Below are 57,671 nucleotides of genomic sequence, written 5' to 3' on the forward strand. Positions count from 1 at the left end.
CCAAGCTGAGCAAAAAACGTTAAGCAATGCTGCCTAAGGTCTTCGAACGTCGGCATAAAATCTGTGCTAGCATTTTCGAAGACCATCTTAGTCTTTTTCGAGAGCAGCTGATCAATGGCGAGCAATCACATGCACGCAAGTCCTTTATGAAATCGCCGTTCTAGCGTTTGAGAGATCGGAAGCCCTCAAACGACGCTCGGAAGATCGCGTTCACTGCCCCCTTCGGTATCGCATGGGCCGAGCAATATCAGAATCTGTGTGAACAAGCCGAAGCGTCGTCCTTCCCCAAGCAACTCGGCAGTCACGTCTATGGAGACGCGAGGCGATTGATACTGAACTCGAAAACGGGAGTCGATTGGAGCGAATGAGTAGAACACCTTCGGGTGCAAGAAACGCCCTAGACGGTCTCGTTGCTCGACATGTGAACCGCGAGGGGGCCAGTAAAGTCGTAGGCTTCGGTAAGAAAACACGCCTTGAAGCCCGGGACTCGGACAATCATTCTTCCACCAGGATTTCCTCGACCGCTTGGCAACCGGCTTTGAACCGTTCCGTCCAGGAGCCTCTCAAAACGACATAACGTCGGTTTCGTGATTTGAGCTCTCGTTCGCAACGATCAAAGAACGCTCGCCGTTCTTCAGGAGCGTCGAAGAATCGTTGTGCATCGTCGATCCAGGGAACATCGACATCCAGCAGTAAATACAGGTCGTAGTCCCGTTCGTCGGCCAACTCCTGAATCCAAGGTGGAACCGATCCGAACAGCACGTCGCTCCAGATCGTTGTTGTCAGCACGTCGGTATCGCAAAACAGCACGCGGTTCGCTTGCCTTGCGAGTGCCTCCTCGGCGGCGATCTGGCCACGGACGATTCGTGGGATGTCATCTACGTGACATTGACCACCTTGCACATCAAGCAAAGGCCGTGCGTATTCCCAGACGTACTGCGTTTCAAAGTGCTTCGCCAAATCACGCGCTAATGTGCTCTTACCCGTCGATTCCGGTCCGAAGATGCAGACGCGTTTGAGAAAGTGGGGCCGCACGCACTCCGGTAACATCTCCCAATGTTTTTGCGGTGCGGCTCGGATTGCCGTACCCGAAACCGGTACCAGTTCCCGCGCCAAGTCCACCGGCACAAACTTCGCCCCCAACACTTCGGCGAGTTTTTCCCCGTAGGTTTCGGAAGCGAAAACGAAGTCGATCGGCTCGCCAACAGCGCGTTCGACCGTCTCCCGCCAGATGTTCCAAAAGTCGGGGTGTTCGTGTGGCTCCTGCGGGTTCTCATCGGTGACATGAACCACCCGCACGTCGGTAGCAGGAAACATCTCTTGCACCCAACGGTGTCGTAGATTGCCCGGAATTGGTTCCTGCTCGATCGAGCAGACCAACACATACAGCCGTTCGGTGTATTGTCGGGCGAACTCGATGAGGAATTGATGTCCGCGGTGCGGCGGCATGAACTTACCAAGTGTCATCCCGGTACCGTGGCGGGCGCCTGATTTTGGTCTCGAAGGCTTTTCGTCCATGCGATCCATCCCCAACTCGCCAACCCCAAGAACACCACGTAAAGTCCCGCGGTGATATACAACTCCTTAACGGTATAAATGCCGATCGCCAAGACATCCACCGTGATCCAAAACGGCCAATTTTCCAGCACCTTGCGGGCCAACAGGTATTGAGCCACAAGACTAAGAACTGTGGTCGCAGCATCCCAATACGGCACGGAGGCATCGGTCCAACGAGCCATACCGCTGCCCAACAGAGCCGTGCCAATACCAGCAACGACAATCCATAAAACAACACGGCCCCTGTCGAGCCGCGTGATCGGAAGAGTCGAATCACGCGGACCACCACGAAGCCAGTGCATCCAACCATAGATTTGAAGCGCGACATAAACGACTTGCAGCCCCATGTCCGAATAGAGCTTCGCTTGATAGAAAATCCAAATGTAAAGACTGACCATCACCAGCCCGACCGGCCAGCACCAAATGTTCTGCCGCACCGTCAGCCAGACGCAGAGCAGTCCAAACAGGCTAGCAATAGCCTCAATTGTGGTCACGAATAACTACCTCCTAGGGCATTAGATTAAGGGCAACAAGGGTTTGTGACATCACTCCGAGTCATCAGCATGGCAGTCATCGGCTAACAATGTCATTCCATCTGGTCCCTCACAGTTCCGGTGATCGGCGGAGTGAACTCGGTGGACGTCGCTTCCATGCTGCTGCTGATTCCACGTAACCGTAAAGTCGATCCAAAATTATGTATCACTGTGATACGGAGTGAAGAAAGCGGAATCAACCATCACTTATTTCTCGCCGAGGAACTGAAAGAAGTACAAGTCCGCATCATTGATGCATAAACCGCAATCGCATAGTGTCCAGCATCGAGTCTGCCCTGGTTGGACTCTTGGCAAAGTCGAAGGCAGCCTTGCTCATACAATTTGAATCTTAGTCTGGAAGGCGATTTGTCCATTTTAACTCGTCGAGCAAAAACTGGAGTGTGACAGGAGTAACTGCGAATGGAACAAAGTCATTGACCGTAATGGCATCAAGGAATCTCGTGGGGTCGACCTGTGCCTGATCGGCTGCGCTAGCTACATCACTCCGTCTTAGTGGGACAAGTTGAACAACTTTGACTTGATCGTCTGGCCAGACTGACCTCAGCACTTTCTCAAGACTTGCTGGCCAATCGATGGTTCGGCAAGCAATTTGTAGCCGAAGACGCTCAAAATACTTGGTGCTCACAGCCGGCGGTGGCTGTGACGTTCAGCAAGATTTCGTGGCTATCTACCAGGCAGTTGTGATTGAAAAGAATCTTACCTCTTTGACGGTTCTTCGACGGTTTGAGAGCTTCTGCGGTAAGCTCGGATCGTTGTGACGGCCAGTGTGATGACCGTCAATGGAACTACAAACCACAACATAACTACCGTCAATGTGCGATTCAGGGCGGGGTTGGTTTCGGCAAGGACGAGATACGAGATGTAAGCGATGCAATAGCCTAAGAACAGACCGCCTTCCCAACGTGCGATTAGGTGACCAGTGAAAAATATCGGCAGACATGCAAAGGCCACGACGATCATAATAGGAATGTCGAACTCGAGCGCGGTCGGCGAGACCGCCAAACCTTCGGGGGCTAAAACAGCAGAAATCCCGAGGACGCCGGTGATGTTAAAGATGTTGCTGCCGACAATGTTTCCGACGGCAATGTCGCGTTCGCCTCGAACGGCCGCGACAATGGACGTGGCAATTTCGGGCAAAGACGTTCCCGCGGCTACGATTGTCAGACCGATGATCAAATCCGAAATACCTAACTGACGGGCAATGGCTGTCGCTCCATCTGTGAACCAGCGAGAGCCAACTACCAAGAGCGCAAGGCCTATTACGAAGAAGACGATATTGCCGACAAGTCGGGGCGGTGATTGCGAGACCTCTGTGCTGCCGTACTCTCGGGCGAATTCCTGTTGAACTTCCTGATTTTCCCGTCGACTTTGCCAGATCCCCCAGGTCGTATAGGCCAGCAAACCCGTTGCTAGGAGCAATCCCTCCCAACGTCCGATATTTAGGTCCCACCCGAGTACCGCTACCAAGACAGACAGAAAAATCATTAGGGGAACATCGAAGCGAACCAATTGCTGAGCCACTCGCAATGGAATGATCAGTGCCGAGATTCCCAAGATGAACAGCACATTGAAGATGTTGCTACCGACCACGTTGCCCAGAGCGATATCTGACTGCCCGCGTAGTGCCGATTGAACACTGACAACAAGTTCGGGGGTGCTAGTCCCAAAGGCGACGACGGTCAGCCCGATGACGAGCGGGGAGATACGGGCTATTCTTGCCAGAGCCGACGCACTGCGCACAAGCACTTCCGCACCAGCGGTGAGCACGAGCAATCCTCCGAGAAGTGTCAAAAGCGTACTCACTGATTGAACCTCAATCGGGTTTGTGATCACACAAGAAAAGACAGTCAAGAACTGGTGTCTCTCATTCGGATGATCCAATGGCGGTCGGGAAATGAATGGCTTGGGAAATTTATCCGGTCAGCATCTTGCAGTCCATGACGGCGATGATAAAATTCTCGTCAGTAGCGTTCCTTGCTTCTTTACGGCGGCGGCCAATGAGCCACTGGGTGGCTGCTCTTGTTCTCCTAATGACTGCTCTTGCAGTCACATCGCCGGATTCCCTCGCGGCTGCGAAGTCGGACGCCATCGGGAGGACCCTGCCTCCTGGTGATTCCGGGGCCTCAGTGTTCGGGGTCGAATACGAACATTCGTTTGCTTTTAGCCCTTCGCGTTCTTTGCAACTTCCCGTCTGTCAAGACGGCAACGCCACCCCGGCCGTGACGACCTTCGAATGGGTCTGTCCGTCTGTGAGATTTGTGGCGCAATGGTTTTGGGTCCAGCTCGATCCGGAATCCCCTTTCTTGCAGTGTCGACGGCTGCCGCTCCTCCGATAGGACACTTGCGCAACGCGTTTGATCTGCTGGCTCGTTCATCGGGCTTCGCAGACCCGATCGACTCATTGCTGACACGCTTGTGCTGCGCGGACCGTGGTCACGTATCGGTCAATCCCGCTGCGCAGTCTGCCGCAATTCTCCCCCCACAAATTGATTTCTATAGGGTTACCTTCCATGATTTCGAAGACTGTTATGAACGAGGCCGGATCGAATCTGCAGGTCGCTTCCGAAGCCGAAACGTTCACGCATACTCATTTGGTGTCTCGTCAATTTTCTCCACCGCCGGCGTCCCCGGCCGATCCGATCGATGCCAAACTCCGTCGGTTGCTCGACGAAGGTCGGCTTGACGAGGCCATTGTCTTGGTTCGTTCACGGGGTTCCAGCGCTCCGGCGATGCAAAATGCTTATGGCGTCTGCTTGATGCGGCTGGGTCAAGTCGAATCCGCCGTGCGAGTCTATCGAAGTTTGGTCCTCAACGGTGGCGGGCTGCTCATGCGGCAGAATGTTCCGACGAAGTGGAAGACGAACTTCGCGACGGCTCTGCTCCTGTCCGGCCGAGGCTCCGGATGTTGGAGCGTTCTCGACGAAATTGCCGACGAGACCGATCCGGGCGTGCAACGACTCCGCGAAGCCATACAAAAATCACGCTCCGGGCAATCGAGCTGGCAGAAGTTCGTGGATTGGCTACGCGGATATGAGCGTCCGGTGTCGCTCGATTTCCTGCCTGGTGATATTTGATCTCCTTCGACCGAGTTGCGAGGCCTACTCCGGCGGTGCGGGGATACTTCGCCAAGCCGCTAGGGCCTCGACTCCGCGACCGTTTGAATTGTTCGTTCCCTGTGTTTGGGCGTTTCTGTTTTCCATACCGCGGAGTTGAGGATGCACATTTCGGAGCCTGCTCGTATCTCTATCCCGTTGTCCGAGTCACGAACGCCCTGGTATCAAGAGTTGAATCGATACCACTGGTTTGTGTTGATAGTGGCAGCCTTGGGATGGCTGTTCGACACCATGGACCAGCAACTGTTTAACTTGGCTCGTGTGCCGGCGATCCGCGAACTGTTGACGACCTCCGCCGGCGTCGTGCCCAGCGACCGGATCGTCGCGGAGTACGCCGGGTATGCGACCGCTATCTTTTTGATCGGGTGGGCCACCGGTGGATTGTTCTTTGGCGTTCTCGGCGATCGCATCGGTCGGGCCAAAACAATGCTGTGGACGATTTTGATTTACTCCCTGTGTACCGGCTTGAGCGCCTTCGCGGTGGGGTTTTGGGATTTTGCCTTCTACCGCTTCCTCACGGGTCTGGGCGTCGGCGGCGAATTTGCAGTCGGCGTAGCCCTAGTCGCGGAGGTCATGCCAGAGCGGGCCAGACCGTTCGCCTTGGGGCTGCTTCAAGCGCTCTCAGCGGTTGGCAATATCGCCGCAGCGGGGATCAGTCTCGGACTTGGACGATTAGAAGAAACGGGCGCGGTGGGAAGTGCTTGGCGATGGATGTTCGTCGTAGGCATGTTTCCCGCCCTGCTCGCTATTTTGATTCGTCGTCGGCTCAAAGAGCCTGAGCGTTGGCAGAATGTCACCGGCAGTGACCTCCCAAGCCGCCAACTCGGTTCCTATCGCGAACTGTTCGCGGACCGGCGTTGGCGGAAACGGGCATTGGCCGGCATGGTGCTGGCGTTTGCTGGGGTCGTCGGTGTGTGGGGCATTGGCTTTTTCAGCATCGATCTAATCCGGCTCGTGCTGCGCGGACACTTAGAAAGTCAGGGTTTGACAGAAGCAGCGGTCTCCGGCCGATTGACGTTCTGGGCCGGCATTACGTCAATCACTCTTAACGTTGGTGCATTCTTCGGCATCTACGCGTTTAGCCATTTGACTCACCGCCTCGGTCGCCGAACGGCATTCGCCGGTACGCTGATATTAGCCATGCTGACAACCGCGCTCGTCTTCTGGACACTCAACGACTTCTCGGACATTTTCTGGATGATTCCGCTGATGGGTTTCTGCCAACTGGCGTTATTTGGTGGATATGCAATTTATTTTCCTGAGTTGTTCCCGACACATCTTCGCAGCACCGGAACGTCGTTCTGTTACAACGTCGGTCGATTTGCGGCGGCGTTGGGACCGTTGACGTTGGGACTGCTGACCAGTCGCGTCTTTGCAGACTATCCTGAACCGATGCGGTACGCCGGCGTGACAATGTGCAGCGTATTTTTGCTGGGTTTGCTGGCCCTCCCGTTCTTGCCCGAGACCCGTAATCAACCGCTGCCAGACTGATGTCGACTTCCTGCCGACGCCTCAATTCTTCGTTGGTTCTTCGCCCTTGCCTCCTGGATTGACGTTGATGACCTCCTCAGACGTGACACCCGGTTCACCTCTCCAACCGCCACGAAAATTCACCGGCGTGACCTGGCTGATTTGTGGCATCGCCGCCATCGGTTTTGCCTTTGACATCTATGAACTCTTGATGCTTCCTCTAATCGTTGGACCGGCACTTGCCGAACTGACGGGCGCGACGCCAGGCACCCCAGAATTCCAGATGTGGGTCGGACGCTTATTCTATGTGCCCGCATTGGTGGGAGGATTGTTCGGTCTTTTGGGCGGCTACCTGACAGACCGGCTTGGCCGGCGGCGTGTACTCACCTGGAGCATCCTGCTATACGCGTTCTCGGCGTTCGCCGCGAGTTTCTCGACATCCGTGGAAATGCTGCTCATCCTACGGTGCACGACGTTTATCGGCGTTTGCGTGGAATTCGTCGCCGCAATTGCTTGGCTCGCGGAACTGTTCCCTGAGCCAAAGCAGCGAGAGCGGGTCCTGGGGTACACGCAAGCATTTTCTTCGATTGGTGGCTTGTTAGTGGCCGTGGCAAACGGACTAGCCGTCGCTTACGCCCCCGATTTGCCCGCGATCGCTCTGCCCGACTGGCTCCCGAATTCGAGCGGTTCTGTTGGTGATCCTCACGCGGCTTGGCGGTACACGCTTATGTCCGGGTTGATTCCGGCGGTTCCACTGATTGTTATTCGCCCGTTCCTACCCGAATCGCCCGTTTGGCGAGAGAAGAAGTCGGCGGGTACGCTGCGTCGACCAAGCCTGGCGCAACTGTTCTCCCCAGCGTTCTTCCGCACGACGGTCATCACCACAATTCTTTTTGCCTGCAGTTACGGGGCGGCATTCGGTGCGTTGCAACACGTGCAGCGGATCGTTCCGGGTTTGGCGGAGGTCCAACAGGAAGTGCAGCAGCGGACCGAAGCGGCGGACGAAAGCATTCCGCCTGCGCAAATCAGAAAACAAGTCGAGCAGGAAGTGGCCGCCAACGTGACCAAAACACAGGAAGTTGGTGGACTGGTCGGGCGGTTGTTGCTGGCTTTTCTGGCGGTTCGCATTGCAAGCCGAAGACAGTTACTGCGATGGTTCCTGCTCCCTGGCTTGTTCCTCATGCCGCTCGTGTTCGGCTACGCCGCCCTTGTAGATTTGAAGCTCCTTTACGTCGGAGTTTTTCTGGCGGGCGCGGTGATCGTCGCTCAATTCAGTTTCTGGGGCAACTACCTGCCGCTGATGTATCCTGTGCACCTTCGAGCCACCGGTGAGAGCTTCGCGGCGAACATTGGAGGGCGAATGATTGGTACTTTGTTCGCTTGGGTCACAAGTACGCTGGCCGCGCGGGGTTTCATGCCGAATGTAGCTCCGACCGATAAGCTAGCTTACGCGGCTGCAATGATCGGGACATTCGTCTTTGCGTTGGCGATCGTAATCTCGATTTGGTTGCCAGAGCCACCTGGCGAGTCGACATAAGAGTAGGAATCAGACAGTTGTGAAGACCGATTCATTAGCAAACCAGAGAAAACCGTCGGCGGTCGCATCATGAGAATTATAGCATCGACAGTCACTGGCGAGTCGTTCCTGTTCGACTTCCTTGTCCAATTGATCATCATACTATCTGCCGCACGGGCTGGGGGGTGGTTCTTCTCTCGCTTTGGACAGCCGCAAGTGGTCGGAGAGATAGCCGCCGGTCTGCTGCTTGGGCCGTCTTTGTTAGGTCAGATTAGCCCGACAGGGTTCTCATTGCTGTTCACCACGGAGACAGAATCTGTGTTCTATGTGCTCGGTCAGCTGGGGCTCATTCTGCTTATGTTCTTAGTCGGACTCGACTTTGAATTTGATCACCTCAAGTCAATCGGTGGAACCGCGGCTAGCGTAGCAGCCACCGGCATATTTCTACCCTTTGTACTAGGTTTCGGACTGGCTTGGGCCATGCATCCCTATGTCGGTGGCGAGACAAACCGCTTAGGCTTTATGCTTTTTATCGCCACGGCATTGTCGATTACAGCCATTCCCATCTTAGGACGGATCATTTCAGACTTTGGACTGAACCATAGTCGTCTGGGAACCCTAGTTCTGTCCGCCGCCGCGATCGATGATGTCGTCGGTTGGATGTTGCTCGCGACCATTAGCGGAATCGTAGCTGGTGAATTCCGGTTTGTTCCTGTAGCCGGGATGCTATTGTCTACGGTCGTCTTCGCTGCTTTCGTCTGGTACCTCGCCCGACCGTTTTTCATTCGATGGAGTCGTGCCATTCTCGACAATAATGGCGGAGGACTAACATTCACGTCGTTGAGTTTCATACTGTTGTCGGTACTCGCATTGGCAGCAGTCACTAATTCGATGGGTGTTTTTTCGATCTTCGGTCCGTTTATCCTCGGCCTAGTTCTCTCAGATCAGCATGATCTCCGGACCGCAATCAACGTTCGGCTACGGGATCTTGTTACCGCGTTCTTCTTGCCTGTGTTCTTCACCTACGCGGGACTCCGAACCGACATCGGACGACTGACACCAGACCTTTGGATCTGGTGCGGACTTGTCGTCCTAACCTCGATCGTCGGCAAAACAGCGGGCTGCGGCCTTGCGGCCCGATGGGGGGGACTGTCTTGGCGGGAAAGTGGCTGCGTGGCGGTCATGATGAATACTCGCGCGCTCATGGGGCTAATCGTCATTAACCTTGGACGAGAACTAGGCGTCATTCCTGACAGCGTGTTCTCAATGCTGGCCATCATGGCTCTTGTAACAACCTTCATGACAAGTCCGTTGCTTCACTATCTATTATGCAGCCAGCAGCAAAGTCATTTCGTACCGGAATCTGTCAAAGTAAGCCCTGTCAAACTCAATAGTTCTGATGGATAACGGCCAAGAATTACTGCCACTCTGTCTAGGCATGCGGGACACTGAAACCGAAGTATGTAAAGGAGCGGTAAGTTTGCACAGTGTTTTTGCTTGCGGTCAATGCCTGTTGTTTCTAGACCTCTCCGCGAACCATTGTGAATATAGTGACCATTGAAGAAGTTGACTTTTAGCCGTAGCGGGATCAGTCTCGCGGAACTGTGTCGTCTCTCTAGTATGTACATCCATTGCGGACACGGAGGTCAGTGATACGGCCTAGGAAGTCTATAAGTTTCATGAGAATTGTCGATTGTTAGTCAACAACGAGGTGAATTCACCAAGAAAGAATTGACCGATGAGTTCTACAACAGGTCGTGAGCATTGGGCCTCGCGGATCGGTCTTGTGCTGGCTATGGCGGGAAATGCTATCGGACTCGGGAACTTCTTACGATTTCCCCGGATGGCCGCACAGTACGGTGGTGGCGCGTTCCTGATTCCGTATATCGTAGCTCTACTTTTACTAGGAATCCCCCTGATGTGGTTGGAGTGGACGATGGGCCGCTACGGGGGACAATTTGGCCATTCCACGACCTCAGGAATGTTCCAACGGATGTGGCGGAATCCGGCAGCAAAGTATCTCGGTTCGCTGGGTATCGCGCTGCCGTTGCTGTTTGTCGTGTTCTATACCTATATCGAATCCTGGACACTAGCTTATGCCTGTTTCTCTGCAACCGGTTCCCCGCGTGTTCTATTTTCTCATCCGATATGTCGTGCCCTTCTACTTGATGGTCCTGCTCGTCGGTTGGATCTCTCAGGATTTCCACACGGCGGTGTTATTGACAGAAGTCCCGGCGGAACATCGTCCCGTGTTGTGGCTAGCACGTTTTAGCATGTTGTTCGTGGTGTTTGGCATGATGGTTTTGATTTGGCGACGGCAACGAAAGTCTATAGCCCAGGAGGTGCAGGAGAATCGATGACACGATCTGCTCTGTTCTTTATGCTCTGCTCCTGGACTGCTATCAGCGGAGCTGCAACTTGGTGCCTGTGGCGTTTACTACGAAAACCACATTAATTGGATGTGTTTGTCTAGGTCAACTTGTTTTTGAGAATGTCGTCACTCTCTGAAAGCGAATTCGATGTTTGGTATTGGCCTGAGTGAATTGCTAATCGTTACCTTCGTGGCTTGGATGTTGTTTGGCAAGCATCTCCCAAATTTGATTCGGCTAGTGGGCCGGAATGTCGCCCAACTGCCGGCAGAATTGCAGAGAGGCATGCAAACCGCGGAGGCAGGTAAGGATCAAGTTTCCAATTGACTTTGTAATCAGACAACTTACCGATCGAATCTCAAGGTTGTGGGTATGGGAAGCCAGAGCTCTTTCATGTCCTCTAGACCTTATTGGTTGGCGACATTCGAATGCCTATAGGGCCGTGGCCGGCGCCATTGCCTAGCTCACATTATGAGAAACATGAGTTTCGCCGCACTCCACGACGACGGGATTGTTGCTGATATTAGCAGAAAGACGTTCATCGACGACCTGAACGAAATCGGTGCTATTGGCGCACTTGCAACGTTCTTCTGTCGATCCAGAATGGCCCTCCCTTGCACGACCTCGCTGTCGCGTCGAAAAACAACCGGATGCCGGAGTCCAATGTACTTCCAATAGATAATATTCCGCTGCCGGTCAGCATGCAGCAACGCCGAGCCGCGATTCGGGAGAATGCAGTTTCTGTCCATGTCGCGGAGTACATCCGCCAAAAGCAGCAACAGCAGGAAAACAATGAACTGTCCGCCGGGCGAGTTTACGCGATTGGACTGCATTTGAATTATTTCAGTGACTGGTTGGGGAAGGATACAGCCGTTTCGGAAATTGATGGTACTACGCTGCTCAAGTATCAAAGTCGCCTTCTCGACAACTTAAAATCCAAGAATTTGTCGAAAACGACCGCTCAACATTACCTCAAAACCGTCAAGGCGTTCATGCGGTGGTTATGGCAGGTCGAGGCGATCCCATCTCTGCCGCGTGTTCTCGATGGTAAGGCCGGCCCGTTGAAAATCCGGGCGAACACTCCAACCGCCGTGGTGTTCACGCCCGAGGAGGTACGCAAGCTCCTTGGAGCCGCCTCGGATCGAACGAGACTTTACATCCTCTTGATGCTCAACTGCGGTATGACCCAAAAGGACATCTCTGACCTCAAGTGCGAGGAAGTCAATTGGGGTGAAGGGCGCATTGTTCGCAAGCGATCCAAAACCTCAGACCACGAAAATGTACCTGTTGTCAATTATCTGCTGTGGCCGGAAACCTTGCGATTACTAGAACAGGAACGAACTGACGAGAACCAGGGGCGGGTTCTGCATAACGCGAATGGTTCAGCCCTTTGTACTGAGGTGCTCACTGCGGATGGCAAATACAAAAAGACCGACAACGTCAAAAATGCTTTTGATCGCCTGCGGAAAAAGGAGGGCATCGACAAGCCGCTAAAATCCTTCAAAAAGACCTCCGCGACCTTGGTCAAAGGCGACGAGTGATGCAACGGACTGGAAGACCTGTTCCTCGGACATGCTCCCAAGAAAATGTCTGACAAGCACTACACGCAGGTTCCGGGAAAACTTCTGGATCAGGCCATTTCTTGGTTGGAAACCCAGTATGAGATCGGCGAAATTGCCAAAGCAAATTGCGAAGCCATGTGAGCGGCGGGAGAAAAGGTATGAAGCCATTTCTTTGAGTTGGCTTCTGCAATCCTCGGGAATCTGTCTGCTACGCTCCGCTAATCCAAAGTGGTCTGAATCCACTCCCGTACACCAAGTCCTCTCGGTAACATTTCCCAATGAGGCAACACGTCACGTAGGACGTTCCCCTTGAACTAAGGCCCCTTCGCTCGACCGGCATTACCCGGCGTCATCACTACTACGGGCCTCTCCGCCACCCGACACGGCCCGGTCTGTTCCTCGCGGAATCCCGGTTGCCGGTCACGCGCCGGCACCGCTGGGGCTTCCCGTGTTGCGTGTTGTGTCCTCTTTCAGACATGCCGTCGTCATTACCCCGGCGGAACCGGAAAACCTCAATCGCTCAGTCCTTCCTGTCGAAGGCACACAGTTTTCCAGCATCGGCCTTCCCCGTAATTCAGGCGGGCCGGCTTCCGCGTGACCCATTTCGAGGCCTGCTCGACGTTCACTCGCGTTACGGCCTGTCTGCTCGCTGACTCCCAGAAGGAGCCTTTTCTTGAAGTGCTTCAGTCCAAGTCGTTACCTCCTCAAACCGCCCCAAGTGCTTCCGGCTGGAGCGACAAACTTGACGGGTGGGATTCGCACCCACTAGAAACAACACACCTTTTCACGGTGCACTGAAATAATCAGGTTAGCTCGCCACAGCCAGCAGTCGTGACCGATGAAGAGCTACCTCTTCCGGGTGGCAAATCTAGCAAAATCTTCGCCAAGATCACTCAGTACACAACTTAGCCATCCATCCAAATGCTCTGCCTGATAGTCTGCCATGTCGTCAAATGAACCAATACTGTTGATGTCTTCAAAGTTGTATCATTGGCAATGGGCTGTAAAAATTGCCGGGGCGATTTTTTTCACCCGTCCCGGCAATCAACACCTCCTCAATGAAGCCAATAGAAAACTATGCTTGACCCTGGAGGTAACCAATCCGGTTGCGGCCGGTTGTTGGGTTCCAGAAGAACAACTCGTTGGAATCCGGGTCGCTGAAGACTTCCTCTGTGAGTCTGGCCACGATTTCGTATTCCGAGTTAATCGCTCGGAAACCAATCACATCATCGACGGGCACCGGCGGCGTTCCCAAATCGAGGCTGGTCGAGGCGGTGCGGTTGGCTCCGGTGTCGGTATTCCATGCGAATACGTCATCCAATCCATCGCCGTTCAGGTCGACAACTTCAACGCGATCGTAGTCGTTGCCGTTAAAGAGCGTTGTCGGGAAGTAGTTCGTGACGGCACCGTCGAATGCAGTCGTCGTCCCCGCAGCCGGGGTCGACAGCGTGACGATTCGATTTGCACCGCTTGCCAAATTGATAAAGAGCAGTTCATCCAAACCACCGGCTTCGAATTGTCCGACTCCAACGGTGGAATAGTCGCCGTTAATCGCGGCTGTGGAAATCGCGTTTGTTTGCTGATTGTTGAAATCGGTGTTTGAACCGGGAGTTGCGACCTGGAAGTGCACAAACCGATTCCTGCCGGTTGTCGGGTCCCAGAAGAAGAGGTCGTCCACCCCGCCACCGTCAAAGTCTCCACTGACGAGTTGTGCGAAGTCGTTGCCATTGATCGCTGTCGGTGGCACCACGTTCGATTCCACAGTCCCAATCGCACTTCCGGTTCCTCCATTCACATGGATCAGACGATTGCTGCCAGTGGCTAGATTCCAGAAGAACAAATCGGTTCCGCCGCCAGCATCGAAATCGCCCGCGACCACTTGGGTAAAGTCGTTCCCATTGATCGCCAGCGACGAGAACGGATTGGTTTGAACAGTCCCGTCTCCAAAGACGATTCGGTTGTTGCCGGTGGCCGGATCCCAGAAGAATAAGTCGTCCGCCTCGGATGCCGCTCCAGCCGGCGTGCCATCGAAGTTGCCGCTGACGACAATCTGGTAGGGACCATTGATCGTCAGATTGTTAATGCCTTGATCGACGATATTAGCCACCTGGGTCGCCAGATCGTCATTCATGATCTCGCCGGTGCCCTGGCCATCGGCGATTGTCACATTCCGACCGCCGGCTTGCACATTCGAGAGTTGGACGAAGAAGACTTCATCACCTTCCCGGACAATGTCGCCGTTGACTAGAACCGTAATGGTTTGCGTCTCGCCGTCCATCCCGCTGAAGGTCAACGAATTGCCAATGTTCGCGACGTAGTCGCCATCGGTCGCCGTTGCAGTGGCGCCAACGGTGTCGAAGTCAACGGTGAAGCTGGAATCGACTTGGCCGTTGAGCGTGACCGTGAACATAAACTGACGCATGCCGCTGGTCCCTTCGAATCCACTGGCGTCGCCGATTGTCAAAGTCGCGGAGTCGTCATTAAGAATCGTGTAAGTCGTCGTATCTTGGGTTGTCGAATCACCGTTCGCATCATTGATGGACAGATCGCCGGTCGCATTGGCCAACGTTAATTGGATCGTCTCATTGGCTTCGACGATGTTGTCCCCGTTGATTGTCAAATTGATTGGCACCGCCGTCACCATGGTGCCATCGTAGACACCGGCGGGAATTGTTACCGTCTCCTTTAGGATGAAGTCAGTGTCATCCGTCGCGGTTCCACCAGTCAGCGTGACTTGGATGGTCTCGTCCTGCATGAGCGTTCCGCTGACAAGTAACACGGGAATGTTCCCGCCGGAGTTCTCCGCGTCGTTGGCTGTGGCCGTGCTGAATTCGACGACCGCACCCATCCCGCCCGCGACGACAGATGTCGTTTCGACGGCGGTATTGTTGGCAGCGTTGCCGTCGGTCGGGGTGCCACCGGAAACGGTCGCCGTGTTGGTGATCGTGCCAGTCCCGGTGTTGGCAGTGACGTCGAAGATCAACGTGGCGGTTTCGCCATTGGCGAGATTCAATCCGGTGATGTTCGGTCCGTCGGCTTCGATGACCAACGTCCCGCTGCCACCACCGGAAAACGTCAGGCTTTCATTGCTGACGGTGAACGTGCCGGTTGGGAACACGATGGTATCATCGAGCATCGCACCGGTGACCGCGTCTGGACCGTTGTTGGTGATTGTCACCGTGTAGGTCGTGGTGTCGCCGGTAGCGATCGGGTCCGTGTTGTCGGCCTTGATCACCTCAAGATCCACTGCGGGGGCGTTGACGGCGGTGGTTTCGACCGCGGTATCGTTGGCAGCGTTGCCGTCCATCGGAGTACCACCGGAAACAGTGGCGGTGTTGGTGATCGTGCCGGTGCCGGTGTCCGCAGTGACGTCAAACGTCAGCGTGGCAGTTTCGCCACTTGCGAGGTTCAAGCCGGTGATGTCTGGCCCATCGGCTCCGATGACCAACGTCCCGCTGCCGCCGCTGCTGAACGTCAGGCTTTCATTGCTGACGGTAAACGTGCCGGTTGGGAACACAACCGTATCGTCAAGCATCGCTCCGGTGACGGGATCTGGACCGTTGTTGGTGATCGTGACTGTGTAGGTGGTGGTGCCACCAGTGCTGATTGGGTCGTTGTTGTCCGACTTCAGTACCTCCAAGTCCCCAGCTGCTGCGTCGACGGTTGTAGTCTCGATGGCAGTGTCGTTGGCGGCGTTACCGTCGGTCGGGGTACCGGCGGAAACTGTGGCGGTGTTAGTGATCGTACCAGTTCCGGTGTCCGCAGTGACATCGAAGGTCAGTGTCGCCGTTTCACCGTTGGCGAGGTTCAACCCAGTAATGTCCGGTCCGTCGGCTTCGATGACCAACGTCCCGCTGCCGCCACCGGAGAACGTCAGACTTTCATTGCTGACCGTGAACGTGCCGGTTGGGAACACAACCGTGTCATCGAGCATCGCGCCCAGGACCGCATCGGGACCATTGTTGGTAATCCTTATCGAGTAGGTCGTGGTTCCACCGGTGTTGATCGGGTCGGTGTTGTCGGTCTTCACGACTGAAAGGTCTGAGGCCGTGGCGTTGACGGTGGTGGTTTCGACGGCGGTGTCGTTGGCGGCATTGCCGTCAGTGGGCGTACCAGCGGAGACGGTCGCAGTGTTGGTGATCGTGCCGATGCCGGTGTCCGCAGTCACATCGAAGGTGAGCGTCGCCGTTTCGCCGTTGGCGAGGTTCAAGCCGGTGATGTCGGGCCCATCCGCTTCAATAACCAATGTCCCGCTACCACCACCTGAAAACGTGAGACTTTCATTGCTGACGGTAAACGTGCCCGTGGGGAAATCGACTGTATCGTCGATGTTGGCTCCCGTAACCGCGTCCGGTCCGTTGTTGGTGATACTCACCGTGTAGGTTGTGGTCCCACCGGTGCTGATCGGGTCGGCGCTATCTGTCTTCGACACGTCTAGATCTGCCACGAGCATGGCACGATCTTCCAGGACCTCAATGTGTGCCGGGATCGCTGAGAAGAGCTTCCGGCGAATTCCTTTTCAACTGACTTGTGCTTTCGGGGAACTCTTGCGGGCGTTTCGAAGCGAATCGAGCCAGGGGTTAAGGAACATGCGAGGCAATCCTTTTGAAGCACCTGAGGAGAACACGATGACAAACCGGTGCATTTGGGAAAAATGCAATAATTGCGGATTGTCGGTAAACTGACGCGACAATCCTCACCCGTACAACCGATCGCTTCAACTGGGGATACCTCCATGATTCGATTCTGGATCAAATATTTGTTTTTCTTAACAAGTTCCGGTAGACGGGCGATTGCCGTCGGAAAGACCTCACTGACCGGGAATTCCCCATGCAACGAAACATCGATCCCGCTGACCCACCAGCAGCGAGAAAAAATGAAATCGAGGATGCCATCGGCTCCAGTGTTCGCCCCCCGAGACGGTCAGAGTACCGAATTGTCTGATGGCCCGCGGGAGCATGGTGCCCAGCTTCGTGATTTCGTGCGTAATCATGCCGCTTGGCGTTGGGAAGTACGGCGAGCGATAGTTAGACGCGGACATCCTCCACATCTCCGGTGTTTACTGCAGGGGATTAATGTGGCTCAGAAACGGAGTAAGATTGGACAGAGAGGGCTCGTGTGCACATGGGTAAATCTCGTTTATGCTCATCCCTTTCCTGGGTCTACTCTACGCCCATCCGGCTTTTCCTTAAGACACAACTGCAAGGCGATACCAGTGGACGGAATACCGGGCAAGATCCAGTGTGATTGCCGGACCTTTGATGTGGTCAATGATTTGATTTTCCAGAAGATCGAGCATTTGGTGACGAGTGATATCCGGCACCTTCAAAGTGACCTTCTGTGGCTGATCACTCAAGTTATGCCCAGCCAACAACGAGTTCTTGCCAAGTTGGTACCGATGGGCTAGCACCGCGTGTCGATCGCACGAAACAACTGAGTAATCTCCATCGCGGAATTCGTGACAGCCTTTCCGGGTGCGCATGATGCGCTCGATCCAGTTCAAGAACGAATCCTGCTTGCGGCGTTCGTCCTCGACATTGCGGGATTTGGGACCATACGGCTCCCCTTCGACGAGCGGTCACGGAAATTGATCAGCCGGGCCAGTCGAGAAACCGCCGTTTTTCCCAGCCGACCATTGCATGGGTGTGCGAATCGCGTCTCGCTCCTTGAGTGAGAGGTCCTCACCCATACGGATCTCTTCCCCATATCTCAAAACGGGAGTGCCTGGCAAGGAAAACATTAGACCATAGGCCATGCGGAGGCGGGCTTTGTCGTCGTCTAACATGGGTGGTAGTCGGCGGCGGATCCCGCGATTATAGAGTCGCATCGACTCTTCAGGGGCGAACTGCTCGAAGACGAACTGTCGTTGCTCATCCGTGAGCCGACCCAAATCGAGTTCATCATGGTTGCGGAGAAAATTGACCCATTGATTCGCGGCATCCAGCTGGGGGCTTTTCTCGAGGGCTTTGATAATTGGCCGCGCGTCTTTCTTTGCCAAGACGAGGAAAAGTTGTTGATTGAGCAAGAAGTTAAACAACATGTGCAACTTGTTTCCGTGGCCAAAATACTCTTGAACTTTGTCGAGCGCGACGTTCGCCTCGGCAAGCAACACCGCATCGCCAGACCGCCATGAGAGAAACCGTCGAAATTCAGTGAGATACTCGTAGGGTTCCGAAACGTCTGGATGTTCGATGCCTTTAAGTTCAATGAGGAACGGTGCTGCATCCAAGCGAAAACCAGACATGCCGAGTTCCAGCCAGTAGGCCATAATCTGGCAGATTTCCTGCCGAAGCTCTGGATTGGCGATGTTCAAATCCGGTTGATGTTTATAGAAGCGGTGCAGATAGTATTCCTGCACTTTTCGATCGTAGCTCCGTGTGGATTCCTGCACGCCCGGAAAGACCACCCCCTCGTCCGCATCGTCCGGTTTCACTTTGGACCAAACATAATAATCGTAGAATTTTGAGAACGGGTCGTCGCGAGCGGCTTGAAACCATGGGTGTTGGTCGGAGGTGTGGTTCACAACTAAATCGGCGATCACACGGAGGCCCCGCACCTTGGCCCGATACATGAAATCGACAAAGTCTCCCATTGTCCCAAACGCGAGTCGATTCCATAATAGTCGGTGATGTCATAACCATTGTCGCGATTCACCGTTGGATAAAACGGCAAGAGCCACAAGCAGTTCACTCCGAGTCCATCAAGATAATCCAGCCGTTCGCTCAGTCCGCGAAAGTCTCCAATTCTATCTCCATCGGAATCTTGGAATGTCTCTACATCTAGACAGTAGATGATAGCATCCTTGTACCACAGGTCTCGTACTAGATAATTCTCCATTTGGAGTGGTATCCCCTCTCGCTAGAGCAGCTTGCAAGATAAGATAGCGGGTTGAACGGTTAGTCGACTTTGTCTTGCTAGCAGTTTGTCCGCTACACATGTGTGCGATACGCACTAGTTTTCGAAATGCATTGCCTCGTCAGTCAGCAGGTAACACCGGAGAACTTCCGCAATGCTCCATGCCTGGGCAACACAACCACGCGGAGTGTAGGGAGCTTCGGCATCGAAGATTTCGCTGATTTGCCCAATGCAGGCTTCTCCCAGATGATCGTCAAAGCCTCCTAAAAACTGCCTAGCGATGTGTTTCTCCTGCGGATGAACTTTAAGCCACGCGTCGATAAACGGACCGATCAACCAACCCCAAACCGTGCCTTGGTGGTATGCAGCATCACGGGTTCTTAAGTCGCCAAAGTATTGTGACTTATAATTTGGTTCACCGGGAGCCAAAGACCGCAATCCCAATGGCGTCAGAAGTCGCTCTTGAACGGTGTCGACAACAGGCTTCCAGTAGTCACGTTCCAAAACGGGATAATCCAATGCGAGTGCAAAAACTTGATTGGGCCGACATGCCGGATCATCTCCGTCTTCGCCGTCAATCACATCGTAAAGGTGTCCCCCTGACTCATACCAGAATCGTTGATTGAAAGATTCTTGACATTGATTCGCCGCACGGCTCACTGTCTCAGCTTTTTGATTTTCTCCAGCGGATGTCAGCCAATCGGCGAGCAGTCGGCAAGCGTTGTACCACAAGGCGTTGATCTCGACGGCCTTTCCACGACGCGGAGTCACGACCCAGCCATCCACTTTGGCGTCCATCCAAGTGAGTTGATAGCCTTCCTCGCCTTGATGCAACAGCCCGTCTTTGGGATCGACGTGGATGCCGAATCGCGTCCCTTTTTGGTGAGCATCAAAGATACTCGTCAATGTTGGCAGCAAAATCTTGAGCGTTTCTTCATCGCTCGTTGCCTGGATGTAGCGATGCAAAGCGTGAAAAAACCAAAGCGTTGCGTCGGCGGTATGGTACAACCCATCTTGTTCGCCTTCGGGAAACATATTCGGGATCAGTCCGTCGCGGACATAGTGACCGAACGTTCGCAAAATGAAGGCTGCATCACTATACCGTCCGGTGCAGAGAGTGAGTCCTTCCAAACTAATCATCGTGTCGCGGCCCCAATCCGTGAACCAGTGATAACCGGCAATAATGCTCCGCACCTCATCGCCCGCCGCATGAGCCCACGCGGCATCGGCGACCCGACCCACCGGTTCGATCAGGAATTGATCTGCGGCCAACACGAGTTCGGCGGGTACACCAGTTCGGGCGGTGGAGGGAGCAATGGAAATCAGCCGTCGGCGTCGTTCGCATTCCGCATCAAACACTTGCTCAGGCGACATGGCCTCGATGATATCCCAGTCTTCTGTGGACGCGATCAGGGTGACGCTTTCACCGGGCGACAATGTGGCTCGGAAATAACCAGGACTCCAAAGCGTGCCTTCAAAATCATAACCACGATTTTTTTCCACACGATAGATGACTTCCTGAACCTCTCGCCGCTCGAAAGTGAACGCCGTTTCGTTCCCGCAAATGCGGAGTTTCAACGCCGGCAAGTCGTTGTCCGGTTTGAGTTCGTACCGCTCGTTTTGAACCGACAGCCGGATCGGTTCCGGCAGCGGAGCTGTCACGAAATCATCGTGCCCCCGGAACTGGGAAAGCGGCCGGAGTTTCAGTCGAACTGGTTCATTTCCTTCCGTCAGAGTGTAATGGATGTAAACTGTGTTCTGACGATGTGGCATCACGAGGGACTTTTCCAAAATGCAATCACCGACTTGATATCGCCACTTGGGGATGCCCTCGATATTGGAAAAGTCGATTAGATAATCCGCCCCGTAGAGATTGAGTCGGTCGGACGTTCGCTCTTCGCCCCACAGATCGACCGCGTCTCCGTTAGCCAGTTGCAGACGTTCGGTGATGTGTGAAAGATAATTGATCCGCCCCAATGGGGACGGCAAAGCGGCAATTAAGACCCCGTGGTATCGCCGGGTCGCCACCCCGCTAATTGTTCCCGATGCATAACCACCGAGACCGTTTGTGACCAGCCACTCCGATGTCAGTAGTTGTGAGGCGTGTTTGCCGTGATCGCGATGAATCGCGACCTGTCGTTTGACAGTCTTCATACGAATTCCCTCATGGATGGTAATCGTCCAACACGCGTGTGAAATCAACTCGCTTCCGACTCAGACGACTTCTGTTGTGACGGAGGCTCGAAAACTGGATGGACCTCGCGACCCGGAACCGGCACGAGCACCGTGGCAGATTGCCCCTGCACATGCCAGTTGTCAGCGGTCTCGGCCTCGGTGGCTCCGCTGCCTCCATACTCGAAGCTTTCGCTGGACCAATGCGTCATCCACCGATGTCCCGCCGGCGGCGCCAAAAGCGGTTCGGGGGACGGCTCCAACTTGCGGTCGGAACCGAAATTCACGATCAACAACCGGTCCAGACCATCGTCGCAGAAGTATCTGAGGAGGAAGGCATCGTTACTGAGAACGGCTCCGTCCACTTTGCCTTTGCGAGACCGAGAAAAAGCGGGATCCGTCCGCCGCAGCTTCAACAGGTCACGATGAAGTGCGACCGCTTCGGCGTGTTGGCTTCGCTGTGTGTGATCTAGCTTGGAGCGTCGATACGTTTCCGAGTCCGAGGGATCCGGCAGCTTGGCTTGGACGTCGGGACTGGCGATGCTGGCGAATTGCTTCATGAAATCGCGACGACCTTCCTGCACGAGTTTTGCCAATTCCTCGTTGTGATCGGCAAAGTAGAAGAAGGGTGTTGTGGCAGCAAATTCCTGCCCTTGAAACAGCATGGGAGTTTGCGGTCCCAGAAGCAGCAAGGCGGTCATCGCTCGGTAACAACCGGGACTAGCCACCGAATGTGCGCGTAAACCCCGACAGGTGTTGGCCAGTTGATCGTGATTCTGAATAAAGACGACGAACTGCCGCGGTTCGAGATCGAAACACGGCGTTCCCCGGCGTTGCTTCTGCCAGGAATACCATTGCCCCTGATAAAGAAATCCATACTTCGCCGCAGACACAAACTCCTGCGGGGAGCCGGCGTAATCGGAGTAGTAGGCCTCTGGTCGTCCGGTCAGCCGTACCATGGCCGTGTGGTGAAAATCGTCGTTCCAGAGGGCATCGAGACCGCAACCACCCGCTTCCGGAGCGTGGACGAGCTTCGCCATTTGAGGTTCGTTTTCGGCGACCAGGAATGTGTTTCGCTCGCCCGCCGTCGCACGAACGGTCTCCCCGACTTCGGTGATAATGTGCCGATCCGACTCGTCGTGGATGTCCTGCGTGGCGTCGAGCCGCAATCCGTCGAGATGAAATTCTTCGATCCAATATCGAGCATTCGCGAGAAAGAATTCGCGAACCGGACCGGAGTGCATCCCATCGAAATTAATCGCCTGTCCCCAGTCGGTATCGTGTTCTTCACTGAAATAGTACGGGCTGAACTGAGGCAGGTAATTTCCGTCCGGTCCCAAGTGGTTGTAGACCACGTCCAAAATGACTGCCATGCCCAGGCGATGAGCGGCATCGACAAAGCGTCGGAAATCGTCGGGGATGCCGTACTCGTGATACGGAGCGAATAAATTCACTCCATCGTAACCCCATCCAAAACGACCGGGAAATTCCGCGACCGGCATCACTTCCAAGAGGGTGATTCCCAACTCGGCCAAGTCCGGTAGTTTTTCGATGGCAGCTTTCCAAGTTCCTTCCGGCGTAAAGGTGCCGATATGCATTTCATAGATGACCCATCGATCCGCATCAATGCCGGACCATCGGGAATCCGACCAGTCGAACCGTGTTGGATCGATAACCTCGCTCCAATCATGAGGTCCCGAAGGTTGGCTGCGTGAGGCGGGGTCCGGATAAACCTGCTCATCGTCATCCAGCAAAAACCCATAACGGGCACCTGTTTTTAATCCGGGAGCCAAGCCGCCGAAATACCCGTGCTCTTCTTGAGTCAAGGTGACTGTTTGCCGATCATCAGAACGCCCTTCTGAGCGAAAAACAACCACAACCCGGTTTCGCTCCGGCGCCCATACGCGGAAGTGAACGCCGCCGCCGGGTATGACTTCTGCCCCGACGGCCAACCTGCGTAACTGCACCTTTTCTAGCATTTCTTCGCCCCTCGGTTCATGCTACAGATTCGTCGCCCTCAGTGGTTCAACCATATTGCACCATGCAGATAGGCGAATATTCCGTCAATTGGCAATTCCTATGCCACAAGCCCAAATGACCATTGCGGCACCCGCCCGCGAGTTTCCACTCGTTCGGCGCGATTGCTAGAGATAAAATCGAGGACGTCGGGTCATCGAGCGACCGTAGCAGTTTCCCATTGGCGGCGTCCAACATTGCAATTGTCCGCCTCTGGCAGCAGAGATAACTTCGCCCCAAAGGAGATCGGCGACTTCTCGTTGATTCCGGATGTAACTCAACGAGATTCTCCATCGTACAGACGGCAAGCCGCAGCCTGAGAGAGCGTTCTCGCATGCAAGTGGACGTGTTCTCCTTCATTGACTATTTCAAAAAAACTCCATCCCAAGTACGCGAGCAAATCCAACTGGCAACCTCCACGTTGACATCGTTCAAGCTAAAACTTCATTCGGCCTCCGTCGGCAAGCCCTTTTTGCGCCGATTTCATCAATAGTGATACTCCTGGCGAAGTGGTGTCAGCTTGCCATGGCTTGTTTCATTGCCGTGACGAACGCGGGCGTTCGTGTTTGCTCTTGTGGTTTGTTGATCAGCCAAGCGTCAATGCGGATCAGGTTCATCGCCGTGGCGGTGGCAACATCTTGCAAATGAGTTTTTGCTTTACCGGCATAGCGGGATCGTCGCAATCCACAGGCTCGCACACCTTGGGAAATGGTTCCTTCAATCCCGGCTCGTTGGGCATATCGCTGCCGGAATTCTTCCGTTTCCTCGCGTGCCCGAGCAGCATGCAGAGCGCCGAACGCCTCGCGGGAACGGATGGTGACCGTTCGGCGTTTCGTTTTCGTGCACTGCGAGTGGTGGGGACAGGCACCGCAATCCTTGACAGAGAACTTGATCTTGATGACTTCCTGCCGTCTTGAATCCATAGCTGGTGTCCAACTCATACTCGTGCGGCCCGCAGGACAAGTCACTTGTTGATGGTCCCAGTCGATCTGGAAGTCGCGAACGGCGAATTCCGTTTCCGCACGCGATTGCCAGCGGTAGTCAAGGCGGGTCGGTCCGACAAGATCGATGCCATAATCTTGTTGACTTTGAACAAGCAGGCAAGCATCCAGATAACCCGTGTCGACCAGGTGCTGAGCAGGAAGCAAGGCTTTCGCGCGGAGGGCTTGATGAATCATCGGCGTTGTATCGCCATCCGCCACGGGATTGGGAGTTGTTTCGACGTGCAAGATCAAATGCGGCGACGCGGAATCACAACTTTCCGTCAGATGCACTTTGTAGCCGGTCCAACTGGTTGATCGCTTTTTCGCATAGCGGGATTCGATGTCGAAGGGGGAGTTGATCAACAAACTCGAAGGGGGAATCCCTTGCGGTTCGGTACGCCAACGAACAGCTCCGGCTTCGACAAAGAACTGTTGCCTCCAAACTTGGATCAATGTCTGGATGGCGGGGAGCGTTTCCCTCCCTGAGGGAGGTTGGTCAAAAAAGAGTGTCTCCAGCAAAACATTGCCATCGGCCCCTGCTTGTTCGACCAGAGTTTGTCGTGCCTTCTGGCCCGTCGGCAATCGCCCCGCATCAAGACGACTATAGCGGTCGACCCATTCCGGATTCACGTGAGCCCAGAACCACTGGGGATCGAAAGTCGCGATTGCATTCAAAGCCGCCCGGAAAGTTGTGATAACGCACTGGAACCGATTGAGAGCCCGAATTCGTCCTAACACGTGCGTGGAGTCGGTGCGTTGCCGCCCGCGAGACTTGAGCCAACCTAGATCTCGACCGACGCTCACAAACGCCTCCAACAGTCTCCGTTCTGCCGAACCTTCAACCAGTCGGCTGCGAAATTCGCACAGGACCGTGCTGTCGAACCCGGCATCTTCCAGTTCCAGTCCCAAAGCGTACTTCCAATCGATCCGGCTCCGAACGGCATCGGCCGCTTTGCGATCCAAGAGGTTTTACAAGAATTGCCGGATGGTGACCAGAGCCAATCGCCAAGACGCCTCAGCGGGTTGGCCGTTTGTGGGATACAGGTCGGCAAAGTCAGTATCGGTAAACAACGATCCCAACTCATCCCGGAGCCGAAGATAGAGGTTTCCATTGGGGAAGGCCGCTTGTGCCACGCGAACTGTTTGAACCGGAATGGAAGCGATCGGTTGAGAATGAAGCGACATGGTTGACTCATCAGGAAAGGAAGGGAGCCAACCCTGGAACAATAGGCTTATTCCTCCACTGCGTCTACGACTTCGCCAGCAGTATCAAGTTTGCCGAAGAGCCACTATCGGGCCGTTGTTCACAGACGATGCTCGACGAGTTGATTCGTTGGTTGTCCGTTGGAATCAAGTTCCCAATGCCGATTTGGGTATTCGTACGGAGAATTGAGAATCGGCTGCTCAAAAAACGCATCACCCATCGCAGATCGGCCCTACCACCTAAGCCCATTAGAAACATATGTGAAGGCCCGTTGTGGCCGCTTTGCAACCTGAAAACAAACCGGATGGAGCGAATGTTCGTAGTCTAGTCTGCCGCCAGTGGCTGTTTATCGTACTGCCTCGAAGCACGCCAATCTGCTAGCCCACACTCTACACAGTCGGAGAGGACGAGTGATTGAGCCAAGTGGTTTGGCTTGGCGTGTTTGGCAGTAGGGAGCGTCTACTTCTGCATCGGCAACGTCAGCGTCATTTCGCGGCGGCCTCGAAGAATCTTGACGGGAACACGGTCGCCAGCTTGGCGTGCGGTGACACCATAAGCGAGGACGTCGTCAGGGCGTAATAGATCCCGCTGCCCGTCGTATTCGATGATCACATCCCCCTCGCGAAAGCCAGCTCGTTTGGCAGCCGCGTGGGCACCGTATTGGCCGACGTGATCGACTCGCAATGCCATTGCCCCCTCCGGGATCTTAAGCCGATGGCGATCTTCCTGCGGGAGCGTCTCCAGTCGCAGTCCACCCGTGGCCATCCGTCGCAGACCCCAAGACGTGACCCGCCAAGAGATCTCTCCCAATCGCCGCCAACCGTCCGGGAGGCGAAGCGCGATTTTCTGTTGACGGCCGTTCCGTGTGATGTCCACCATGACGGTTCCGCCGTCGGCGTCAACGCCATGCAGTACCCATTGAACATCGGCAATCGAAAGCGGCGGTTGGCCGTTCAGCGAATCGATCCGATCACCGACCTGGAAGCCGGCTCTCTCGGCGAGCGAACCGTCTTCCGTGTCTTTGACCGTCGCACGTTCATTCGGGTCGAGGATCAAGCCAACGCTCTTCGGATGCGGGTAGGGGAACAGCACCTTCTCTGGAATCGGTTGAGCCTTGGCCCGATACCATTCCCGTTGGGCATCTCCAATCTGGTGGCAGTGAATGCAACTCCTGACGACATCGCCTTGATAGTTCAGCGAGGCCGTATATTTTCCCTTGAGCGACGGATACTGCTCCGGGGAGACGACTTCCAGAGGCTTCCCGCGTTTGCCGGCCAGAGCCGCTTTGTTGTTCGGATAATCTCGATGCAATTCGAGAGCTCCTTGCAGAGCCTTGGCGAGCCCCTGGAGCGAGACATCCCCAAGCCATTCTGTGCGATGGGACCGTGTGCCGAAGCGGCCGTAGATCGTCCCATCAGCGTTGAGCATGAAGGCCGCGAACGACTGATCGGTATCGTATTGGAAGATGTTCAGGTCCAAGCCGTTTGTCGAGACCTGCCGTGCACAGACGAATTTTTCCAGCAATGGCCGAACCACCGGGTCCTGATCGACGAGATCGTCGTCGAGTTTCACGCATTCCTCACACGGGATGCAGCGAAGGATGACCAGAATTGGTTTTCCGCTTTGTTTGGCCTCCTGAAACGCTCGCGGCAGATCGTTGTAAATCCAAAACCCGTCTGCCTCGACTTTGGCCCGGTCGCCGCGGACTTTCTCTTCGCGTGTCTGACCGAAGGTGGTGATAGGCAATAGTCCGAAAACCAACAGGCAGATTGCAGCACGGAACATGCGGCGGTCCTCGAGAGATGAGATGGTAACTGGCGATCACAGCGTCTCATAAATAGTCGAGAAACGCAACGAGCTTCCGAAGCAACCATGACGGTGAAGAAAAGCGGCTCACCGGCCCCTGTAAACCAGTCATTGGAGCGAGCGCCCGAACCGTTAACCACTCGGCTCCAACTCCAGAGAGGAAGAGAGTTTGTAGTTCTCAGCGCGAAAAGCGCCACCAGGAGCGCTCGCGACAACTCTCCCGCCAAAGTATGACCAGAGACCCGACTACGCCGAAATTCGTTTCCACACACCGGTTAAGCCAAAAACCCCGGACGCTCTCACGTCCAGGGTTTTGGTGACCCCGTGGGTCGGTGGTATTCCGCGACCTTGGGAAAAGCTCCCCGAGGCGGTCTCAATCGGAACCGCGGCTTCGTCGAGCTAGGTGCCTTTCGTACCAATAGGTTACGACGATTGCCGGAGATCGAAATGTTCAAGTGGAACTCGATTTCCGACCAGATCCGATCGGAATCAGCGGTTGCGAAGCCCAAGCGAGACCGTATGCGTTTGGCCCGCTACTATCAGTCGCTGCTTGATTCCGGTGAGGTCAGCACGCGGGCTGAATTGGCCAGGTTTCTCGACGTAAGCCGTGCTAGAGTCACCCAAGTCCTCCGGAGACTCCGCAATGAAAAAGCCGGGTGATTACTCCACAATCGAGTTCACTACTGCGGATCTGCGATCACGACCAACACAGGTCCTCCGCTGATTGGGATTGAATTTACAAACACGACATCTTGCCTCGATCCGCTAGTGTTTTGCAGTTCGAAAGCGGTACCAGAAGGCGCCATCGTTGAGTCCGATGGCTCGCTTGCTGCCGAGCATGATCCAGCCCAGATCGGCGAGCGCGAAGTACGTTGTGTTTGGCTTCAGTCGGGGGAGGTCGTCGAACGTGATTTGTTTGGTGCCATCTGCTGGATGTCCCGGTTGCGGATCGGCCTGCCACACAACGGTGTCGATGTCGCTTGCCTCATAGAGTCGCAGAGTCTTAGCCAAACCACGATGAAGAACTGCAGGATCACATCAAGCGTTTAACGGACGTCCGATCCAGAATTCGTAAATGTGAATGGCGTAACTCAATTGCTCTGTTGCAAAGTCGTGTGGGGAAATGCCCCTGCCTAATTTGCCAGTTCTACCCATGCAATGCAATTTCGTATTTCGATATGTTAACTCCTTTGCATGTGGACTCGCTGGCATCCTTCTGTCGACGGACCGTTAGTGGAGAATGACCCCGCAAAAACTAAACGGCACGTTGAAATGGAAATGGATGAACCATGCGAGATCAGCAGAATACGGTACCAGTGCGAGCGACTCGAAATTTAGTCGAGACTTCTGAACGGGCAATTTCTCGCCATTTATGTCGCGGCAAGAATGAAGTCGAACCAACCCAATCGGCTCCTGGAGTCTGCGAACTATTCCGCTCGGCAGCCGCGTTCCCGGTCGATGGTGTCAAGAAGACCGTGCAGCAAGCCGTCAATGCAGGTCGCCGCCTGCTGGATCGATTCCAGCCGGCTTCACTCTCGGCGGGACGCCGACCTCGCCTGCAAACCGCAATGGGGTTGTCGGTAGAAGTGCTCGAAGATCGAACCCTGTTGAGTGCGGAATTTTCGCTGCTTGGCGGCGAACTATCGCTGCACAATTTCCAGGAAGATTCGGAGGAATCGCTGACGGTTCGCGAAACTGACGATTCCTATGAGTTTGAGCTTTCCGAGGGTGTGTGGTTTGGAACCGACAGTCCGCAAATTCTGGGAGCGGGTACGAACGTCCTTGAACTGGGTAAGTTGACGCTCGACGTCTCAGCGGTGCAGATCCTCGATGGCGGACTCGGCGAAAATGTCGATCCCCATTTGAATTTGGAATCGGCGGATTTCGCATTTCTCACTGGGGGATTTCATGCCGAAGGTCTTGGGAACGTTCACATTTCGGGTGCGTCCGCGATAACGGTTGCGGGATTGGAGATCGATGGAAAATCGGTCTTGATGGCTGGCGCCATTCGGTCGAACGGTGGAGTCGTGCAACTCCAAGGGGATCGCGAGCTGCGCGTCAACGGAGTGGTCGATGCGTCATCAGCCACTGGTCCGGGCGGAACAATTCACCTCACCGGCGAGCAAGTCGCGTTGGTCGATGGTGCCACGATTTCCGCCGACGGAGAACTCGGCGGCGGAACGATCCTTGTTGGTGGCGGTTGGCAAGGACAAGATCCCTCCGTTGCGAATGCAATGACGACGACCGTGTCTGCGACGGCGACGCTCTCGGCCGAGGCAATTTCGGAAGGCGTTGGGGGAACGGTGGTCGTCTGGGCGGATGGCTCGACGGATTATGCCGGCTCCATTTCCGTTCGTGGAGAACACGGTGGACAGGTTGAAGTCAGCGGGGCCGAACAGCTCGCATTCCGAGGATCCGTTGACCTACACGGTACCGCGGGACCGGCAGGTTCCTTGTTGTTGGATCCGAGAGATATCTTGATTGTGGATGCGGCTCCGGCGAGCGATGATGGCGAAGTCTCCGATGGTTCGGTCGGAGCTGGTGAGGGCGGAAGTTCGGACTTTATGATCTCCAATGACGCCATCGAGAACGTCAACGGCTCGGTCACGCTCGCCGCCTCTCGGGACATCACGCTCCAAATGGGCGTTGTTCTGAACATGGGTCCCGACGGGATCACGTTGAATGCCGGACGCGATCTCATTTTCGAAGACGGATCCGAGATTCTGACCGACGGTGCCACGGTCAACCTGTCGGCAGACGCTTCAGTGACGGGATCGACCACCATCGAAACCACGAACCCCGGTGGTAGTTCGGGCAGCGTCTCGATCACGGCCGGGACTTTCGTTGAACTCATGGGAACGATCGACACGTCCGGGGCCGAGGGCGATGACGGCACTGATGGCAGTGGTGGAGGCGACCCGCTGGCTGCAACCGATGGTCAAAATGCCGCTCCAATTACCGTCTCTGCGAATGGCAACGACGGCATGGGCAACGCGATTACGTTGGGCACGGTCTTGGCGGCGGGCGGGAATGGTGGAAACGATTCCTTCGATATCGGTTCGTCTCGAGCGGCAGGCAACGGTGGCAACGGTGCAACTGTCACCCTGACCGCGAACGCAGTCGGAGGTGTCACGGTGACGGATTTCCAAACGACAGGCGGAAACGGCGGTAATCGCACGGTAGCGGCGGGCAACGCTGGCTCCGGGGGTTCGGCGGGTTCGCTGAGCGTCACGATCGTCGACGGAACCGCCGATCTGGCGAACGTCATCATGACGGGCGGTGACGGCGGTCAACACACGGGGCTTTCCGGGAATGCCGGGGACGGTGGCGGCGGAGCGTCGCTCAACATCTCGATCACGACCGGTGAAGCAATGTTGGGAACCGTTCGCACCGATGGCGGTGACGGTGGCGACTCCGAACAGACAACCGCCGGTGCTGGTGGCAACGCCAGTACGATGTCGATTTCCGCCGATCAAGTTACCTACGACACCCTCTCGGCCGCAGGCGGTGGAGGCGGTGATGATCTGATGATGACGCCGCAACCGGCAATCGGTGGTGCGGGCGGCTCGGGTGCGACAATCACCGTCACAGCTGCCCAAGCGATTGTCGGATCGACACTCGTCGTCGATGGCGGAAGCGGTGGCGACGGGAATCCCGGTGGGGACGGAGGCAACGCCGGAGCGGTGTCTCTGGAAGCGAGCGGAACCGGTCTGGCCGTTGATTTGGAAACGGTCTCTGCAACCGCAGGCAACGGCGGACAAGGCAGCGGTGCGGACGGCAATGGTGGCTCCGGCGGGAGTGCAGGTTCCGTCACGATCACGGCCAGTAGTGGCGACGCGGAATTCATGAGTCTCGACGCCAACGGTGGCGATGCGGGAAGTTCCAACGGAACCGGTTTGGGCGGAGCCGGTGGAGCGGGAGCAGCGATCACGGTCGATGCCGATGCCATCAGTGGTCAAGACCTGATCGCGGTCGGTGGAACCGGCGGAGACGGCAGCCAAGGCGGCGACGGCGGCAATGCGGGTTCGGCAAAATTGACGGCCACCGCCAGCACGATGATGGCAATCAATCTTTCGGGAACCGTGGACACCTCCGGCGGAGACGGCGGCACGGGAACAACAGCGGCCGGTGGTGGAGCGGGCAATGCCGGCTCTTTGACGCTCACCGCCAACAATGGAATGGCCGGATTCGACACGTTGCTGGCAAACGGGGGCAACGGCGGAAACTCGACCAATGGCGGCAACGGAGCCGACGGTTCCGCGGGGGCAACCATCGAAGTCAGTGCGGCTCGGATCGATGGAACTTCCGTCTCGGCCACCGGTGGAGATGCCGGGAGCGGCAATGCTGGCGGAGACGGTGGCAATGCGGGTTCCGCCTCGTTGACGGCGTCGGCCGATGCGGACCAAGCCATCCAACTCTCGGGTGATGTTTCGACCATTGGAGGTGACGGCGGAGACGGCAGCACCGCCGATGCCGGAACCGGTGGCAATGCCGGGACACTCTCCGTTACGGCAAACAACGGAACCGTCATGTTTCAGACGCTCGTCGCGAGCGGCGGAGACGGCGGAACCGCGGACATGGGCGGCAACGGCGGAGCGGGCGGCAGCGGTGTCGGGATTACGGTCAAAGTTGAGCAAGCCAGCGGAGTCGGGGCGATCGCCGACGGCGGGACGGCCGGCGACGGCGACCAAGGCGGAGACGGCGGGAATGCCGGATCGGTCAAGATCACCGCGACCGCAATGGCCGACCCTGCCCTCGAATTGACGGGCACGACAAGCACCTCCGGCGGAGACGGCGGCAACGGAATGGGATTGACCGCCGGTGATGGTGGCAATTCCGGCACCGTCACTCTCACGGCGGGCGATGGAAGTCTTGTCGTCAACACTGTCGAAGCCTCTGGCGGAACTGGGGGAATGTCCGACAGCGATGCCGGTGGAGGCGGTGCGTCTGGCGGGACGGTCACGATCGATGCCAGCGAAATCGAGACCGCCGACGTTCGCGCCGATGGCGGTAATGGAGGCAACGGAACCGTCGGTGGTGACGGCGGAAATGCGGGATCGGTCAAAGCCACCGCGTCCGCAGCCACGACCGAAGCCCTCGTGATGACCGGCGTCACATCTGCATCCGGCGGCGATGGCGGCATGGCGACGGACGGCAGCGGCGGGAGTGGTGGCAACGGAGCGACGGTCAACCTCTCCGCAACCAGCGGGACGGCAACGATCGAAACGGCGAACGTCAACGGCGGTTCCGGTGGGTTGTCGCAGTCCGCAACCGGCGGGGCAGGCGGTTCAGGTGGAAGCCTGACCTTCAACGCCAACACTGCAACGGCTGCCAGCGTTCAATCCAATGGCGGCAACGCGGGTGACGGAGCGGTAGGCGGTGACGGCGGGAACGCCGGCTCGGTAAAACTGACAATCTCGGGTTCGTCAGACATGGCTCTCGACGTAACCGATACGGCAAGTGCCAGCGGCGGCGATGGTGGCGAAGCAACGGATGGCACAGGCGGAAGCGGTGGCAATGCGGGAACCGTTAACTTGGCCGCGAACTCCGGCGGAATCGTCTTCGGGACAGCCGCAGCAACCGGCGGCGACAGCGGTGCGTCGGAATCCAGCACCGGTGGGAGTGGCGGTTCCGGGGCGACCGTGAAAATAACCGCCGACACCCTGATCGAAGGCATGCAAGTCACGGTCGCTGGTGGCAATGGAGCGGACGGCATGCCCGGCGGAGATGGCGGAAATGGCGGCTCCGTGACGATCAAATCAACGGCGGATTCCGACATGTCCGTTGACATTCAGAACATCACCAGTGACGGTGGAGCCGGTGGCAATGGAGCCGTGATGGGAGGTTCCGGCGGCGACGGCGGGAACGCAGGCGGAATCGGCGTCACGGCGAATACCTCCGGCGTGACAATCGGGATGGCGACCGCGAATGGCGGAGTCGGTGGCGCTGCCGACGGAACCGGCGGCGGAGGCAGTGGCGGGAATGCCAATTCTGTCAACATTTCCGGCGGCGGAGTGGTCGATGCCATGACGCTTTCCTCGACCGGCGGCGACGGCGGTATGAGCCCCGAGGGAACCGGCGGGAGTGGTGGTTCCGGGGCAACGCTGAAAGTCACCACGGACGACCGTATTACGGGCGAGTCGTTCCTAGCAGACGGGGGAGCTGGCGGTATGGGATTCCCAGCCGGTTCGGGTGGCAACGCCGGCTCGATCACGATCACCGCAGAAACCAGCGACATGATGGCCATCGAATCGACCGGTGTGATCTCCGCGAGCGGCGGTCAGGGCGGCGACACCGGAAGCGGAATGAATGCCACCGCCGGTGACGGCGGGAACGCAGGAAGTCTGTCCGTCACCGCTCAGGCGGGGGACATTTCGATCGCGTCGGTTGCCACGGCCGGTGGTGACGGCGGTCAAGGTTCCGGAGGCGGTTCGTTTTCCGGTGGATCCGGTGGAGCCGCCGGTTCGCTCACCGTCGATGCCGTCGCAGGAACTCTAACGGTTACGGATACCGCATCCACTGCTGGAGGCGACGGGCAAAACGGCAGCGGCGGCAGTCAGGGAGCAGGTACCGGAGGCACCGGAGCGACTCTCAAGTTGCGAGCCGACGCCGGGATTACGAACTCGACCGGTGCAACGTTCGACGCATCCGGTGGAGATGCGGGCACCGTCTCAGATGGGGCCAGTGCGGCGACCGGTGGTACCGGCGGATCGTTGAATATCGACAGTGCTTCCGGGCCCATCACGATGGGCACTGGAACCGCTGCGGGTGGACAAGGCAGCGGTGCAGGCGGTTCAGGCGGTTCCGTCAATGTCCGAGCGAGTCAAACCGTCGAATTCGACACGCTGATCAGCAACGGCGGCGACTCCACTTCCGGAGACGGTGGTGATGCCAGTACCACGACCGTCACCAGTGACAACGGTTCGATCATCGGAATGACGATCTGCGCCGTTGGCGGATCGGCCCCCGACGGTTCGCCGGGTGCTGATGGAAACATCACTCTCGATGCCGCCAACGACGTGAATGTCACGACGACCAAAGGCAGTGGCACCGCAGTCAGCGGTAATCTGTCTCCCGGTGACAGTCCGGGGATCGGCAACTACAACAATCTCACGATCCAAAGCGGATCGACCTACACCGCCGAAGTGCAGGACGACAATCCCAACGGAGCCGAAGCGGGTGACGATTACGATCAGTTGAACGTCACCGGAATGGTCACGATCGAAAACAATGTCACGCTCGATCTTGAAAATCTTGGTTCGCCGGAAGTCGATGCGGGCGATGACTACGTGCTCATCGCCAACGATGAAGACGATTCGATCAACGGGCAGTTCAGCAACGTCTCCGAAGGGGCAAATGTCACCTCGGAATTGGGATTATCCAGCGATCTCACCGCTACGGCCACTTACCAAGGTGGTGACGGCAACGATTTCGTCATTGAAATTCGTTCCACGGCCGAACCAACACCCGAAGCGGACATCTTGGGTGAACGGGAGTCTCAATCGATTTCACCCGACGAAATCGACGACTTCTTCAGCCAAGTGCTTTCGGGCGATTTCGATGACAGTCAAGCCGATCCGGCCCAACAGGACGACTTGTTTTTTTGGAGTCCGATCGATGGTCGCAATGTGGTCGTACTCGGTGACGGCAGCGTGATTCAAAATCCAGTGCCGACCGCGGCGATTAACGGAAACTTCCGAGAGTTCGTGGCCGGTGATTTTGACGGTGGCGGCGGAGACGACTTGTTCTTCTGGGACCCGGAAACCGGTCGAAACCGTTTGTTGCATCTTCAAGCCGGATCGCCAGGCGGGATTGAAGTCGCCAATGTGGAAACCGACATCATTCCGCGAGCGGCCATCAATGGCAATATGTTCTCACGGATTGTTGCAGGCAACCTTGATGGTGGCGGCACGGATGACTTGTTCTTCTGGCAACCGGGACCGGGAACCAACCGCTTAGCACACTTGGACGTTGTGGTTATCGGGGAAGACAGTCAGTTTGACAACGTGCAGACCAAACCGATCCCAATGGTCCAAATCAACGGCGAGTTCTCGGATGTGCAAATCGGTCAGTTTCGAACGGGCGGCACCAAAGAGTTGTTCTTCAGCGACCCGGAATCGGGACGCAACCGCATGATCTTCCTGCAACCGGGCGTTCCCAGCGACACTACGGAATTCGAAAGTGCCGCCACCAACGTATTGCCTCCGGCCGCTATTAACGGCAACGCCTTCACCGAGATCGCCGTCGGCGACTTCAACCTAGACGGACAAAGCGATTTGTTCTTCTGGGATCCGGAAACCGGTCGAAATCGGTTGGCGGTCAACGACGATTCGCCCGAAGCGGACTTCGACTTTGTGATCGATCCGATTCCGCGATCGTTCGTGAACGGCAACGCCTTCCACGTCGTCACTCCCCTGACGAACGAACCGAACGACATGACTGCGTTGAATGCGTTGTTCTTCTGGGAACCGGACACTGGTTCCAACCGCCTCGCATTCACAAACCCAAACTGAGTAGCAGCGTAGCGACGGCGATCGCAGCGGAATTCACGGCAAATCATGCAGGCTCCCAGATAGGAACTATCTGGAGTGGGGCGGCCACGTTCTTCGATGATGGCACCGCCCTCTTGCCACTCGATCGGTGCTAGGTGTGAAGCCCGGTTGTGGTGGCGTGACGATACCAACTGACCGAACCAACCACCCCGAGCCCGTCGCACTTCCGCGCCGGGTTTCTTTCTTGCCGAACATCACACGGGAGAGCCAAAGGAACGCTTCAGGCCATCGCGTAAGTATTGGAGATGACTGTCGACGACTTAGTTGCCGATCGGCGGATTTACTTGCCCACGGCGAATTGACGACGAAACCGACAATTCCCGCCCGGTGGTTGTGATGGCTGTCACCGGGCTTTTTCATTTACTCGTCCAACGGGTTAGGAATTTCTTCCGAAATTCGCTCCAAATCGGCGTGCCGCAGAAAGAAATAGAAAGTCGAATCGACCAGTTGGAGTAACTTGCTGGTTCTATCGTAGTCGATGATTGGCGGCGTAATATTTTTGTTAGCCTGCAACTTTGCAAGATTGTGCAGCAAATTACTCATATCGGAACCTCGAACATCTTCTCCCCGATGATGTTCAGCACGTATCCGCTCTTGGATAGTCGCTCTTCGCATGCCGGACGCAATTCCATCATAGCCTGCGTCTAGAAGTACTTTTATCAGATAGTATGGCAAGAAAAGAGGGGCAAGCCCGTCTTTCGAAGAGGTGCTTACGTTGCCGGCAGCAATTGATTCCAAAGCACGTTGATGCCTAGCTGCATATTGCTCAGCTTTTGTTTCGATGGCACGATCAACCAACTCAAGATCTTCTATGTGAAGAATCGTTGCGCCTGCCTCACAGATACCAGCAAGCTGGCAAACTTCTTTCAATAACTCTTGAAAAACTCCGATGCTTGCGAACGACGCGTCACTGCATTTTTTGATCAATTGATCGCAAAGTGTAATATTGAGTTCTGTCGCCCCCTTGCCAGCGACAAGCTCAAACTCACTCTCCGTCCAAGGTTCGACAGGAACCTCGGTAACACGGTCTAATAAGTCTCCATTGAATTGAATTAGGCGATTCTTTTCTCGCCAAACGCCGAGGATAACGAACTGGACTCCGAGTTCCTGGAATGTTCGCAAATCGAAAGCAAATTGCTGTTGCTTGTTATCATCAAGGTAGTGGAAGTTCTCTAAGATCACGACAATCGAGTCACGAACTCTATGAATCAACTCAGCCACATCTTGCGGTAGCTCTAAATTGAATGGCACCTCTTCATAAGCAGTCTTTTCGCTGCCAGTCGATTTGGCTTCTGTTTTCACTGATGCGTCGCCGCCACCCAAAAACGGCACGAATGCTTTAAAGCCAACGGACGTCGCTACTCCGGCTTGTGTAGCACTTGATTCTTCAGCGGCCGTCTCAATTCTAATATCCAGCTGGCGGAGGATAGCGTTGTAGATGTCGATAACATTGGTTCGCGGCGTCAAACTGACGACGATGTTTTGTTTGTACGGTAAATACTTCGAGACTAGCGCCGTTTTTCCTTGCTTAGATGATCCATAGACTACGATCTGACGATCTGACTCCAAAGCCGCTGTGAATTTGTCGTCAACGGCGTCACGGACGATATAGGATCGCACGGGCTTCGCCGATACGCCGAAAACCTCTGGCAATAGAATTGACATGATTATGACCAGATTCCCAGTTTTGGATTTCAGAAAGACAACATTATTCCCGTTTCCTACGGTGTTGCCAAGCGTTCACGTCGACTCGGACGCTCCTCCAACCCGCTGGCAAGTTGTCGCTCAAGTCGTGCCCACCACCAAGAACCAACACCGCCGGTGATTCTCCCGCCGCGACGATCCGCCGAACCCTCTCGTCTTCTCTGTGTTCCTTGTCGGCTTCAGTGAACCTGTCCCGCAACGGAAAACCCAAACGCAGTAACTCCGCATTATCCGCCGGCAGAACCTGTTTGACTTCACCTGCGACGAGCAGCTGCCCAGCAGCCCCCATTTCGCGACGATCATATGGCGATGGGATCTGGCGGCACTCACGTCAGCAAATTCTTGGACGTTCTGCGACAGTTGACGTCCATCGATCAAGTCGCGATTTCATTTCATGGCGACTCTTGCAGTGAGTCGGAAGACTCATCGGCAAGGGGTGCAGCATGCCAGAGTCTGATCATACCCCCGCGGCCATTGTTCCCATCACCACCGGCAGCGAGCACACGACCATCGGCGCTGAAGGCCATCGCTTGGAGGTTGTGTGGTGCTCCCACAAGAGTAAGCATTTCATCGCCCGTCGTGGCATCGAAGATTGTCAAAGTGTTTTTACCGCCGGACACGAGCCTTCGGCCATCTGGTGAAAATGCCAGGGCATTGCCATATTGCTTTCGGATCGTCCGGATTTCTTGACCAGATTTAGCGTCCCAAAGCTTGAGTACTCCGTCGGCATCGACGGACGCAATACGCTGACCGTCTGCACTGAACTCGACATCGTAGAGCCGGTCGAAATGTCCTTTGAGCGTTAACAGCTTTTTCCGCTCTTCGAGACCCCAAACGTTGACCACGTCGGGACTGTAACCCGCGACGGCCAAACGCTGGCTGTCCGGGCTGAAAGCAATGGCATAGATTTGAGATAGCTCCGATTTGATTGTCCAGATTTCCTCTGTTGTATTCGTATCCCAAATGTGGACCTGATCCGTATTCCAACTTCCTGCAGCGAGCAACTGGCCGTTGGGACTGAAATCGATGGCGCGAACACTGTCGGGCGGATTGAACTTGATTACGTCTGTTGGGGTGCGGACGTCCCAGCTGATGACATTGCGACCTGATTGCGATGCCAGGCGTCGCCCGTCCGGACTGAATGCGATCCGGTATGAAGCCTCAATCGGTATTGCTTCGGCTTTCGTTTTCAGATTCCAAAGTCCGGTTTGTCGATAGTGGACGTAGGCCAGCAAACGTTCCTTTGGAGAAAAGTCGATATCCTGAACCGACCCTCCGAATAGCATGGAGACGGGAGTAGCATCTTGGTTCGTCGCGTCCCAAATCTTGATACTGCCATCTTTGCTGCAGGATGCGAGCCGCTGACCGTCCGGACTGAAAGCCACGGCAACTGCGTCGGTGTCGTGCCCTTCGAAAGTCGCTAGTTTCTGCCGAGCGTCGATATTCCAAAGGTGAACCGAGCCATCGACCGTGGTGGCTGCAATTTGCTCTCCGTTTGGGCTGAATACGGCGTTTCGAAGCATCGAATTCGAAGAGATTAACCAATGTTTCTTGCCTGTGGCGGCATCGAACATTGCTAACGAGCTTCCGCCGGCTTTGAGCAACCATCGGCCATCCGGACTATAATCCACGCTGACGTCCATGCCGATATTCACGGAATCGAAGGAAACTTCGACGTTGCCAGTCGCGATATCGAGAATACATGAGGGTTTGCTGGCGATGGCGACGTGCAAGCCATCAGGACTAATCGCCACGGCGGTGGGCACTGCTTCTTGCCCGGAGAGATTGGCCAGCAAGTTGCCAGCTGTTGCGTCCCAAATGCAAACTGATTTGTCCCGGCCGGACGTGGCGATCCGCTTTCCGTCCGGACTGAATGCAACGTCCGTCAAACTATCAGTGTGAGCTTTGATGATTGCGCCAACTTTGAGTTGGCCCCCTCGCAATGTCTGCAATTTCTTCCCGGACTGCGTCTCCCAAAGAATGATGTTTTTGTCGTAGCTCACGCTGACGAGTTGCTGACCATCCGGTGAGAAGTCGATCCCCGTCACATGACTGCTATGCCCTTCAAGTGTGTGCCGAATCGTCCAGCTTGCGACATCCCAGAGTAGAATCTTTTTGTCGTCGCTGGCCGAGGCGAGCAGCGTCCCGTCAGGGCTGAATACGACGTCCGTCACACCGCGTTCATGGCCTTTGAGCGTTGCCAGTACGGCTTGGATGTGGCGATTCAGGTAATGCCACTCGAAGCCGCGGAGGTCCATACCGGCGGTTTGATTTGGATTAGTCCTTTGCAAGCGGCGGCGGACACTATCGAAGTCTCGGTTCAGAAAATCCCGACTGGCGAGATTCATTTCGGCCTGGTAATAAACACGATAAGCGTTTCGGAATTGTTTCTCCGCCTTTAAGCGAGCCGCGTCGGCGACTTTCGTTTGTCGGTCCGCTTCCGCAGCTCTCTGGTCAGCGACTTGTTTGGCCGCCAAAGCGGCTTCGGCCTTTTTCTCGGCGTCCTGCCGCTTCAATTCCGCTTGCTGTCTCGCTTGATCGGCTGATCGCCGTTCGCGAAGAGCCTCCGATGCCTTGTCTTCGGCGATCTGCTTCTGCTCGGTGGCTTCGATCGCTTTGGCCTCAGTGCGCGAACGTTCCAATTTCAGCCGAGCGGCAAATACTGCCGAAAGTACCGCCACGCCGAACAGCATTGTCGCGACCGTACCTAGCAGTCCAGCGATGGCGGGGTTTCGTCGAGCCCAGCGCTGCACCCGTTGCAGCGAAGTCAACGGGCGGGCGGTAATCGGTTCGTCGTCCAAGAAGTTCTGTAAGTCTTTAGCGAGTTCTTGGCAGGATGCATAGCGGTGGCCAATTTCTTTAGACATTGCTTTTCGGCAGATGGTTTCCAGGTCTCGCGGAATGTTTGTGTTAATCGTTGTCGGAGCAGGGGCTTCCGAATTGGCAACATTGAATAGCACGACCGCAGCTGTCGTGCCGCTAAACGGCGTTTGGTTGGTCAGCAACTCGTAGAGTACGACACCCACGCTGTACTGGTCGCTAGCCGGACCGACATCATCCTGCTTGCCGGCGGCTTGCTCAGGCGACATGTACGCCGGAGTGCCTAAAACATGCCCGTCCTGCGTAAATTTCTCGGCCGACTCTTCTAGACGAGCGATGCCAAAGTCCATCAGTTGCGGCTCATCGCGGCTATCGAGCATCACGTTTTCAGGCTTGACGTCGCGATGGACGATGCCGTTCTCATGAGCATAATGCAATGCATCCGATAACTTCTGCACGATACGGGCCGCGCGCTGGAAATCAAGCGGCTGCTCATTAACTTCGTCGGCCAGCGTCTGACCCTCGATGAACGCCGATGCAATAAAATATTGCTCGCCAATGCGGCCAGCTTTAAACACTGGCACGATGTTCGGGTGTCGCAACCGCGCTGCGGCTTTTGCTTCTCGTAGGAACCGTTCTCGAGATTTCTTAGACTTGAGTGTATTGACTGTTGGTAGCTTCAGTGCCACATCGCGGTCCAGTTCCGGATCATACGCGCGATAGACCTCCCCAAAGGTCCCCGAACCGAGACACCGCCCCACTTCAAAGCCGCCGATCTTTCGCGGAGGCTCTGACGGCCCGTGTGAACTAGTGGAGCCGATGGATGTTGATTGGGTCCTTGACATATCGTGGGATTCGGTCTTTCTTAGCCGAATCGCTCGGCTGCACGACGAACACGATACCTTCTCCCGCGGTATGTCATCATCAAGGCGCTGCATGTGACGACAATCTGGATAAGGACAACGAACTCTGCGTGGCATCACGGTTTCCTAGCGAGTTGCGTCGGCGAACGGCAATTGCTTGAATGCCGCTACACTGTAACTAGCAACAAACAAGTGATCAAACACACCAGTCATTCATTCGTTACTTCGGATCCGATCGGGCAGATAGCTCCATCCTGTCTCGTCTTTACGCTCGCCTCAGCGAGCCTGTGGAACGTCTCAGAACCAATCAGCCATCCTGCCAAACCTCGGAGACGCCTAAGGCACGCAGGACGGCGGTTTGCTCGCGTTGGACCGCATCAACACTCATCAGGAACTCGGTGTACAACTCGTCGATCTCCGCCTCGGTTGCAACGTCCGGGAGCTCCGCAGCGAAGTATTCCCTCGGCACGAAATGCCAGTCGGCGATGTGAACGATCACATTCGAGCCTGCAGCGTGGACCGTGACCGAGGCGACTTCCAGCAGTTTGGCGAGCCGATCGACCAACGGATCCTGTTTCGGTTTTGGAACGGCTTCGGAACAGCCGACGAACAGGATGCGAGCAACATTGAACGCATTGTCCGTTCAAACTGCCTCAGTTGGACAAAAACCGCAAGCGACCTTTTTGCTTTCCCGGCCATCAGGTCGACATTCTCAGCGCCGACGCTGGACGTGGCGGTAATCCGTCAGGCTAACGACCATCACGAAGTGTTCCAACCTCTCATGATTAATGCCCGTGGCGACTTGATTTCGAAGCATTCTGCGATTAACTAAAGAGCACGCTTTGCACAACTGGCAATCGTCATATTAACGAAGTTGAGAGACCAAATGAACATTCTCGAATGGATGGAGGTTGGCAAAGTTTCTGCAGAACGTGACGACAATTTGGTTAACTATTTTTATGACAATGGCGTACTTCGCACTGTATTGGACAGTAAGTCCTCGTTTCTCGTCTTGGGACGTAAAGGTGCGGGCAAGACAGCAGTCTTTCGGTATCTTCAGGAAAATCCGAAGGAATATCTAACTGACAATGACGTATTAGTTTCGCTCTCATTCGAAGATTACAATTGGAAGGTTCACTCGCTTCTTACAAACACCGAAACGGCAGAATCTTTGGCCTACAAGCAGTCTTGGCGATTCGTGATTTTGGTGGAAGTCATCAAAGCCTACGCATCCCACTGCAGTAATCGTGGAGAAACAGTCCCAAAACCAATTCTCAAAGCAAAGAAGCTTCTAGAGAAATTGTTCGACCATCCACTTCCGAACATCTACCATCTAATCGGTAGAAAGCTACTGAAACTCTCGAAGATTAAGCTTCCTAAAGCAGGCCTTGATTTTGAAGAAGGTGAATTTGAAGGCGTCAACGTAGCTGGTGGAGAAGTATCGTTCGATGAAGTTGCAGCCGACAATGACATACGAACTTCTCTGGCCCAAAACATCTCGAACCTCATCACATTTCTCGATGCATCTATTGTAAAATCCAAGCCGCTAAAGTCGCGAACAATCATCTGCTTCGATCGAGTTGATGAGGCTTGGGACGATGTCTCGCTGGATGTTTCGCGGAAAGTCCTTGCTGGATTGGTCTCCGCTTGCGACTCCCTAACCACTAGGTACGACGGACAAGTTCGTCCAATCGTCTTTCTACGTGAAGATATCTTCTCGGTCTTGCCACTAAACGATTCCAATAAGCTACGAGAAGACTGCGGAGCACTCCTCAAATGGGACCGTGACGACTTGATAAAGTTGCTGTTGCGTCGAATTTCGTTCTTCGCAGAACAAAAGGGAGTGGATGCTATCGACGATTTTGAGGCATTGTTTGACAAGAAAGAGATGCGGCAAAGATCGAAACCGCCGAACTACTTGCTCAAACGTACCATGATGCGACCACGAGACATGATTTGCTTCCTTAGTCGCACGATTGCCGCGATGCAAGACCATGCCAACGATCCTTTCGAAGACACGCCCGAAGAGTACACGCATCTCTCCGTTGAAGCGATCTACACCGCGGAGCCAGGCTACTCAGAATGGCTTCGGCAAGAATTACTCGATGAGTGGTCCGTCCAACGCCCTCGCATTCGGCAACTGCTTTCCGCAGTGCAGAACCACGGTTCAACCCAATTTGCACGTAGCGACCTTGAATCGCAACTCAATTCATTAGGCGTTGTCTATTCGCAGACCGAAATCGTTGACGACCTGAGATTCCTGTTTGCAAATTCCGTCATCGGATTCAAAGTCGGTGCCTCCACAGCGTGGCGTTATCGATGCTTTAATCCCTCACAGGGATTTATTGAATCGGATGCTTACAAAGTCCACGATGGACTGATTCGTGCTTTGAATCTTAAGGAACCTCGGGATTCTGTTTGAGATCGACGCGACCAGCTTGCCGACCGGGCTATGCGGATTTACCGTTTCGAAATGGGCGGCCTATCGAGCTATCGACGGCAACGGGACAAGGCACAGCGGAAAGCCAACCGTGACCGCAGGATTCACGCCCTACGGCTTTCCGTCCGAATGACCGACCGAAACGTTTACGACGTCGTGATTCGCCCGCAACGCGTGATTCTCGCTTACGACGGCCGCGAAATTCGACGAGCCGATCCCGGCCGACGGATGAAATGGTGTTTGGTAACCAGCGGCGATTCAGTCGTTCTCGGCGAATACGGCGAAGCGATTGTAGAACGCGTGATGATCGAGGAATCGACGCCCACGGTTGAAGCGGCCAAGGTGATCACGTCCGCAGTGGATTGGCTGGCGGGTCGGTGTTGACTGTTGGCCTGGTGCAGTCGCAAAAAAAGTCGGGCTCCGGCCGCATTCCGTAGCGACTCTCGAAAGTCTTCCGGTACCGCGACGCCGGCAGCCGCGACATGGGCCCGGTTCCGGGAATAGCCGCACGAATCGGAGACCAGAAGCCCAGAATCGGGTTCGTGTTACCGTTTCTATTCCGAAAGCGGTGGTGGCTCCGTGTAGTTCAGTTCTCGCCGCAACTTCGCGCGGCTATCTAAAAGATGAATGCACCGAAGGAATGCGTCAGTTGGCAGTCCCGGCGGGATCACATGCACGAAGTCGTCATTGGACTTTTCGACTGAAAGGCCATTGTCACTCAATTCGCACTCGACTCGAACGAGCTCGTCGCGTGTATCAATCTGTTCGTCCAACCAATCAGCATAGATCAATCGCGGCATATTGTTGACCGGATCGTCGACAATCCCCTTGATGAAGTCGATTGGATCTTTTTCGGTCATCGGGACACCGCATAGGTCGGAGGCGAATTGGCGACAGCTAGGTTCGTGTCCCCTGCATATGCGGCAGGATCGGCTACGGTCCGCTTCGATTTTCAAAGGATGCCCACACCTTTGTCGCTTGCTCACTGCACTGGCTCCTCAGTGATCCCCAATCGAAGTGCTTTCAATTTGCCGAATCCGCTGCAGGGTCGCAAGGGACGACGGCGTTGGCCATCACTAGAGGCCACAAACCGCGACGGTCGATCGACTGCTGATGAACCGGAACACGAGCAACGCGCGTCGATCAAGTTGAGTTGACGGGCTTATTTTGTGTATATCCGCCCCTCGACTACATCAAACTGAAGTCTCGTTTCACTCTTGATGCTAGTTATGTTTCAAGAAGTGATTGAAACTGAAACTATAGAAGTGATTGAAAGCTAGTTTGAACTAAAATCAAACTTCGTTGCGAGTTCGCAACAAGTCGTTCGCAAAGTAAGTGCAAAAGCCAAAACCCCGTAGAAATGCAGCCAAAACGAGAAAAGAACGCCAAAGTCACCAACATCGCCAACAAACTAGTATCACGCTTTCCCAAGACGACTCTAATTTCCGAAGACATGCCTAGTTTTTGAGACTGACAGGTTGTTTGGAAATCTATTTCTAAGAAATAGGCCCGCACCTCTCATATCCGGGTCGACAACTCGCCTGGATCGCGTTCTATTTGCCACTCGTTGACCACCATGTCTAATGACGGAATCTTAGCTCGACTTATGCCAGTTTGGGTGGAATTGAATTGCAAAAATGCGGACTCTGGGAGAGGGTTGAGCTGTCACAACTTGACCTTTTCTGAACGGAGTCCGCAATGGATCAAGGTCCCCAGGTGGCTGAAGATTTGATGGTACGATTCTCGCCTGCATTCACCCAGCCAACGGCCCGCCGAATGCTAGCAGTGACTCTAGCAACCATCATCACTATTGGACATCGTACGCTGACGGCCATCTTGATGGTGGCCTCGGGTTTATTGACGGGCCATTTTAGCACCTACTATCGCTTGTTTTCCAGGCCTGCTTGGTCGACGTGGTACGTTGGTCGAATACTAGCCAACATCGTCATCGAGTTAGCCCCCCCCCGGATGAACCGATCGGACTTGTCGTCGATGACACGACCACCGAACATCCGGTTGCAACGTCTGGGGCAAGGCCAAGCATCGCGATGCAGTCCGTAGTTCTCACAGCCTGACCAAGCTGATTTTGGGAAACAAGTGGGTGGTGCTAGCTGTCACAATTCGCTCCCCCTGGACGAATCGGCCATGGACGTTGCAGGTGCTGTGTGTGCTGTATACTCCGCCGGAAGTCATTCGGCGTCTCGGTCGCAAGCACCGCACCAAGGGCGAATTGGCACGCATTCTCACCAGACGAATGCTGGGCTGGTTTCCTGAGCGGCGTTTTGTTTTGACTGGCGATGGACAGTACTCCACCCACGAGATGACGCGATTTGCTCACGCCTATCGCCCCCACTTGACGTTCGTAGGACGATTCTACGGCAACGCAAATTTGTATGCCCCGCCGCCCGAGTGTTCCGGTAATGGTCGGCCTCGCGTCAAAGGTGCGAGGCAACCCAAACCCGAAGAATTAGTCCAAACAAAACGCGGTCGCACAAAGCAAGTGGTATGGTATGGCAGTGGCAAGCGTCAGGTGAAACTCATTCGAGGGCAAGGCCGCTGATACAAACCCAGCTTTGGTCTCGTGCCGGTTTCATTCGTGTACGTCGAAGACATGGAAGGCACGCATCGCTCCGAGTATTTCTATAGTAGCGATCCGAGTTGGTCGGGTTCTGACATTGTGGAATCCTATGTATCTCGGTGGGCGATTGAAGTCACGTTCTGGGAATGCAAGGTCAGGCTAGGACTCGGCTCTCCCCGTCGGTTTAGTCGACTCGCCGTCGAACGAGTCGAACCGTGGCTCATGAGTTTGTATAGCCTCGTGAGTCTGATCTATCATCAACATCAAACAACACATTCGGTCACAATTCCGAGTTGGCCATGGTATGAGAAGTCCCAACCAACGTTTAGCACCGCTCTCTCGGAAGTCCGCAGACTCATCTGGAACGAATGGGCTTTTGAGCAACCCCAATATGTCGGGGCTGTCAAGAAACTCCCGCACGACTTCAGAGATTACCTACTCAAACGCCTCACTATGGCTGCCTGAATTAGCAAAAGTCGAGCTTAGAGACACTATCGTTATCGTTTTCCTCTTCATCGCGATAGGCGATTCTGGCCGAATAAGTGCGATTCCCACTGAACATCTTCCGGATCGACGAGATGAAGGACTCAATCCATGAGATCTTTGGCAATTCAAGCGCGAAACGGAATGTTTTAGCCGATGAAACGACACCAAAATTCCGTACGTCTTCAGGCATATTGAAGCCCATTACGGAGCACGCACGAAACGGTTTTTGGCAACACTCCAGACGAGCTTGCTGCTGAGCTTCTGAGTCGAAAATTTCGGTCAACGAGTGAACTGGGATGGCTTCCATAACCGCACAATCGAACACGATGATCTCGTTATTCGTGCCCGCTTTCGCATTCGATCTCGCTCGCTCGAACAACGGGTTCAGCTTGCTCAGCGGCTAGCACCGGAACAAACCCCGCGACTAACACAAACACAAAGCCAGACCATCCATACCGCGTCTCTTCGAAGCTCGCAGTATGATCGTGACCTTCTTGATTCGAACCAAAGCTGCCTTCCTATCTGTCGACATCAACCATTCCATCCTGACTACGCCAGTCGCCCTACGCCGAGACCGCTGCGCCTCCATTGCAATTGTTTGTTGCTGTTAGCTGATTCGATCGGACAGAGGTTGCCAGAACGCTAACCGATATCTTCGGCGTGTGTGATCTGCCGCAGATCGTCGTGCCAATGTGCGATTTGTAGTCCAGCTTCCACCAATCATGAGCCAGCACGACAAAGACGGAACCGCTCTCGGCACAAGCCTAACGACCCGCTTCTTGCAGCGGCTCGACGAGCACGGGCAGTTCGACGCGAGGATTGTTGAGGAACCGCCCCGCCGTATTACGATTCGCCGATTTCATGTGCTCACGAACCAAGCGTTCATAACGTCGCTGAAGCCGCCGATCCTTGACTGGCAAAAGAATCCCATCCAGCCAACTTTGGACAATTAACAAAGAGACGTGCAGAGACTAATGGCATTTATGAGAGTGGAATTCTGCTTGGAGTTTCTCGACAACGCTGTCACGACGAATGACTAGCCCCTCGGTGTCATGCCGGTTTTGGACTAATCTCGTCTGCTTAAAGACAGTATCTGCGACAGTGTTTGTCAACGTCTTGTTGCGCATTCCTGCGTTAAAATTGCAAAACGAGCAGTGGAATTCGCCATGGTGAAGCGTTTCGTTATACACATCGGCAAGCTTTCGTGCTGACTAACTCGCCGGGACAATCATCTTCTTTCTAGTAAGCAACCGTCGTGTACTTTTCTAGCGCTATTCTGCGGACCGCGTTTAGCCGTTTTGATTCGAGCATCGATCGACGCTTTCGCTCTGGCATTCTATGTGAAGCCGTAGGTATTCCCTAGCGGTGCTGCACACTATTCCGTTGGCGAAACGCCTGCCGCGTCGTGTCCTTGTTGAGAACGTAATTGAGTAACCATGCCCCGATTGGGGCGGTAATCAACCAACCGGGATTGACCGGTAGCAGCCCAGCGATCGCTCCGAGTTGCGTCCATCCGTACGACTGGAGTTTCCGGAGACTTAGTCCACCAGCCAGCATCGCGCCACCAACCAGCAATCCGGGAATCGGAATCCAAAAAAATTGGTCGATGTCGGAGATGCTCAAATACACTCCAATGGCAACGAGATTCCCGAGGAGCATCAGGATGCCGGTGAAGCACATGACGAGTGCCGGCCCTTCGACCTCAGCTTGTACTTCGGTAATATCCAAATCAGGCGGATTTTTTGAACCATTCGACTTCTCCGAGTCGGCTTCCGCGATGGGCTTACTCGAAACGGATTCGCGGCCTCTTTGCTCGGCGGCACGCGCGAAGGCGGCCGAGACGGGACGCAAACGGAGTTCGGTTGCCGACATAGTCTCGATGCTCGGCCGACTTCCGGCCATCCGGGCCAGCATTATGCCGTAAACGATGAGTCCAACCAATATGCCGACGACGATGCAGGGAATCGCGTACCAGGATGGCCCCCACGCATTCTGGAAGGACAACCAAGCAACGAGCAGCCCTACCGAGCCGAACGGAATACACAACAACCAGCCCAGGCTGGCGAACCAGACAAACTTGCTCCAACGGTTTTTATGAGCCGGACAAACTGGGCAGGCAATCCGCTGACGCTGTTCAGTGAAGGCTGCCACGATCAAGCCCGGGAAAAAACCGAAGATCATCCCGATGACCGTCAGAATTTGAGCCCACTGGGCCTGATAGCCGAAGTCTTTGTTGATCCGGTCTTGGGTCTCGGTTCCGCAGACGATGCATAAATCAGGGAGTTGGTCGCGTTCGATTTGCTCCCGATTCAAAGTCACCCAATCGCGACCGCCCGAGAGCATTGAACTTCGTTTCGTCGGTAGCGACTTGGCGGAACTCGTCGATTGACCAGAAGGACGGCGGGAGCGACGCCGCGAGAACGAAGGCTGGGACAACCACAACCGCATGTCCCAGGCACCGACAATGAGGAAGGAAAGGCCGATTCCTATACCAATCAGGCAGCCGTCATGCCACAGGGTTGTTGCACGAGAAGGGTAGTGATGGTGGTGGATGATCGCAGCTCCACCGAGGACGACAGCGATGACACCGAAGGCGAACATGCACCTGGGACGCCAGCGCGGAACGGATCGCGGTGTCCCGGTCGCGAACAGGACGAGGGCGAATATAAAACAGACGCCAGCGTGAACGATACCATAACCGTCCTGGTAGCCGCGTTTCGGTCCGGCAATCTCATTGCTCCATTCGGTGGCCGTATACCACACGCTGAAGACATTGGCGATACCTGCTAGGCACAGCAGGATCGCTGCGATGGCCGGGGCGGAGGGATGCGTGAGTCCTCTCGCGATGCCGCCGCCTCGCACTCCCCTTTCGACCAGCCAGCCGGCTGCGTCCCCTAGTAACGTGGACGGGCCGGGCCAGGCCACGCGGGGCGTCCAAACCGTGGATTGGCCGAGGCCACCCGATTTCCGGTAAAGTTGATAGATGTCCTGCGCCAGTTCGCTGACTTCCTGATACCGCCGATCCGGGTCGCTTGCCAGGCATCCTAGCACGATGCGATCCAATCGCGAATCGAACGAGGAGCCTTTCGAGGGCGGCTCGAAGTGGCCCCGCGGCACCATGCCCGTAAGCATCTCGTAAAGCACAACGCCAAGCGAATAGATGTCCGCCCGATGATCGACATGATGCGAGCCAGCCATTTGCTCGGGAGCCATGTAGCGGGGTGTGCCCATGACCTGATGCGTCGCCGTAAGCGTGAAATTCTCGGGCGTTTGGATCGCCAGTTTCGCCAGGCCGAAGTCGGCGATTTTCACCCGGCCTTTGCCATCCAGGAGGATGTTTTCCGGCTTGATGTCGCGGTGTACGATGCCTTCATCGTGGGCGTATTGAAGCGATTCGCAGACCTGCGCCACGATCGCAAGCGACTCATCGGGCGTCAGATCGCTGGATTCAATCCACTCCCGCAGGTTCGCGCCGTCGACATACTCCATGATGAAGTAGTACAGCGGCCGCGATTTCCCGTCCTTCTCCGGCGATTGAGGATCGCGGACAACATGGACTTCACCGAAGTCATAAATGCTGACAATGTTCGGGTGGTTCAATCGGGCTAGAGTGCGAGCTTCCCGCATGAACCGCTCGGCAAATGCTGGATCATCGGCGGATTCAGGACGGATAACCTTGAGTGCGACCATCCGATCCAACTTTGTCTGCCTCGCCTTGTAGACAGCCCCCATACCACCGTGACCAAGGAGTTCGAGAATTTCCAAAGATGGAAAGTGTTCCGCCAGTGAAGCCACAGTCGAGGGAGTGAAGCCGCCGGGAGAATCCACAGGCATGGGAGTTGTCGGCGTGTAAGCGTTGCCGTCCGACCGTTCTTCGGCGTTGCTGTCCAAGGCCGCCGCCATCAAGCATTTCGGACACATGCCTTCCGTCATTCCGGTCGGCAAATCGGCACCACAATCTGGGCAATGGCTTGTCTCGGACACGTTAGGAATCTCCACAGCGGGAAAGATGGTTTCGGTTCTAATGTCTCCTTCAAGAAAACCGGCGAACGATTACAGACTTTTTGCCCATTCTGAGAAATTTTCACGTTCCCAAAACGGCAAACAGGTTGTGGATCTCGTCCTCCACCCCGTCGGGACGATCCAAGGTTTGGGCAATCTCGTTCCGCAAAAGCTCTCGATAGCGAGTTCGCAAACGGTGGGCCGCCACCTTCGCGGCCCCGGAACTGATCCCAAGTGCCGTCGCAGCAGCGTCATGAACCTCGGCCGACTTTGTGCCGGATAGGAACGGTTTAAGCTGCTCGAAGTGGTCGCCCTTGCCCTTGGCGATGCACTCGACTTTAAGTTGCTCCAAAACGCGACCCAAAAGCGTGATCGCCCACTGCCGTTCAAAGACACGTTCTGCTGTCAGGGTATCCGCCGGTTCAAGGGAGTACCACGATTCCCCCGCCGGAAAATCTAGTGACAACTGAGTTGTCGAGCCTCCCCGTTTGGCCGCCCGATTTTTGTGCCATTCGTTGATCAGAAACCGCTTGCAGGCCGTGAGCAGAAAGGCCCGAAACCGCCCCCGATTTGGATCGGCAGTGCGGAATGTCTGCTTCTCCAGCAACTGCCCGAAGAACGCCTGCGTAAGATCCTGAGCTTCATGAACATCGCCTAAACGTCGCCGAACGTAGGCGTAAATGGGATACCAGTACGCTTGGCACAACTCGGCCAGCGCCTTTTCGGACACGGAATCGTCCTGCTCGCCGGCAGTGAGCACGAGACTCCATCGGGTCGTAGCGAAGTCGGAACGATCTGACGTCGAGGAGTTGTGCTGAGGATAAGCCATGCCGCAGATTCTACCTGATCCGCCAAGACAAAGATTGAATAAACGAGTTTTTTCGTCGACTCCCAATCATCAAATAGAAGCAAAGTATGAACTTCAAAGCCGTCCGTTCCGTTCCAAGGGAAGTATAGATTTGGGTTAGTGGTTTATGTGTAACGGTACTCTACGATTCTGGTGTCTTTTATACCTTCGCGAAGCGCCGTCTGTTACCTGAATGCTTCAGATCGGTGATGTTCAAGAAGAGTCACATTCACAACGGCAAGCATCGTTTTCACTGGCAAGAGCATAGTCGGCATGTTTTGAGATCCTTGCCTGAAGTTGTCTGTTGCACGTCTTGAAAAGTTGTAGCAACACACAGAACTGTGAACTCAGTTGAGGTTTGATACTCCAGTGAGCTGTGCGGACGATGATGGTTGTAGTCGTCTCTCCATGTACCGGTCAGTCTCCTGGCAGTATTCAACTTTTTAACTCTTCGATAGCTAAGAACTCATCTCGCAGACGACTATCAAAACTCTTGGCAAAGCCGTTCTCCCAATCCTTGGCACACCAGCTTACATGTCGCCCGAGCAAGCCCAGGGAGACCAGACCGAAGTTGGCCCCGCCAGTGATCAATACTCGCTCGGAGTCATATTTTATGAATTGCTGACGAACCAGCTGCCGTTTGAGGGGCCGATGCACGTTCTGCTACTCAAGGTAACGTCGCAGGGACCGCCCTCGCCTAGAAGCATCTCACAGATGGTGCCGCAAGATCTGGAAACCATCTGCCTCAAGATGATGGCCAAACAGTCGACGAACCGCTTTGCCACTCTCAAAGCCGCCGAAGACTTGCGACGCTATCTTGATGACGAGCCCCTGCTGTCTCGCCCCATTACGAAACGCGAACGTATGACGCGTAAGCAGAAGCCGAACGTAAAAAGACCGAAACGGCACTAAAAAAAGTTGAAGTCGAGCGCGCGAAAACGGAAGTGGCATTAGCCAAAGCAAAAACCGAACGGAGCAAGGCGGAAAAAGCGACGGCGGAAGCCCAGACCGCTGAAAAAGTCGCCGTTGCGGCCGCATCGTCTCGGCAGGTCATGATGGTACCGCGAAGGTCTGGGACGCTCGCAGTGGTCAGGAGACTCTCATGCTCCTCATAGTAGAATCAATGTCGAACGACTTGCAGGCCCAGTCTCGACGCCCCAATAGTTGGCTACGGATTCTTCGCATTGGTCCTGACATTCATGTCATTCGCAGGGACCCCTTGTATGACCCCTGGGCGGAGGATGCTGCACGGAGGGCCGCGACGGACCCGGCTTTCTTCCCTTTCCAGGGCATCTTGTTCGCACCACCGCCGTCCGACACGATTACGCGTCTAACGTTATTTTGACGGGGACGTTCGGCTGCGAGAACTCTAAGTGACGCCGATCGCGTCGGTTCTTAAGTACCGACCTTTCTAACGTCGCACATGCAATAGTACATTGAACTTGATGAATCGCAGTCGACAGAACGCTGCTTTTACGGTTCGGTCGGCGGGGATTGCAGTGATGGCAGAAAGCTCAGGAGGTCCGTCAATTCTTCGGCCCTCAAGTCGCGGGCGAGCAAGTCCGGCATCAGTGACTTTTCCGCCGGGACCAGTTGCACAACATCGGCAGCCAAAATACGGACGTCTTTTCCGTCAGTGCCGCGGAGCACGACCACCCGATCCGTCCGCTCGATCAGCAGTCCAGTAACCACGCGGCCGTCTGCCGTCTGCCGTCTGCACGATCCAGGTGCGGAACTTCTCGTCGATGACCGCGGAGGGGTCGAGAATGCTTTCCAGCAGTTGGCGACGCGCGAGTCGCTTGCCGACGTCGTCTAGTCGCGGTCCGACGTTTCGTCCTTGATCGCCGAGCTGATGACAGTTTCGGCATTGGACACCGGTGGCGTTCAAGAACAGATCCCGGCCGCGTTTTGCATTACCGTTGAGGCTAAGGATCATCGCCGGATCAACTGATTCCCCCAGCCGTTTCGATCGTCGCGATTTCGGCAGGAACCGCTCGAGTAGACCGCGGATGTGCGGCGGCGTGTCTGCGGTCGCCGCTTCGATAATCCGCTGTTGTACTGCGGGCGGTAGCGTGCCCTCGTCGAGTGCCCTCAGCAACTGCAGGGCACCGCTCGTCGAAGCCAGTAGTTCGTCGACCGCCGATTCATCTGTCCGCAGTCTTGCCAGGAATGTTGCTTGGTCTTTCCGCAATTTCCGGACAGCCGGTGACGGTTGTTCCGCGGGTAGCGAGGCGATCCACTCGCGTATGAGGTCAAGTCCGGATTCATTGATGACGCGTGAGCCGACATGCGGCTACGGTCGAGCGTCGCCATCCGCTAGAACAGCACGCTGCGGTCGGGATCGCCAGCCGCCACGATTTCCGGAGCGAACAGTTCGAACGTCACCTGCGTTGGGCGTTCGCCGACGAGGCCCGTTCGCTCCAGCGTCAACTCGCGCCGCACTTCAAAATTCGCCTTCCCCCCGCCGCCACCGATGTGGCAATGAGCACAGTAAAGGTCCAGGTAAGACCGCGCCCGGGCCTGCAAATTAGCACCGGTGTCGGATGGATCGGTCAGCGGGTACGGCTGGACCTTGAGTTCCGCGAGCAGAGCGCAGGGGTCTTCGAACAGCCCCATCTCGACGAAATCTGTCAATTGATTCCGTCCGGAGTCAACCGATCGATCGAGCTGCTCGACGCGAAAGCCTTGAATCGAGCCGCTGCGGGTCGTATGACAGACGAGGCATTCCGTCCGGCTCGCGAACCGCTACGTCTGCTGGCGGCGGCCACCGGGCATCAACTCGTCGACGACGTGGTAGATTTTTTCCGTTCCGCCTGGCGGCACGAGTTCCGCATCGGTGCCGTCGTAGTTCCAGGCGAACGTGTATCCCCCCAGGTTTCACTGTAGGGAGACTTGCGGAACGTTGGTTGCTGTCACGCCGACGGACCCGGCGGCAAGAGGTGCCGGGCACTTTGGGATGACGCGTCATCGTAACCCGAGTCATCCGTGCAGGTCAAAACAGCTACTTTCACTGTCATCCTGGTCGAACAGCCGTAGGAAAGAACATTGACATCCTACGCTGACGGCACGCTCAATGTGAATTTCAACGGCGCGGACACGTTCTTCCGATCAGCTCAACGGGTAGTCCAACTCGAACACGGCTGCGGTGACTAAGCATCTCCCGGCACAAAATGTTCGATTCAGAGGATCTTGAACCGGGGGGGGAGTTAAAAGTGTTGTCGCAAAGAACAGACATCTACTCGGTCGCATCCGGGCAGGCACTCGAATAGGTTACTGCCGGAGAGAGTATCAGTTATGGGGATGGAAATCCGGGGAATTCGTAGCTCGTCACCGATAGAAAAGAGTGACATTGCGACATGTCAGGTAAGTGGATGCGTCCAACGGGCAAATCACCATTGACAGACCGAATTTCGCCAAAAAGGTATCACCAAGGTCTAAAAACGAAAAAAGCCGCTTTCGCGGCTTCGTCGTAACCTGTTGTCTAGATTTGCTTTGCATTAAGTCGGGACGACAGGATTTGAACCTGCGACCTCTTGACCCCCAGTCAAGCGCGCTACCAGGCTGCGCCACGTCCCGTTTTTTTGCTTTAGGGGAGCGGTGGATGGTGGGTTCCGCTCCGCATTGCTGTTTTAGTGGGTTGGTTCGTTGAAATCAACACCGATCGCTGCTTCAGTGGGGATTCGCGTTGATCTCTTCTGGTTGTTGAGTTTGAGAGACTTCTAGATTGACACATTGCCTCCATCAGGGATTCGGCGTCCGAGCTGTGTGAGCACTAACGTGAATAGTGGGTGGAAGATGTTGGCGGTCAGTCTTTTAGTCCTTGGTGTTTGGATGTGCTCTTGTTGGTAGTTGATCTTGTTTTTGGCGGCTTCAATCTTGGGGAAGCCGGACGATCGAGGCGTTGCTGCGTCTGCTTTGGAGATTGCAGACGGGCTCTGTCCGGTTACTCTTTGGCATTCGGTTTTGACGAAGGCGTTTCGAAATCGGTTGGGTTGACCCATCCGGCTTTCAAGTCTTCGCCTTCTGTGTAGCGCTGATGGAAATTTTGGCCGCCGGGGCTGGCGTAGATGTAGCGGTCAAAGATCTCGCCGTTGCCCTCCATACGTGGATCTTGCTGTTCTTTCAGACGTTGGGTGAGTTCATCGGTAAGGGCTTTCTTGACCGACTTGAACGATGGCACGTTTGCCAGATTGGTGACACAATCGGGATCGGTGTGCACATCGTATAGTTCTTCCTCAGGGCGATGGCCGAAACACATCTCCCACCATCGGGCGTCGTTACGTTTCCGACGGGCATCGAGGACTTCGGTTTTTGTCGCTCCACCATCACAATTGAGGTAGCCGGTTTCCGGGTTGCCGGCGGGCCAACGGGTGGGCTCGAAATTCTTGATATAGAGTTTTTCGTCGCGAATGATCCCACGGATTGGGTAGCCCCAATCGTGTGGGCGACCGATGTCATGTCGCTCTTTTCCAATCAGTACAAAGTCGCGAGCGGGGTTGATCTTCCCCGATTGATTCGATGCGAAGATATCGCTGAGACTCCGTCCGGTCAGTTTGGCCATTTGGCTGTCTTCCAACGAGATGCCGGCAGCTTCGAGGAAGGTAGGGGCCAGATCGATAAAGCTAACGTAATCGTCGACAACTCGGGCCTGACCTTGGATTCCTTTCGGCCAGCGAATCGCGAGTGGAATTCGGTTTGAGTCATCGTACGCCTGACCTTTAACGCGTGGGAATGGCATCCCATGGTCAGACGTAACAACAACTAAAGTGTTCTCAAGTTGCCCCTTGGATTCGAGCAGATCGAGAATTCTTGAGAGGTGCGTATCGAAGTGCTCGACTTCGATTGCGTAGTCAAGCATATCGTTTCGGACGGTTTCGTTGTCCGGCCAATATGCAGGTACGTGATCAATGTCGTCGATTGACTTGCCAAATCGTTTCCCGCTGCCGTACTCGTATCCGCGATGGGGTTCGGTGGCACCGTACCAGAAGGCCCATGGTTTTTCGGGCGACGTTTGTGCGAGGAAATCCGCAAAGTTTGCAGCGTAGTCGTTATTTGAAATGGCCCGTGTTGAGGGCTTCGCTTTGCGTTTGTCGAACTTGGGACCTGTCATCAAGCGGCGGTTGCCATCTGCGTCTTTGGCGATGCCTGGTCCCCAACCTTTGCCAGTGGATCCCGTCGTGAAACCGTTTTCCGCCAGTGCTTCCATGAACCCCTTGAATTTGGCGGGAAAGAAACACCAGTGATTGGCAGCTTCTTCCAGTTGCCAGGAGTTCCGGCCTGTCAGAATACATGCGCGCGACGGGGCGCACTTGGCATTGGGAGTGTAGGCGTGCGTGAAGAGAATTCCTTCACGGGCTACACGATCGAAGCCGGGCGTCTTGACCCAACCGCAGTCGTAGGCACTTGCGTGACCGTAGGACCAATCGTCTGCGATTGCGAACAAGATATTGGGCGGCTGATCCGCCTCGACGTGAACTGCGAAGTTTATCACGAGGAGGCAGACTGCCAGCCCATACGTCCATCGATTTTGAAGATACATCGGTGAGCGCTTCGTCCCAAAGTTCGATTCGAAATTGGCTATTAAACGGTTGGTTCCCAACCGGTTTCGTATTCACGAGCCCACATCGTCATGGCTTCTTCGTCGTTCAAAATGTGCCCGTTTTCTGGGGAACATTCAATTGTGCGACCGGTGCGTTGAGCGATGTTGCCAAGGTGGCATAGCAGGGTGCTTTTATGGGCCGACTCGATCTCTTGATTCAAGATCGAGGGTTTGTTCTGTCGAATTGCCTCGACGAAGTTGGCGATGTGCTCGTTATCGCCGCGATGGCCGTTCATCTTGTTGACTTCTTTGCCACGTTTGTCGTATTGGATGAACCCGCCATCGGTGAGTTCGATCGTGCCATCGGTTCCGTGAAATGTCACGCCGAAGCCAACGCGATTGACTCCCATACGATTGCAGGACAAACCTTCCCACATGGCTTGTTTGCCACCGGGGAACTCGAAGTTGACGACATGCGTGTCTGGGGTTTGTTGGTCGTCGTCGAAGGCATAGCGACCGCCGGACGATGTCACTCGCGTCGGATAGTCCGCGCCAAGTCCCCAGCGACAAAGGTCAAGAGCGTGCACGCCGTTGTTGCCGAGTTCGCCGTTACCCCAATCCCAACGCCAGTGCCAATTGTAATGGACGAGGTTGTCGATGTAC

General features: G+C 55.3%; 38 protein-coding genes, 1 tRNA gene and 2 pseudogenes (2 of these 41 cut by a window edge). 17 read left to right on the forward strand and 24 right to left on the reverse strand.

Annotation, left to right across the window (positions count from 1 at the left end):
* Positions 1–37 carry the 3' end of an MATE family efflux transporter gene (locus tag AC5DDB_RS17290; protein ID WP_491741161.1) on the forward strand. It extends 1,274 nt beyond the left edge of the window, so 37 of the gene's 1,311 nt are visible here — the last part of the coding sequence; its start codon lies beyond the left edge, outside the window; the stop codon is at positions 35–37.
* A 458-nt stretch (positions 38–495) separates the two neighbouring features.
* Here AC5DDB_RS17290 and AC5DDB_RS17295 read toward each other — a convergent pair whose 3' ends face one another.
* The 3 genes from AC5DDB_RS17295 to AC5DDB_RS17305 form a co-directional block, all read right to left on the reverse strand.
* On the reverse strand, positions 496–1,467 hold the full coding sequence (locus AC5DDB_RS17295) for an AAA family ATPase (RefSeq protein ID WP_491740999.1): 972 nt from the start codon (positions 1,465–1,467) through the stop codon (positions 496–498).
* Positions 1,464–2,051: a nicotinamide riboside transporter PnuC gene (gene pnuC, locus AC5DDB_RS17300; RefSeq protein ID WP_491741000.1), complete on the reverse strand. Its 588-nt coding sequence runs from the start codon at positions 2,049–2,051 to the stop codon at positions 1,464–1,466. Before pnuC ends, AC5DDB_RS17295 begins: the two co-directional genes overlap by 4 nt.
* A 756-nt stretch (positions 2,052–2,807) precedes the next feature.
* Complete coding sequence (locus AC5DDB_RS17305; RefSeq protein ID WP_491741001.1) at positions 2,808–3,914, reverse strand: calcium/sodium antiporter; 1,107 nt, start codon at positions 3,912–3,914, stop codon at positions 2,808–2,810.
* Between the two features lie 725 nt (positions 3,915–4,639).
* On the opposite strand from AC5DDB_RS17305, the gene AC5DDB_RS17310 reads away from it, so the two are divergent.
* From AC5DDB_RS17310 to AC5DDB_RS17340, 7 genes are all read left to right on the forward strand, one after another.
* Positions 4,640–5,185 (forward strand): tetratricopeptide repeat protein, encoded by a 546-nt coding sequence (locus AC5DDB_RS17310; RefSeq protein ID WP_491741002.1) that lies wholly within the window; start codon positions 4,640–4,642, stop codon positions 5,183–5,185.
* A gap of 141 nt (positions 5,186–5,326) precedes the next feature.
* Entirely contained in the window at positions 5,327–6,715 is a 1,389-nt protein-coding gene (locus tag AC5DDB_RS17315) for an MFS transporter (RefSeq protein WP_491741003.1), read from the forward strand.
* A gap of 67 nt (positions 6,716–6,782) precedes the next feature.
* Entirely contained in the window at positions 6,783–8,231 is a 1,449-nt protein-coding gene (locus AC5DDB_RS17320) for an MFS transporter (RefSeq protein WP_491741004.1), read from the forward strand.
* Positions 8,232–8,300: 69 nt separating this feature from the next.
* Positions 8,301–9,617, forward strand: a complete 1,317-nt coding sequence (locus tag AC5DDB_RS17325) for a cation:proton antiporter (RefSeq protein ID WP_491741005.1) — start codon at positions 8,301–8,303, stop codon at positions 9,615–9,617.
* Between the two features lie 331 nt (positions 9,618–9,948).
* The gene (locus AC5DDB_RS17330) at positions 9,949–10,482 is read left to right on the forward strand and encodes a hypothetical protein (RefSeq protein WP_491741006.1); all 534 of its coding nucleotides are present in this window, start codon (positions 9,949–9,951) and stop codon (positions 10,480–10,482) included.
* Positions 10,483–10,729: 247 nt separating this feature from the next.
* Positions 10,730–10,906 (forward strand): Sec-independent protein translocase subunit TatA/TatB, encoded by a 177-nt coding sequence (locus AC5DDB_RS17335; protein ID WP_491741007.1) that lies wholly within the window; start codon positions 10,730–10,732, stop codon positions 10,904–10,906.
* Positions 10,907–11,229: 323 nt separating this feature from the next.
* Entirely contained in the window at positions 11,230–12,120 is an 891-nt protein-coding gene (locus tag AC5DDB_RS17340) for a tyrosine-type recombinase/integrase (protein ID WP_491741008.1), read from the forward strand.
* 1,096 nt (positions 12,121–13,216) lie between these two features.
* Here the strand turns inward: AC5DDB_RS17340 and AC5DDB_RS17345 are convergent.
* The 6 genes and pseudogenes from AC5DDB_RS17345 to AC5DDB_RS17370 form a co-directional block, all read right to left on the reverse strand.
* Entirely contained in the window at positions 13,217–16,594 is a 3,378-nt protein-coding gene (locus AC5DDB_RS17345; RefSeq protein WP_491741009.1) for a beta strand repeat-containing protein, read from the reverse strand.
* Positions 16,595–17,329: 735 nt separating this feature from the next.
* Positions 17,330–18,978 (reverse strand): annotated as a pseudogene (locus AC5DDB_RS17350) (alpha-amylase family protein).
* A 114-nt stretch (positions 18,979–19,092) separates the two neighbouring features.
* The gene (locus AC5DDB_RS17355) at positions 19,093–21,150 is read right to left on the reverse strand and encodes an amylo-alpha-1,6-glucosidase (RefSeq protein WP_491741010.1); all 2,058 of its coding nucleotides are present in this window, start codon (positions 21,148–21,150) and stop codon (positions 19,093–19,095) included.
* 44 nt (positions 21,151–21,194) lie between these two features.
* Positions 21,195–23,147, reverse strand: a complete 1,953-nt coding sequence (treZ, locus tag AC5DDB_RS17360) for a malto-oligosyltrehalose trehalohydrolase (protein WP_491741011.1) — start codon at positions 23,145–23,147, stop codon at positions 21,195–21,197.
* Positions 23,148–23,699: 552 nt separating this feature from the next.
* Positions 23,700–25,352: pseudogene (locus AC5DDB_RS17365) on the reverse strand (IS1182 family transposase).
* A 478-nt stretch (positions 25,353–25,830) separates the two neighbouring features.
* Positions 25,831–27,156 (reverse strand): Trx7/PDZ domain-containing (seleno)protein, encoded by a 1,326-nt coding sequence (locus tag AC5DDB_RS17370; RefSeq protein WP_491741012.1) that lies wholly within the window; start codon positions 27,154–27,156, stop codon positions 25,831–25,833.
* 468 nt (positions 27,157–27,624) lie between these two features.
* Between AC5DDB_RS17370 and AC5DDB_RS17375 the strand changes: the two genes are divergently transcribed.
* The gene (locus AC5DDB_RS17375) at positions 27,625–27,837 is read left to right on the forward strand and encodes a hypothetical protein (protein WP_491741013.1); all 213 of its coding nucleotides are present in this window, start codon (positions 27,625–27,627) and stop codon (positions 27,835–27,837) included.
* Positions 27,838–27,942: 105 nt separating this feature from the next.
* Here AC5DDB_RS17375 and AC5DDB_RS17380 read toward each other — a convergent pair whose 3' ends face one another.
* A complete protein-coding gene (locus tag AC5DDB_RS17380) occupies positions 27,943–28,188 on the reverse strand; it encodes a hypothetical protein (RefSeq protein WP_491741014.1) in 246 nt (81 codons plus the stop codon).
* A 278-nt stretch (positions 28,189–28,466) separates the two neighbouring features.
* Here AC5DDB_RS17380 and AC5DDB_RS17385 point away from each other — a divergent pair, with 278 nt between their 5' ends.
* Positions 28,467–35,690 carry a beta strand repeat-containing protein gene (locus AC5DDB_RS17385; protein ID WP_491741015.1) on the forward strand — a complete coding sequence of 2,408 codons (7,224 nt, stop codon included), beginning with the start codon at positions 28,467–28,469 and terminating at the stop codon, positions 35,688–35,690.
* A gap of 399 nt (positions 35,691–36,089) precedes the next feature.
* Here the strand turns inward: AC5DDB_RS17385 and AC5DDB_RS17390 are convergent, their stop codons facing one another.
* From AC5DDB_RS17390 to AC5DDB_RS17405, 4 genes are all read right to left on the reverse strand, one after another.
* Positions 36,090–37,394 carry a hypothetical protein gene (locus AC5DDB_RS17390; protein ID WP_491741016.1) on the reverse strand — a complete coding sequence of 435 codons (1,305 nt, stop codon included), beginning with the start codon at positions 37,392–37,394 and terminating at the stop codon, positions 36,090–36,092.
* 43 nt (positions 37,395–37,437) lie between these two features.
* Positions 37,438–37,722 (reverse strand): hypothetical protein, encoded by a 285-nt coding sequence (locus AC5DDB_RS17395; RefSeq protein WP_491741017.1) that lies wholly within the window; start codon positions 37,720–37,722, stop codon positions 37,438–37,440.
* 103 nt (positions 37,723–37,825) lie between these two features.
* A complete protein-coding gene (locus AC5DDB_RS17400) occupies positions 37,826–41,098 on the reverse strand; it encodes a protein kinase domain-containing protein (protein ID WP_491741018.1) in 3,273 nt (1,090 codons plus the stop codon).
* A 325-nt stretch (positions 41,099–41,423) separates the two neighbouring features.
* Complete coding sequence (locus AC5DDB_RS17405) at positions 41,424–41,681, reverse strand: hypothetical protein (protein WP_491741019.1); 258 nt, start codon at positions 41,679–41,681, stop codon at positions 41,424–41,426.
* A 321-nt stretch (positions 41,682–42,002) separates the two neighbouring features.
* Here AC5DDB_RS17405 and AC5DDB_RS17410 point away from each other — a divergent pair, with 321 nt between their 5' ends.
* Positions 42,003–43,538 carry a P-loop ATPase, Sll1717 family gene (locus tag AC5DDB_RS17410; RefSeq protein WP_491741020.1) on the forward strand — a complete coding sequence of 512 codons (1,536 nt, stop codon included), beginning with the start codon at positions 42,003–42,005 and terminating at the stop codon, positions 43,536–43,538.
* Positions 43,539–43,568: 30 nt separating this feature from the next.
* Positions 43,569–43,940: a hypothetical protein gene (locus AC5DDB_RS17415; RefSeq protein WP_491741021.1), complete on the forward strand. Its 372-nt coding sequence runs from the start codon at positions 43,569–43,571 to the stop codon at positions 43,938–43,940.
* Positions 43,941–44,110: 170 nt separating this feature from the next.
* Here AC5DDB_RS17415 and AC5DDB_RS17420 read toward each other — a convergent pair whose 3' ends face one another.
* Entirely contained in the window at positions 44,111–44,416 is a 306-nt protein-coding gene (locus AC5DDB_RS17420; RefSeq protein ID WP_491741022.1) for a TIGR02996 domain-containing protein, read from the reverse strand.
* An 838-nt stretch (positions 44,417–45,254) separates the two neighbouring features.
* Between AC5DDB_RS17420 and AC5DDB_RS17425 the strand changes: the two genes are divergently transcribed.
* The 3 genes from AC5DDB_RS17425 to AC5DDB_RS17435 are packed head-to-tail and all read left to right on the forward strand — an operon-like array spanning position 45,255 to position 46,599.
* Positions 45,255–45,617, forward strand: coding sequence for a hypothetical protein (locus AC5DDB_RS17425; protein WP_491741023.1), 363 nt, complete (start codon positions 45,255–45,257; stop codon positions 45,615–45,617).
* Between the two features lie 43 nt (positions 45,618–45,660).
* Positions 45,661–46,116, forward strand: a complete 456-nt coding sequence (locus tag AC5DDB_RS17430; RefSeq protein ID WP_491741024.1) for a transposase — start codon at positions 45,661–45,663, stop codon at positions 46,114–46,116.
* Between the two features lie 21 nt (positions 46,117–46,137).
* Entirely contained in the window at positions 46,138–46,599 is a 462-nt protein-coding gene (locus AC5DDB_RS17435) for a hypothetical protein (RefSeq protein ID WP_491741025.1), read from the forward strand.
* A gap of 1,380 nt (positions 46,600–47,979) precedes the next feature.
* On the opposite strand, the gene AC5DDB_RS17440 is transcribed toward AC5DDB_RS17435, so the two are convergent.
* The 3 genes from AC5DDB_RS17440 to AC5DDB_RS17450 form a co-directional block, all read right to left on the reverse strand.
* On the reverse strand, positions 47,980–50,604 hold the full coding sequence (locus AC5DDB_RS17440; protein WP_491741026.1) for a serine/threonine-protein kinase: 2,625 nt from the start codon (positions 50,602–50,604) through the stop codon (positions 47,980–47,982).
* 100 nt (positions 50,605–50,704) lie between these two features.
* Positions 50,705–51,451, reverse strand: a complete 747-nt coding sequence (locus AC5DDB_RS17445; protein ID WP_491741027.1) for an RNA polymerase sigma factor — start codon at positions 51,449–51,451, stop codon at positions 50,705–50,707.
* A gap of 268 nt (positions 51,452–51,719) precedes the next feature.
* Positions 51,720–51,908 carry an integrase core domain-containing protein gene (locus AC5DDB_RS17450; RefSeq protein WP_491741028.1) on the reverse strand — a complete coding sequence of 63 codons (189 nt, stop codon included), beginning with the start codon at positions 51,906–51,908 and terminating at the stop codon, positions 51,720–51,722.
* Between the two features lie 74 nt (positions 51,909–51,982).
* Here AC5DDB_RS17450 and AC5DDB_RS17455 point away from each other — a divergent pair, with 74 nt between their 5' ends.
* Positions 51,983–52,381, forward strand: coding sequence for a serine/threonine protein kinase (locus AC5DDB_RS17455; RefSeq protein WP_491741162.1), 399 nt, complete (start codon positions 51,983–51,985; stop codon positions 52,379–52,381).
* A gap of 561 nt (positions 52,382–52,942) precedes the next feature.
* On the opposite strand, the gene AC5DDB_RS17460 is transcribed toward AC5DDB_RS17455, so the two are convergent.
* The 3 genes from AC5DDB_RS17460 to AC5DDB_RS17470 form a co-directional block, all read right to left on the reverse strand.
* The gene (locus tag AC5DDB_RS17460) at positions 52,943–53,119 is read right to left on the reverse strand and encodes a hypothetical protein (RefSeq protein ID WP_491741029.1); all 177 of its coding nucleotides are present in this window, start codon (positions 53,117–53,119) and stop codon (positions 52,943–52,945) included.
* Complete coding sequence (locus AC5DDB_RS17465; protein WP_491741030.1) at positions 53,103–53,660, reverse strand: hypothetical protein; 558 nt, start codon at positions 53,658–53,660, stop codon at positions 53,103–53,105. Before AC5DDB_RS17465 ends, AC5DDB_RS17460 begins: the two co-directional genes overlap by 17 nt.
* A gap of 125 nt (positions 53,661–53,785) precedes the next feature.
* Positions 53,786–54,103 carry a hypothetical protein gene (locus AC5DDB_RS17470; protein WP_491741031.1) on the reverse strand — a complete coding sequence of 106 codons (318 nt, stop codon included), beginning with the start codon at positions 54,101–54,103 and terminating at the stop codon, positions 53,786–53,788.
* Between AC5DDB_RS17470 and AC5DDB_RS17475 the strand changes: the two genes are divergently transcribed.
* Positions 54,104–54,355 (forward strand): hypothetical protein, encoded by a 252-nt coding sequence (locus AC5DDB_RS17475; RefSeq protein ID WP_491741032.1) that lies wholly within the window; start codon positions 54,104–54,106, stop codon positions 54,353–54,355. It begins immediately after the preceding gene.
* A 616-nt stretch (positions 54,356–54,971) separates the two neighbouring features.
* Here AC5DDB_RS17475 and AC5DDB_RS17480 read toward each other — a convergent pair.
* From AC5DDB_RS17480 to AC5DDB_RS17490, 3 genes are all read right to left on the reverse strand, one after another.
* A tRNA-Pro gene (locus AC5DDB_RS17480) sits at positions 54,972–55,045 on the reverse strand.
* 367 nt (positions 55,046–55,412) lie between these two features.
* A complete protein-coding gene (locus tag AC5DDB_RS17485) occupies positions 55,413–57,008 on the reverse strand; it encodes a sulfatase family protein (RefSeq protein WP_491741033.1) in 1,596 nt (531 codons plus the stop codon).
* A 41-nt stretch (positions 57,009–57,049) separates the two neighbouring features.
* Positions 57,050–57,671 carry the end of a Gfo/Idh/MocA family oxidoreductase gene (locus tag AC5DDB_RS17490; RefSeq protein WP_491741034.1) on the reverse strand. It continues 689 nt past the right edge of the window, so the window shows 622 of its 1,311 coding nt (coding positions 690–1,311); its start codon lies beyond the right edge, outside the window; the stop codon is at positions 57,050–57,052.

The organism is Thalassoroseus sp. (assembly GCF_984380535.1).

Bases quoted from the DNA above. Each gene is read 5' to 3' on its own strand.
- AC5DDB_RS17295 (WP_491740999.1), bottom strand. From the start codon at position 1,467: ATGACACTTGGTAAGTTCATGCCGCCGCACCGCGGACATCAATTCCTC.
- AC5DDB_RS17310 (WP_491741002.1), top strand. From the start codon at position 4,640: ATGAACGAGGCCGGATCGAATCTGCAGGTCGCTTCCGAAGCCGAAACG.
- AC5DDB_RS17315 (WP_491741003.1), top strand. From the start codon at position 5,327: ATGCACATTTCGGAGCCTGCTCGTATCTCTATCCCGTTGTCCGAGTCA.
- AC5DDB_RS17320 (WP_491741004.1), top strand. From the start codon at position 6,783: ATGACCTCCTCAGACGTGACACCCGGTTCACCTCTCCAACCGCCACGA.
- AC5DDB_RS17325 (WP_491741005.1), top strand. From the start codon at position 8,301: ATGAGAATTATAGCATCGACAGTCACTGGCGAGTCGTTCCTGTTCGAC.
- AC5DDB_RS17330 (WP_491741006.1), top strand. From the start codon at position 9,949: ATGAGTTCTACAACAGGTCGTGAGCATTGGGCCTCGCGGATCGGTCTT.
- AC5DDB_RS17335 (WP_491741007.1), top strand. From the start codon at position 10,730: ATGTTTGGTATTGGCCTGAGTGAATTGCTAATCGTTACCTTCGTGGCT.
- AC5DDB_RS17340 (WP_491741008.1), top strand. From the start codon at position 11,230: ATGCCGGAGTCCAATGTACTTCCAATAGATAATATTCCGCTGCCGGTC.
- AC5DDB_RS17345 (WP_491741009.1), bottom strand. From the start codon at position 16,594: ATGCTCGTGGCAGATCTAGACGTGTCGAAGACAGATAGCGCCGACCCG.
- AC5DDB_RS17355 (WP_491741010.1), bottom strand. From the start codon at position 21,150: ATGAAGACTGTCAAACGACAGGTCGCGATTCATCGCGATCACGGCAAA.
- treZ (WP_491741011.1), bottom strand. From the start codon at position 23,147: ATGCTAGAAAAGGTGCAGTTACGCAGGTTGGCCGTCGGGGCAGAAGTC.
- AC5DDB_RS17370 (WP_491741012.1), bottom strand. From the start codon at position 27,156: ATGTTCCGTGCTGCAATCTGCCTGTTGGTTTTCGGACTATTGCCTATC.
- AC5DDB_RS17375 (WP_491741013.1), top strand. From the start codon at position 27,625: ATGTTCAAGTGGAACTCGATTTCCGACCAGATCCGATCGGAATCAGCG.
- AC5DDB_RS17385 (WP_491741015.1), top strand. From the start codon at position 28,467: ATGCGAGATCAGCAGAATACGGTACCAGTGCGAGCGACTCGAAATTTA.
- AC5DDB_RS17390 (WP_491741016.1), bottom strand. From the start codon at position 37,394: ATGTCAATTCTATTGCCAGAGGTTTTCGGCGTATCGGCGAAGCCCGTG.
- AC5DDB_RS17395 (WP_491741017.1), bottom strand. From the start codon at position 37,722: ATGGGGGCTGCTGGGCAGCTGCTCGTCGCAGGTGAAGTCAAACAGGTT.
- AC5DDB_RS17400 (WP_491741018.1), bottom strand. From the start codon at position 41,098: ATGTCAAGGACCCAATCAACATCCATCGGCTCCACTAGTTCACACGGG.
- AC5DDB_RS17410 (WP_491741020.1), top strand. From the start codon at position 42,003: ATGAACATTCTCGAATGGATGGAGGTTGGCAAAGTTTCTGCAGAACGT.
- AC5DDB_RS17415 (WP_491741021.1), top strand. From the start codon at position 43,569: ATGCGGATTTACCGTTTCGAAATGGGCGGCCTATCGAGCTATCGACGG.
- AC5DDB_RS17420 (WP_491741022.1), bottom strand. From the start codon at position 44,416: ATGACCGAAAAAGATCCAATCGACTTCATCAAGGGGATTGTCGACGAT.
- AC5DDB_RS17425 (WP_491741023.1), top strand. From the start codon at position 45,255: ATGGATCAAGGTCCCCAGGTGGCTGAAGATTTGATGGTACGATTCTCG.
- AC5DDB_RS17445 (WP_491741027.1), bottom strand. From the start codon at position 51,451: ATGGCTTATCCTCAGCACAACTCCTCGACGTCAGATCGTTCCGACTTC.
- AC5DDB_RS17485 (WP_491741033.1), bottom strand. From the start codon at position 57,008: ATGTATCTTCAAAATCGATGGACGTATGGGCTGGCAGTCTGCCTCCTC.